The organism is Peptoniphilus sp. Marseille-Q6390 (assembly GCF_965119475.1).
The window spans coordinates 690,491-748,161 of the sequence record NZ_CBCPLS010000001.1; the positions used below are offsets into that span (position 1 = coordinate 690,491).

The 57,671-nt window shown below is 32.8% G+C and carries 56 protein-coding genes, 2 tRNA genes and 1 other annotated feature (2 of these 59 running past the window's edge); of the genes, 54 read left to right on the forward strand and 4 right to left on the reverse strand.

Annotation, left to right across the window (positions count from 1 at the left end):
• The 25 genes from ACWPVO_RS03375 to ACWPVO_RS03495 all read left to right on the forward strand — a co-directional run.
• Positions 1 to 793: the 3' portion of a type II secretion system F family protein gene (locus tag ACWPVO_RS03375; RefSeq protein WP_454206533.1), read on the forward strand. 377 nt of this gene lie to the left of the window's left edge; only the last 793 of its 1,170 coding nucleotides appear in the window; its start codon lies off the left edge, out of view; it ends in the stop codon at positions 791 to 793.
• A 9-nt stretch (positions 794 to 802) separates the two neighbouring features.
• Positions 803 to 1,183 (forward strand): prepilin-type N-terminal cleavage/methylation domain-containing protein, encoded by a 381-nt coding sequence (locus ACWPVO_RS03380; protein ID WP_454206535.1) that lies wholly within the window; start codon positions 803 to 805, stop codon positions 1,181 to 1,183.
• On the forward strand, positions 1,173 to 1,904 hold the full coding sequence (locus tag ACWPVO_RS03385) for a prepilin peptidase (RefSeq protein WP_454206537.1): 732 nt from the start codon (positions 1,173 to 1,175) through the stop codon (positions 1,902 to 1,904). The genes ACWPVO_RS03380 and ACWPVO_RS03385 overlap by 11 nt, the downstream gene beginning before the upstream one ends.
• Before the next feature lie 3 nt (positions 1,905 to 1,907).
• Positions 1,908 to 3,194: a hypothetical protein gene (locus ACWPVO_RS03390; protein ID WP_454206539.1), complete on the forward strand. Its 1,287-nt coding sequence runs from the start codon at positions 1,908 to 1,910 to the stop codon at positions 3,192 to 3,194.
• A gap of 28 nt (positions 3,195 to 3,222) precedes the next feature.
• Positions 3,223 to 4,206: an AIR synthase family protein gene (locus ACWPVO_RS03395; RefSeq protein ID WP_454206541.1), complete on the forward strand. Its 984-nt coding sequence runs from the start codon at positions 3,223 to 3,225 to the stop codon at positions 4,204 to 4,206.
• Between the two features lie 71 nt (positions 4,207 to 4,277).
• A complete protein-coding gene (locus ACWPVO_RS03400; protein ID WP_285073296.1) occupies positions 4,278 to 5,624 on the forward strand; it encodes an N-acetylmuramoyl-L-alanine amidase in 1,347 nt (448 codons plus the stop codon).
• Positions 5,625 to 5,634: 10 nt separating this feature from the next.
• Entirely contained in the window at positions 5,635 to 6,351 is a 717-nt protein-coding gene (gene rph, locus ACWPVO_RS03405) for a ribonuclease PH (RefSeq protein WP_454206544.1), read from the forward strand.
• Positions 6,348 to 6,932 (forward strand): RdgB/HAM1 family non-canonical purine NTP pyrophosphatase, encoded by a 585-nt coding sequence (gene rdgB, locus ACWPVO_RS03410; RefSeq protein WP_060800025.1) that lies wholly within the window; start codon positions 6,348 to 6,350, stop codon positions 6,930 to 6,932. Before rph ends, rdgB begins: the two co-directional genes overlap by 4 nt.
• 52 nt (positions 6,933 to 6,984) lie before the next feature.
• Positions 6,985 to 7,061: transfer RNA gene (locus ACWPVO_RS03415), tRNA-His, on the forward strand.
• A 38-nt stretch (positions 7,062 to 7,099) separates the two neighbouring features.
• Positions 7,100 to 7,186 (forward strand) — tRNA-Leu (locus tag ACWPVO_RS03420).
• 247 nt (positions 7,187 to 7,433) lie between these two features.
• Positions 7,434 to 7,829: a NusG domain II-containing protein gene (locus tag ACWPVO_RS03425; RefSeq protein ID WP_285044254.1), complete on the forward strand. Its 396-nt coding sequence runs from the start codon at positions 7,434 to 7,436 to the stop codon at positions 7,827 to 7,829.
• Positions 7,826 to 8,326 carry a Gx transporter family protein gene (locus ACWPVO_RS03430; protein WP_148465451.1) on the forward strand — a complete coding sequence of 167 codons (501 nt, stop codon included), beginning with the start codon at positions 7,826 to 7,828 and terminating at the stop codon, positions 8,324 to 8,326. The genes ACWPVO_RS03425 and ACWPVO_RS03430 overlap by 4 nt, the downstream gene beginning before the upstream one ends.
• Positions 8,327 to 8,334: 8 nt before the next feature.
• Complete coding sequence (locus ACWPVO_RS03435; protein ID WP_454206547.1) at positions 8,335 to 8,913, forward strand: Maf family protein; 579 nt, start codon at positions 8,335 to 8,337, stop codon at positions 8,911 to 8,913.
• A gap of 19 nt (positions 8,914 to 8,932) precedes the next feature.
• A complete protein-coding gene (radC, locus tag ACWPVO_RS03440; RefSeq protein ID WP_005955827.1) occupies positions 8,933 to 9,652 on the forward strand; it encodes a RadC family protein in 720 nt (239 codons plus the stop codon).
• Positions 9,653 to 9,660: 8 nt separating this feature from the next.
• Positions 9,661 to 10,209, forward strand: a complete 549-nt coding sequence (locus ACWPVO_RS03445; protein WP_005955981.1) for an SGNH/GDSL hydrolase family protein — start codon at positions 9,661 to 9,663, stop codon at positions 10,207 to 10,209.
• Positions 10,196 to 11,338, forward strand: coding sequence for a hypothetical protein (locus ACWPVO_RS03450; RefSeq protein WP_454206550.1), 1,143 nt, complete (start codon positions 10,196 to 10,198; stop codon positions 11,336 to 11,338). The genes ACWPVO_RS03445 and ACWPVO_RS03450 overlap by 14 nt, the downstream gene beginning before the upstream one ends.
• On the forward strand, positions 11,307 to 11,747 hold the full coding sequence (locus ACWPVO_RS03455) for a prepilin-type N-terminal cleavage/methylation domain-containing protein (protein WP_454206552.1): 441 nt from the start codon (positions 11,307 to 11,309) through the stop codon (positions 11,745 to 11,747). The genes ACWPVO_RS03450 and ACWPVO_RS03455 overlap by 32 nt, the downstream gene beginning before the upstream one ends.
• Positions 11,731 to 12,111 carry a type II secretion system protein gene (locus ACWPVO_RS03460; protein WP_100069181.1) on the forward strand — a complete coding sequence of 127 codons (381 nt, stop codon included), beginning with the start codon at positions 11,731 to 11,733 and terminating at the stop codon, positions 12,109 to 12,111. Before ACWPVO_RS03455 ends, ACWPVO_RS03460 begins: the two co-directional genes overlap by 17 nt.
• Entirely contained in the window at positions 12,056 to 12,562 is a 507-nt protein-coding gene (locus ACWPVO_RS03465) for a PilW family protein (RefSeq protein ID WP_454206554.1), read from the forward strand. Before ACWPVO_RS03460 ends, ACWPVO_RS03465 begins: the two co-directional genes overlap by 56 nt.
• Positions 12,555 to 13,520, forward strand: a complete 966-nt coding sequence (locus tag ACWPVO_RS03470; RefSeq protein WP_454206556.1) for a hypothetical protein — start codon at positions 12,555 to 12,557, stop codon at positions 13,518 to 13,520. The genes ACWPVO_RS03465 and ACWPVO_RS03470 overlap by 8 nt, the downstream gene beginning before the upstream one ends.
• 14 nt (positions 13,521 to 13,534) lie before the next feature.
• Positions 13,535 to 14,092, forward strand: a complete 558-nt coding sequence (gene efp, locus ACWPVO_RS03475) for an elongation factor P (RefSeq protein ID WP_005955873.1) — start codon at positions 13,535 to 13,537, stop codon at positions 14,090 to 14,092.
• A gap of 12 nt (positions 14,093 to 14,104) precedes the next feature.
• On the forward strand, positions 14,105 to 14,413 hold the full coding sequence (locus ACWPVO_RS03480; protein ID WP_005955993.1) for a CD1247 N-terminal domain-containing protein: 309 nt from the start codon (positions 14,105 to 14,107) through the stop codon (positions 14,411 to 14,413).
• Positions 14,414 to 14,497: 84 nt separating this feature from the next.
• Positions 14,498 to 15,763 (forward strand): dihydroorotase, encoded by a 1,266-nt coding sequence (locus tag ACWPVO_RS03485; RefSeq protein ID WP_454206558.1) that lies wholly within the window; start codon positions 14,498 to 14,500, stop codon positions 15,761 to 15,763.
• Positions 15,764 to 15,853: 90 nt separating this feature from the next.
• The gene (locus ACWPVO_RS03490) at positions 15,854 to 17,611 is read left to right on the forward strand and encodes a DUF4153 domain-containing protein (RefSeq protein WP_454206560.1); all 1,758 of its coding nucleotides are present in this window, start codon (positions 15,854 to 15,856) and stop codon (positions 17,609 to 17,611) included.
• 10 nt (positions 17,612 to 17,621) lie between these two features.
• Complete coding sequence (locus ACWPVO_RS03495; protein WP_454206562.1) at positions 17,622 to 18,170, forward strand: hypothetical protein; 549 nt, start codon at positions 17,622 to 17,624, stop codon at positions 18,168 to 18,170.
• A gap of 62 nt (positions 18,171 to 18,232) precedes the next feature.
• Here ACWPVO_RS03495 and ACWPVO_RS03500 read toward each other — a convergent pair whose 3' ends face one another.
• Positions 18,233 to 19,867: a putative manganese-dependent inorganic diphosphatase gene (locus tag ACWPVO_RS03500; protein ID WP_060800035.1), complete on the reverse strand. Its 1,635-nt coding sequence runs from the start codon at positions 19,865 to 19,867 to the stop codon at positions 18,233 to 18,235.
• Between the two features lie 91 nt (positions 19,868 to 19,958).
• Here ACWPVO_RS03500 and ACWPVO_RS03505 point away from each other — a divergent pair, with 91 nt between their 5' ends.
• From ACWPVO_RS03505 to ACWPVO_RS03625, 25 genes are all read left to right on the forward strand, one after another.
• Positions 19,959 to 21,161, forward strand: a complete 1,203-nt coding sequence (locus ACWPVO_RS03505) for an aminoacetone oxidase family FAD-binding enzyme (protein WP_454206564.1) — start codon at positions 19,959 to 19,961, stop codon at positions 21,159 to 21,161.
• Positions 21,162 to 21,243: 82 nt separating this feature from the next.
• A complete protein-coding gene (locus ACWPVO_RS03510) occupies positions 21,244 to 22,521 on the forward strand; it encodes an NAD(P)H-dependent oxidoreductase (RefSeq protein WP_148465462.1) in 1,278 nt (425 codons plus the stop codon).
• Positions 22,522 to 22,556: 35 nt separating this feature from the next.
• Complete coding sequence (locus tag ACWPVO_RS03515) at positions 22,557 to 22,967, forward strand: RrF2 family transcriptional regulator (RefSeq protein WP_148465463.1); 411 nt, start codon at positions 22,557 to 22,559, stop codon at positions 22,965 to 22,967.
• Positions 22,962 to 23,151, forward strand: a binding site (T-box leader). (Overlaps the previous gene by 6 nt.)
• A gap of 54 nt (positions 23,152 to 23,205) precedes the next feature.
• Positions 23,206 to 26,307, forward strand: a complete 3,102-nt coding sequence (ileS, locus tag ACWPVO_RS03520) for an isoleucine--tRNA ligase (RefSeq protein WP_454206567.1) — start codon at positions 23,206 to 23,208, stop codon at positions 26,305 to 26,307.
• Positions 26,308 to 26,545: 238 nt separating this feature from the next.
• A complete protein-coding gene (locus tag ACWPVO_RS03525; RefSeq protein ID WP_005955849.1) occupies positions 26,546 to 26,908 on the forward strand; it encodes a YbaN family protein in 363 nt (120 codons plus the stop codon).
• A gap of 2 nt (positions 26,909 to 26,910) precedes the next feature.
• Positions 26,911 to 28,629, forward strand: coding sequence for an ABC transporter ATP-binding protein/permease (locus tag ACWPVO_RS03530; protein ID WP_454206569.1), 1,719 nt, complete (start codon positions 26,911 to 26,913; stop codon positions 28,627 to 28,629).
• Complete coding sequence (locus tag ACWPVO_RS03535; RefSeq protein ID WP_454206571.1) at positions 28,613 to 30,271, forward strand: ABC transporter ATP-binding protein; 1,659 nt, start codon at positions 28,613 to 28,615, stop codon at positions 30,269 to 30,271. The genes ACWPVO_RS03530 and ACWPVO_RS03535 overlap by 17 nt, the downstream gene beginning before the upstream one ends.
• Before the next feature lie 4 nt (positions 30,272 to 30,275).
• Complete coding sequence (locus ACWPVO_RS03540; RefSeq protein ID WP_454206573.1) at positions 30,276 to 31,109, forward strand: hypothetical protein; 834 nt, start codon at positions 30,276 to 30,278, stop codon at positions 31,107 to 31,109.
• Positions 31,110 to 31,329: 220 nt separating this feature from the next.
• Positions 31,330 to 32,811, forward strand: a complete 1,482-nt coding sequence (locus tag ACWPVO_RS03545) for an iron transporter (protein WP_454206575.1) — start codon at positions 31,330 to 31,332, stop codon at positions 32,809 to 32,811.
• A complete protein-coding gene (locus tag ACWPVO_RS03550; protein WP_060800045.1) occupies positions 32,792 to 33,760 on the forward strand; it encodes a heme-binding Shp domain-containing protein in 969 nt (322 codons plus the stop codon). The genes ACWPVO_RS03545 and ACWPVO_RS03550 overlap by 20 nt, the downstream gene beginning before the upstream one ends.
• Positions 33,753 to 34,673 (forward strand): heme ABC transporter substrate-binding protein IsdE, encoded by a 921-nt coding sequence (gene isdE, locus ACWPVO_RS03555; protein WP_454206577.1) that lies wholly within the window; start codon positions 33,753 to 33,755, stop codon positions 34,671 to 34,673. The genes ACWPVO_RS03550 and isdE overlap by 8 nt, the downstream gene beginning before the upstream one ends.
• Positions 34,660 to 35,649, forward strand: coding sequence for a FecCD family ABC transporter permease (locus tag ACWPVO_RS03560; RefSeq protein WP_005955867.1), 990 nt, complete (start codon positions 34,660 to 34,662; stop codon positions 35,647 to 35,649). Before isdE ends, ACWPVO_RS03560 begins: the two co-directional genes overlap by 14 nt.
• The gene (locus ACWPVO_RS03565; protein ID WP_060800047.1) at positions 35,639 to 36,400 is read left to right on the forward strand and encodes an ABC transporter ATP-binding protein; all 762 of its coding nucleotides are present in this window, start codon (positions 35,639 to 35,641) and stop codon (positions 36,398 to 36,400) included. Before ACWPVO_RS03560 ends, ACWPVO_RS03565 begins: the two co-directional genes overlap by 11 nt.
• Before the next feature lie 9 nt (positions 36,401 to 36,409).
• Complete coding sequence (locus ACWPVO_RS03570; protein WP_454206579.1) at positions 36,410 to 36,919, forward strand: flavodoxin family protein; 510 nt, start codon at positions 36,410 to 36,412, stop codon at positions 36,917 to 36,919.
• Between the two features lie 98 nt (positions 36,920 to 37,017).
• Complete coding sequence (locus tag ACWPVO_RS03575; RefSeq protein ID WP_454206581.1) at positions 37,018 to 37,626, forward strand: hypothetical protein; 609 nt, start codon at positions 37,018 to 37,020, stop codon at positions 37,624 to 37,626.
• A gap of 125 nt (positions 37,627 to 37,751) precedes the next feature.
• Positions 37,752 to 39,710, forward strand: coding sequence for a hypothetical protein (locus tag ACWPVO_RS03580; protein ID WP_454206583.1), 1,959 nt, complete (start codon positions 37,752 to 37,754; stop codon positions 39,708 to 39,710).
• A gap of 17 nt (positions 39,711 to 39,727) precedes the next feature.
• Entirely contained in the window at positions 39,728 to 41,722 is a 1,995-nt protein-coding gene (locus ACWPVO_RS03585; RefSeq protein ID WP_454206585.1) for an S-layer homology domain-containing protein, read from the forward strand.
• Positions 41,723 to 41,783: 61 nt separating this feature from the next.
• Positions 41,784 to 42,656 carry a copper amine oxidase N-terminal domain-containing protein gene (locus ACWPVO_RS03590; protein ID WP_454206587.1) on the forward strand — a complete coding sequence of 291 codons (873 nt, stop codon included), beginning with the start codon at positions 41,784 to 41,786 and terminating at the stop codon, positions 42,654 to 42,656.
• 303 nt (positions 42,657 to 42,959) lie between these two features.
• Entirely contained in the window at positions 42,960 to 43,241 is a 282-nt protein-coding gene (locus ACWPVO_RS03595; RefSeq protein ID WP_285072652.1) for an ArsR/SmtB family transcription factor, read from the forward strand.
• Positions 43,242 to 43,254: 13 nt separating this feature from the next.
• Entirely contained in the window at positions 43,255 to 46,182 is a 2,928-nt protein-coding gene (locus tag ACWPVO_RS03600; protein ID WP_454206590.1) for a UvrD-helicase domain-containing protein, read from the forward strand.
• A 21-nt stretch (positions 46,183 to 46,203) separates the two neighbouring features.
• A complete protein-coding gene (locus ACWPVO_RS03605; RefSeq protein WP_454206592.1) occupies positions 46,204 to 47,547 on the forward strand; it encodes a butyryl-CoA:acetate CoA-transferase in 1,344 nt (447 codons plus the stop codon).
• A gap of 180 nt (positions 47,548 to 47,727) precedes the next feature.
• Entirely contained in the window at positions 47,728 to 50,388 is a 2,661-nt protein-coding gene (locus ACWPVO_RS03610) for a stalk domain-containing protein (protein WP_454206594.1), read from the forward strand.
• 113 nt (positions 50,389 to 50,501) lie between these two features.
• Entirely contained in the window at positions 50,502 to 51,566 is a 1,065-nt protein-coding gene (locus ACWPVO_RS03615; RefSeq protein WP_454206596.1) for an alpha/beta hydrolase, read from the forward strand.
• A gap of 1 nt (position 51,567) precedes the next feature.
• A complete protein-coding gene (locus ACWPVO_RS03620; protein WP_454206598.1) occupies positions 51,568 to 51,861 on the forward strand; it encodes a YciI family protein in 294 nt (97 codons plus the stop codon).
• Positions 51,862 to 51,934: 73 nt separating this feature from the next.
• Positions 51,935 to 52,687, forward strand: coding sequence for a YfjL-like protein (locus ACWPVO_RS03625; RefSeq protein WP_454206600.1), 753 nt, complete (start codon positions 51,935 to 51,937; stop codon positions 52,685 to 52,687).
• Positions 52,688 to 52,915: 228 nt separating this feature from the next.
• Here ACWPVO_RS03625 and ACWPVO_RS03630 read toward each other — a convergent pair whose 3' ends face one another.
• Together ACWPVO_RS03630 and ACWPVO_RS03635 are read right to left on the reverse strand one after the other, a co-directional pair.
• Positions 52,916 to 53,572, reverse strand: a complete 657-nt coding sequence (locus tag ACWPVO_RS03630) for a hypothetical protein (protein ID WP_454206602.1) — start codon at positions 53,570 to 53,572, stop codon at positions 52,916 to 52,918.
• Between the two features lie 53 nt (positions 53,573 to 53,625).
• Positions 53,626 to 54,768: a nucleotidyltransferase gene (locus ACWPVO_RS03635; RefSeq protein ID WP_454206604.1), complete on the reverse strand. Its 1,143-nt coding sequence runs from the start codon at positions 54,766 to 54,768 to the stop codon at positions 53,626 to 53,628.
• Between the two features lie 101 nt (positions 54,769 to 54,869).
• On the opposite strand from ACWPVO_RS03635, the gene ACWPVO_RS03640 reads away from it, so the two are divergent.
• The 3 genes from ACWPVO_RS03640 (at position 54,870) to rpmF (ending at position 56,856) form a co-directional block, all read left to right on the forward strand.
• Positions 54,870 to 56,060 (forward strand): acetate kinase, encoded by a 1,191-nt coding sequence (locus ACWPVO_RS03640; protein ID WP_060800356.1) that lies wholly within the window; start codon positions 54,870 to 54,872, stop codon positions 56,058 to 56,060.
• A gap of 77 nt (positions 56,061 to 56,137) precedes the next feature.
• Positions 56,138 to 56,671, forward strand: coding sequence for a YceD family protein (locus ACWPVO_RS03645; protein ID WP_005957603.1), 534 nt, complete (start codon positions 56,138 to 56,140; stop codon positions 56,669 to 56,671).
• Between the two features lie 2 nt (positions 56,672 to 56,673).
• The gene (gene rpmF, locus ACWPVO_RS03650; RefSeq protein ID WP_005957570.1) at positions 56,674 to 56,856 is read left to right on the forward strand and encodes a 50S ribosomal protein L32; all 183 of its coding nucleotides are present in this window, start codon (positions 56,674 to 56,676) and stop codon (positions 56,854 to 56,856) included.
• Positions 56,857 to 56,963: 107 nt separating this feature from the next.
• On the opposite strand, the gene ACWPVO_RS03655 is transcribed toward rpmF, so the two are convergent.
• Positions 56,964 to 57,086, reverse strand: a complete 123-nt coding sequence (locus ACWPVO_RS03655; RefSeq protein WP_412621488.1) for a hypothetical protein — start codon at positions 57,084 to 57,086, stop codon at positions 56,964 to 56,966.
• 278 nt (positions 57,087 to 57,364) lie between these two features.
• On the opposite strand from ACWPVO_RS03655, the gene ACWPVO_RS03660 reads away from it, so the two are divergent.
• Positions 57,365 to 57,671 carry the 5' portion of a hypothetical protein gene (locus tag ACWPVO_RS03660; protein ID WP_412621487.1) on the forward strand. Its footprint extends 275 nt past the window's final position, so 307 of the gene's 582 nt are visible here — the first part of the coding sequence; the start codon lies at positions 57,365 to 57,367; the stop codon falls past the right edge of the window.

Genomic DNA, 57,671 nt, shown 5'->3' on the forward strand with positions numbered 1-57,671 from the left:
CATGGTTTATGTAGGTGAGAACACTTCGAGCCTGGGTAAAATTTTTGACAAGTTATCTGATTATTATATAAAAAAGAGAAAGACTCAGTCTAAGATAATTGAGGCCATGGCTTATCCATGTATCCTCTTGCTGACTTCAATCTTTATAATTAATTTTTTAATTATAAATGTCATTCCAAGTTTTGGAGAAATTTTTTCTGACAACAATAACTTGCTCCCACTTCCAACGAGAATTTTAATGGGATTTTCAAACTTTGTTTACAAAAATTATTTCTTTATTATTTTAGGGATATTACTTGTGATAGCGATTGCACTTATTCATCATAAAAAGAATCCAAGGGCTTTTCATTCCTTACTGCTAAAGTCATCCTACTACAAGATGACAAGAGCCATGAACCTATCCTTTAACATGGACCTCTTACTTGGGTCTGGCCTAACAGTGGACAGGAGCCTTGAAATAATTTCTAATATGGAAAGGAACTCTGTTTTAAAAGAAAAGTATCAAGAAATCTTATTTAAGCTAAAGTCAGGAGAGCATTTTTACAAAAGTGCTCAAGAAACAGGGGTCTTTTCAAAGGTATTAATTTCTATGATTAGGGTAGGAGAAGAGTCCTCCAGACTTAGAGAAATTTTTTCAATTATGTCTTCATACTATGAAGAAGAACTAAATGCTCTTAACCAAAAAATTCTTGGTCTAATGGGACCAATTTTAATAATAATTATGGCGTTGATAATTGGATTTATAGTGCTATCTATTGCACTTCCAATTTTTGATATGGTAAATCAATTTTAGGAGGGACTTATGAAGAACAAAAAGAAAAGTAAGGGCTTTACTCTAATCGAGTTGGTTATTGTAATAGCAATTATTGCGATTTTAATTTCCATTGCAGCAATGAAGTACAGCTCAACGAACTTAGCAGCAGAGGCAGCAGCACATAACGCCAATGTCAAAGTCTTAAAGAGTGCAGGTATCCTTTATTTAATAGATCATCCAGATTCAAAAGGGGAAATTGGTGTCGAAGCTTTAAAACCTTATCTTGAAGGAGGAAAGATACCAAAACCTGCTAAGCATTATGATGCAAAGGACTTTTCTATTACTTCAAAAGATGATGGAGACGTAGAAGTTAAACCAGGTCCACTTAAGGTTCAAGATAAGAAGTTAGTCGAAGAGAATGAAAAATAATTTATATTTTATTTTTATATCTTTATTGGTATTTTTATTTGGTGGGTCCCTTGGATCTTTTTACCAAGTTTTTATTGAGAGAAGAGAAAGAGGAGAAGACTTTATATTCTCAAGAAGTTCTTGCGACTCTTGCAATAAGACTTTGAAGTTTTATGAGATGATTCCAGTTTTTTCTTATATATTTTTAAGAGGAAGCTGTTCTTCTTGTGGAGAAAAAATTGGGAGAGAAAACTTTTATATAGAAGTCTTGACTTCTCTCTTAGCTCTCGTGGTTTTTATGAGATATGGGATTTCTCTTGAGACCTTAATAATTATCTTTATTATAATAGTAGTAAGCTTTATAGGCCTTCTTGATTACAAGACTGGTTATATTTATAATCTTGACCTCTTTATACTTTTATTCTTTGTGATAATTTATAAAATTTTTATTAGCGGAGGGATTCTTGCTTCTGTAAAGTTTTCTCTTGCTATGGGATTAATATTTTTTCTATTGTATTATTTCCCAGGAATGATGGGCTTAGGTGATGTCTACTATGCTTTTATTATGGGTCTTGTTGCCAATAATTTATTTGAGGCCTTTTTATTATTTCGTGACTCCTTTATAATTGCTGGGATTGTATCAATGATTTTGATTTTACTCAAAAAGAAAACTCTTAAGGACTCAATTTCCTTTGGACCCTTTATGACTATGGCTATAATTATTTTATTTATTTGCAGGTGAATTATGTTTGACAGAAAAATAAAAATTAAACTTAACGATGGATTTATAAATATTTTTGACGAGACTAAAAGTGAAAAAGAAAAGACTAGTATTCCCATGCCCTATAGGATTTATAGGGATGGGAATATTTTAGATTATCATCATTTTTTCTATAAGATGAGTAAAGTTCTTAAGAAGCTTGATTTAAATAAGAAGGACAGGGTTTTTATTATTTTTGATTCTACTTCCATCATCCATATCAACTACAAAGTTCCAGAAATTGATGAGAGTGAGATAAGGGACTTTTTAAAGCTTGAATTAGAAGATTATGGCGACTTTAATTTAAGTGATTATGAAATTTTTTACAAGAAAAATTCTACAGCAAAGGCATTGAATCTTTCCATTGACCTTGTTCCCAAGAAAATTCTAGAAGATTTAAAGGAAGTTTTGGAAAAGCTAGAAGTTACAAACTATGAAATTCTTCCAGAAGGTCAAAGCTTCTCAAAAGATGGTAAGTTTGTAGAGATACAAGCAAGTTACATAAAATTAATTTCTGTAGAAGACAAGTTGCTAAAAGTTTATGACAAAATTTATGATGAAAACATCGAAATGATGATAGAAGACAACGAACTTGAAGAGAAGAATGCTTCCAATATAATCAATCTTTCCTACGACATAGAGGAACAGAAAGTTGAAGAGGACTTTCTCTTCAAGTATAAGAATTTCTTCATCAGACACATAAGTAAAATAGTAAACTTTGCTGGAGGAGATAAAATTTATACCTTTGGAAGGATTGCCGATTCAGAAACTATAAAAAATATCCTAAAGTCTTATAGCAATTTAGACTTTGAGTATCTTGGAGAAAGTTTAGAAGTTAGTCTTCCTAATGCTAAAGAAAAGAAGAAAATTAGGGCAAATAAGAATAAAAATTATATTAACTTTATCCTGCCCTTGGCGATTTTGATTTTAATATCTTCCAACCTTCTTTACTACAATAAGCTCAAGAAAGAAAAGGAAGTCACAAACAAAATAATAAGTTCTCAAGAAATGGAAAATGAAAATATAGACTTATCATCTGATAGGTTTCAGGAAAGAAATAAAAAGTTTATAGAAAAAATTTCTGAAATACAAAAACTTGAAGATGACAACTTAGTTATAACTTCCTACAATTTTGACAAGGGGAGGATAACAGTTAAGGGACTTGTCAAAGATGAGGCTTATTTTAACAAAAAATTCAAAGACATAAATATTGTTAGCAAGAATTTTTACAAGGAAAATGGTTTTAATAAATTTGAAATGCAAATAAAATAAGTGTAAAATTCTTGAGAGGTGTAAAAAAATGGAGATTGGAAAATTAAAAACAGATTTGTTGGAAAAATATATTTTCGACAAGCTAGTTTCAAATAGAGAAGAAGTTATTATGGGCGGGGGTACAGGACTTGACAATGCAGTCATGGACTTTGGGGGAGACCTTATTGTTGCATCAACTGACCCCATAACAGGAGCGTCAAAAAATCTTGGGGCTTTTGCTATAAATATTTCTGTAAATGATGTGAGCTGCCAATGTGCAGATCCAGTAGGAGTTTTGATGACATTATTAATTCCACCATCAGCAGATCTTGATGACTTAAAAGAAATTGTAGATGATGCAACAAGAACTGCAAGAGAATTAAATGTTGATATTGTAGGTGGTCACACAGAAGTCACTGACTCTGTAAATAAAATTGTAATTTCAACAACAGTCATTGGAAGAGTTAACAAAAATAGAAGGCCCGACCTAAAGACTGTGAAGGCAGGAGATGTCCTCGCAGTTTCCAAATATCTCGGCATAGAGGGAACAAGCATAATAGCCCATGAGAAAAAGGAAGTAAAAGAAATTTTAAGAAAAGAAGAATATGAGTTTGCAAAATCACTTTCAAAGGAAATTTCTGTCCTTAAAGAATCAAAAATTGCAGGCAAGTATGGCGTTAAGCACATGCACGACATCACCGAAGGTGGACTTTTCGGTGCAGTGTGGGAAACTTCTAAAGCCCTTGGTCATGGAATTAGAATTTTTAATGATTTAATTCCACTACTTGATGTTACAAAAAAGATTTGTGATTTTTATAAAATCAATCCAATGAAATTAATTTCTAGTGGATCCATGTTAATGGTTTTCGATAGAGAAAATTTTGATGACTTTAAAGAAGAAGCAGAAGCTAGTGGAATAAAAGTTACAAAGATTGGCGAGATAAACAATGAAAAGCAAGCTGTAGTTAAGTACGAGGACAGGGAAATTAGCTTACAAGATCCAGATCCTGACGAGCTTTATAAGTTGGTTTAAAATTATTACAATTCGGTTACATTGTTGACATTAATTACTAAAGTTTATAAACTTTTATCTAGGTGAATTAAATGAAAAGAATTATTAAAATTTCAATATTGTCGTTGGCACTACTTGTAAGTCCAGTATTTGCCAATAATTTATTTAATGTAAGTATAGGTAAAACTCAGTTTCAAGTTAAGGAGGCAGGAGTTCTAGTTAACGGTAAACTCTTGAAGACAGAATTCTCTCCCTACATAAAACAAGGGAGGACCTTTGTGCCTATTCGTGAAATCACAGAAAATCTTGGGGCAGATGTTAAGTGGAACAACAAGGACAAGTCTATCAAGATAAGTCTTAATGGCGATGTTATAAACATGAAGATCAACAGTCCTAATGTAAGTGTAAATGGTAAAAAAGTTAGCCTAGATAATGCGCAAGCTCCTCAACTTGCTCTTTATTCAAGTCCGAGAAAAGAAACAAAGACAATGGTTCCTTTGAGGTTTATATCAGAAACTTTTGGCTATGACGTTGACTGGAACAATGATGAAGTTAGGGCAGAGATAAGCACTGACAAGTCTAAGTCGATTGTTGACGGTGACGATAAAGAAAATTCTAAAGACACTAAGAAGAATAAAAATTCTAAGAGCAATAAGAAGACTAAATCCAAGAATAAGTCAATTGATTCAAAATCTATTTTTGACAGTGATTATTTTCAATCAAATCAAGAAAAGAGAGAAACTAATAAGATAAAGAAGGAAATCAATGATGGCAATAAGGACAAAGTCTTTGACCAAGCAGATCTTGAAAAGTCAGATGAAAAAGCTAAAAGAGTAATAAAAAACAGAATTGAAGTAAATGGAAAATTAAAAATCGTTATTGACCCAGGACACGGTGGCAAAGATTCAGGTGCAATTGCCCTTGACGGAGAAACTTATGAAAAAACTGTCAATCTCTTAGTTGCAGAAAGACTTATGGATAAGTTGAATGCAAATAGTGAAATAAGTCCAACAATAACAAGAACTAGAGACGAATACATCCAGCTCTTAGATAGGGCAGGCGTTTCTAATAATGGAGATGCCCATCTATTCTTGTCAATTCACTTTAACAGTGCTGACAATTCTAGTGCTAAGGGTATAGAAGTCCTTTATGCATCAGAAAAAAATGTAAGAATAAAGGATACGGTTCAAAAGAATTTTGCAAATTGTCTTCAAAAAGCTCTTATAAAAGAAACTGGAGCAGTAAACCGTGGAATTATAAATAGACCTGCAATTATTGTTTTGAATAAGACAAAAAATGTTGCAGCTTTAGCAGAACTTGGATTTTTATCAAATCCAGATGAGCTTGAAAAGATTAAAGACCCTGACTACATTGATAAATTAGCTCAAGGACTCTATAATGGTATAGTAGATTATATGAATACCTATGTAGACAAGTAGAAGGGGAATTATGAGAGAAGATAGACAAAACGATGAAGCAAGACAGATTAGGATCACTCCAAATTATTTAGATCATCCCGATGGATCCGTTTTAATTGAATGTGGTAAGACAAGAGTTATTTGCAGTGCCATGATTGAAAACAAGGTTCCAGGATTTTTAAGAGGAAAGAACAAGGGATGGCTATCAAGTGAATACTCAATGCTACCAGGCTCAACCCCTACTAGAAAAGTTAGGGATATCTCCAAGGGTAAACTTGATGGAAGAAGCAGCGAGATTTCTAGATTGATTGGAAGAGCCTTAAGAACTTGTATAGATTTAGATAAAATAGGAGAAAAGACTATTTGGATTGACTGCGACGTCATCTCTGCAGATGGAGGAACAAGAACAGCAGCAATAACAGGGTCCTACATTGCCCTTAAGCTTGCAGTAAAAAAAGCTTTAGAGAACAAGAAGTTTGAAGAAGATCCAATTGTTTCAAAGGTTGCAGCTATTAGTGTTGGTAAAGTCAATGGAGTAAAGCTAGTTGACTTGGATTTTAAAGAAGATTCTAATGCAGATGTAGACTTAAATGTTGTGATGAATGACGACTTCCGACTTATAGAAATTCAAGGAACGGGAGAAAAAGATACTTTTTCTATTGAAGAGTTAAATGAATTTTTACTTGATGCAAAAAGATGCATTGGAGAAATTTTTGATTATTTTGAAATTTTGGAGCAAAATTTATGAAAAAAATAGTTTTATCTACTGACAACAAAAATAAATTAAGAGAAATTAGAGAAATTTTAGAAGACCTAGACATAGAAATTTTTGGCAAGTCTGATATTGAAGGACTTGATTTTGAAGTTATTGAAGATGGAGAAACTCTTTATGACAACGCATTAAAAAAGGCAGATGCCATGGCCAAGAGAGTAGACCTAGCAGTTCTAGCAGATGACACTGGACTTTTTGTCAATGCACTTAAGGGTGAGCCTGGAGTTCACTCAGCAAGATATGCATCGGAACATGATGACAAGAAAAACAGAGAGAAACTTTTAAATAATTTAAAGGACAAGGAAGATAGGTCAGCCTACTTTAAAACTCAAATAATTTTAATTGATTCTGAAAAAAATATAATTCCAATTGAGGGAGTTTGCCAAGGAAGGATTTCAGAAGTGGAAAGAGGAGACAATGGTTTTGGATACGACAGCATCTTCATACCAGATGGCTTTGACAAAACTTTTGCAGAAATGTCTCACGAAGAAAAAAATGAAATTTCTCACAGGGCAAGAGCCTTGAAGAATCTCAGAGAAAAGTTAGAGAACTTATAAATGTTTATTGACAATACATTTTTAATTTGCTATTATATATGTATTGTTCGTGGTGGATATGGCCTAGCTGGTTAAGGCGTCAGATTGTGGTCCTGAAGATCGTGGGTTCGATTCCCACTATCCACCCCACAATATTTAGAAGTGCCTGGCACTTCTTTTTTATTTATGCTAGAGTGGCGGAATTGGCAGACGCACCAGACTCAAAATCTGGCGGTCGAAAGATCGTATGGGTTCAAGTCCCATCTTTAGCACCACAAAATTTATTACTCCTACAGAGTTTTATTTTTCACAAGTTTGTGATTATTTAAGACTTTGTAGGAGTATTTTTTATTTAAATTAAATTAATGATATAAAAAAATGTGGATGTATTTTTGTTTTTAAAAAATTTTTACACCAACTTTACACCATTTTTTTAAGTCTAGTTAAAAGATTTTAAAATATAAACTTTAAAAAATTTTTTTATTAAGTCATTAGTAAATAGAAGTGTGTTATAATAAATTTATGAATAAGATAAAAAAAGCTGATATTTTTGTTATTTTTTTAATAATTATTTCTTCCGTTCTTATTTATTTTTTTACCAACAAACTCCCAAGGGGGAATGATTCTTCATCTAAAAAAGTTGTGATCACTGTTGATGGAAAAATTTTTAAGGAAGTTGAATTAAAAGAAAATACACATTTAGATATTGATGTTAATACACAATATGGAAATAACGAAGTCCATATTGAGAATGGAGAAGTCCATATGCATGAATCTGATTGCAAGGATAAGATTTGCATGAAGATGGGTAAGATTAGTCTCCCAGGAGATTCAATTATATGTCTACCTAATAGGCTTATGGTTAAGATTGTGGAAGATAAACCCAGTGATGATAGTTTGGATATGATTATAAAATGAAAAAAAACACAAAGTTAATTTACTTATCCCTCTTAAGTGCTCTTGGTATTGTGCTTGGTCTTTTTGAGTCCATGATTCCACTACCTGTAGCTATTCCAGGAGCAAGGCTTGGTTTATCCAATATTGTTGTCCTGGTTACTATAGTTGCCATTGGCTACAAGGAGGGATTTTTTGTAGCTATTTTTAAAACCATACTTTTGGGACTTGTTACTGGAGCAATTTCAAGTTTATTTTTCTCAATGGGTGGTGCAATCTTAAGTTCTATTTCAATGATTTTAGCCCACAAATTTTTGAGAAAATATTTATCTTTAATTGGAATCAGTGAAATAGGATCCTTTTTTCACAACTTAGGTCAGGTTCTTGTAGCTTCCTTTATTATGAAAACTACTGCGATTCTTGCCTACCTGCCAATTTTAGTAATTCTTGGAATTTTTACAGGATTTTTTGTTGGACTTACTTCAATGTTTATAGTTGATAATACAAATATTTCTAAATAGAGGGACAAATGGAAAAAATTATTTTAGCATCAAATTCTCCAAGAAGAAGAGAAATTCTAGGAGACTTTATAGATTTTGAAATTATTACAAGAGAAATAAATGAAGTTAAGGATGACGCCTTTTCTCCCTGGACCACAGTAATGGGCCTTGCCTTTGGTAAGGGTATAGAGGTTGCCAAAGAAAATGAAGATGCCGTAGTTTTATCGGCTGATACCTTGGTGGAACTTAATGGAAAATTAATGGGAAAACCTAAAGATAGAAATGAAGCAAGGGACATGATAAGGTCTCTTAGCGGAAAGACCCACAATGTTTTCACAGGCTATGCTATTTTTAAATTATCTAAGGGGATAAAATATGTAGATTTTGAAAAATCTTCTGTAAAATTTTATGACTTAAGTGATGAGGAAATTGAAAATTATTTGGATACTTTAGAGTATAAGGACAAGGCTGGTGCCTATGGAATCCAAGGAAAGGGCTCACTATTAGTTGAAGAAATCCAAGGAGATTTTTTCAATATTGTGGGACTGCCTATTGGAAAAATAAATAGAGACTTAATTAAATTGTTTAATTTTAATTTATGGCGATGAGTTTTTAATGGTGATTAAAATGAAAGAGAGAGATTTTGAAAAGTACACTATAAAGGAAATGCCAGCAGATGAGAGGCCCCAAGAGAAACTAATTAAGTTTGGGCCTGATTATCTTTCCAATGCAGAGCTCCTTGCCCTTATCATTAGGACAGGAAATAGTAAGGGAGACTCTGCCATTGATACTGCGACTAAAGTTCTCAGGTCTCTTAGGTCAGCTAATGATTCTAATGGTTTAAACTCTCTTAAAAATGCTAGCCTTTCGGACCTCATGGAAGTCGATGGAATTGGAGAAGCCAAGGCTGCAATGATTCTTGCTGCAGTTCAATTGGGAATAAGACTTGCTGTTTCAAGCAATGGAAGCAAAATAAGAGTTACCTCACCGTCCATAGCTGCAAACTATGTCTTAAGCGAAATGAGTGTACTGGAACAAGAACATTTTAGAATTATGACCTTAAACACAAAAAAGGAAATAAATTTTATTAGAGAAATTTCTAAAGGAACTATTAACATGACCATAGTTCATTCCAGAGAAGTATTCAGGGCTGCTATATCTGACAATGCTCACAGCATAATTTTACTACATAATCACCCAACGGGAGATCCGAGTCCATCCAAGGAAGATATCAAATTAACGAAGAATTTACTTGAAGCTTCTAAGATTATTGGAATAGATATTTTGGATCACATAATTATTGGGGACAACAAGTACTTTAGTTTCTTGGAAGAAGGACTTTTGTAGGAGGGCTTATGAAGTTTTGCGCCTTAGGCGATTCTATTTTTGAGGGATTTTTAGTTGGAGGAAAATCCTTAATTTATTACTTAGCGGGAAAAGGTTATGATATAGATAACTATGGGGTTAATGGCTTAACTACTGATGAACTTATTTTAAGTCTAGACAATTTAATTCCCTACGATGTTAATTTAATTTGTATTGGTTTAAATGATTTTTACAATGGCAAGTCTCTTGATCACGTTTTAAATAACATTTTCAAAATTGTAGAAAAGTTAAAGGAAAATAAGGGGAAAATTATAATTATAACTCCTTATCCTACTTCTTTTTTAAATCTTGACGAAGCTTATAAGAGTTTTATCAACTTCACATCAGTAAATAAAAAAATTGAAGATTTTGATAGGATTTTGAAGGAAAGCCAAGGGGATTATAAGCTTGTTTCTTTTTATGACTATGCAAAGTCTAACTATATAGAAGAAGATTTAATCGATGGGATCCACCCAAACACAAAGTTGCACAAGGAACTAGCAGATTATCTTGAGGAAAAATTAAATGGATATTTATGATGTTTTTTGCAAAAAAATCGGATACAGAAAGCTTTCTAAGAGAGAAAAAATTTTATTTAGTATTTTAATTTTACTTGTTATTGAATTTCTATTTTATAATTTTCTATTAAAGGATCAAGTCCAAAGCACTTCAGAAGCAAACTTGAAAGAAAATCTAAGCCCAATAGAAGAAGAATTTACATATAAGGGTTTTGATGACTTCTCACAAGATAAGCTTGAAAAAATTTCAAGTGAAAGCAATATAAGTAAAGATAGTTTTTCAAAGGATTCACAAAGTGATATTGAAAGTTTAATTATTAGTGGAAGAGTTAGGTCACTTGATTTAAATACCATTGAAGGGCTGACTAATTACTATGGCTATTCAAATATTGACATCTTAAGAAGTGACGAGGGGAACTTCACTTATAGGTTTAAGGCAGAAAAACCTTCGAAGGCAATTTATTATAACGACCTAAAGAAGGCTTACTTTGGAGAAAATAATCTTAAAGAAGAAGTTAAGCCTGAAGAAGAAAATAAAGTAGCAAGTGAAGAGACTAAAACCGAAAAGATTATTAATACAAAGAAAAATATCAAGATAGAAAATAAAAAGCAAACAAAGGCAAGTAGGAAAACAAGTAGTAAAGGAAAAGCTCAAATTAAGGGACAGGAAGAAAAAATAAATAATTTAAATAAAAATAATTTTGCAAAGACTCCTTCAAATTTATCTAATGAAAAGAAAAGCGAGAGCATATATGATTTTGCCTTTAATAAGGAAGATGATGGCTTAAAGTTTGTTGAAAGCGAGGGTATAAAGCTAGATTATTATCCAGAAGATAAAGTTACCTCTGTCTATGTAAGCAAGGATGATTTAAAGGACCTTGTAAAATTGGGAGTTGATAGGCACTGTAATGGGATATCCTTATCTATTTATCTTCCAAACAAATCCTTTAAAGAGATGGGGACTATAAATATTGCTGGAAACTACTTGCCTTATAGGGGAGAAATTCTAGAAAACAATTGGACTAGGATAGACTTGTATCAAGATGACATGAGTTATATTTACTTTACACCAGAAGACGATAAGGACTTACTTATCTTTATAAAAGAAGTTGATTACAATGAAGAAGAACGAAGCCTTTACCCTAATTGAGCTTGTAATTTGCATAGGAATAATTTTACTCCTCTTAAGCATTGTTGGACTTAACTTTAAGATAAGAGATAGGGTACAAGCAAGGGAACAAATAAAGGAATTGGCTCTTGATTTAAAATTCTTGAAAAATTATTCTCAAATAAATAACATTAGGACATCAATGGATTTAAGTGATGGAGGTTACTCAATAAATTTTGGGGAGAAAGTAAAAACTGTTAAATTTAATTCTCTTGTAAAGCTTGAGTCTACAAACTTGGATAAAATTACTTTCTCAAGTAAAGGCAAGCCTTCTTATTTAAAAGAGAAGTCATCAGCTGGAACAATTAATTTTTCTGTTGTAAACAAGAAGTATAAGATTACAATTCAGCCAGTTACAGGTAAGGTGAATTATATTGAAATCAAGGAATAAAAATAAGGGACACTTAATGCTTGAAGTTTTATTTTCCATTGCTCTCTTGGCATTAATTGCGTCTACAATTCTTCCCAATGTTATAAGTCTTTTAAAGAACCAATCATATATTGGAGAAAGAGAAGAACTTATAAATCTTATGTCATCGAGGATGGAAGAAATAATTGGAAGTGCATACAACAATGAGGACTTGAATTTTAATTTTGATTCGGGAGATAATCATGATGATAAATTTAAAATAGAAATTCAAAATGATTCCAGTGATAAGTTAAACCACATAACTTTAAGAGGAAAGAGACGAGGTTCTGATGAAGAAATTAAGATGGAAGTTTACCTCAAAAAAGGAGGCCTACTCACTAATTGAACTTGTGATGTCTATGGCCATGCTCCTAATTATTGGCATGGTGATCACATCAATTTTGGGCGTATCTCAAAAGGCTCTTACAAAAACTTATGAAAATGAAAATATTTCAACGGACCTGTCCTATGCCACTGAATACATAAAAGATGAAATTACTTCTAGTGATTACTACACTATAGTAGGCGGGGAGATATATTTTATTCAACCCAAGGGGAAGAAATATAATTACGTGTCCTTTGGTCTAAAGGACAATAAACTTTATAGGTATTCCATCTTAATAGATAGTTTGAAGAAAAGAAATGAAATTCAAAGCGACGGAGTTAATGCTCTAATAGATAACATATCTTCCTTCTCTATTGAAGACCAGGGAGATTGTTTTTCGGTAAAAATTGGATACAAGGATAAAGAAGAAATTACAAGAAAGATTGCAAAGAGGTCAAAACTTTATGAGTAAAAGAAAAAAGGGATATATTTATATTTTTACAATTTTACTCATTGGACTTCTTGCAATCTTTTTTTATTTTATCTACTCCTACATGTCAGGGTCTACTTACATAAGTAAAAACAGGTTGGAGTCAACCCAAGCAAATTATGCACTTGAGTCAACGCTAAATATAAAAGTTTCTCAAGATGACTTTCAAGAAGAATTGGAAAATTATATTTTAAATGATAGTGCAAAAAAATTAGGAATTGAAAAAATACCAGAGGACACTGAAGTCTTAAGTCTTAACTTCAAAAGAGAAGACTATCAAGATGATAATAAAAACCTTGTAGACATGGTGAGCTTAAAGAGTCAAATAAAATATAAAAACACCCTTCTTGGTGGAAGACTAAGGGGCTCTTATGTAAATAAAATTTACAAGGAAGAAGATGGAGTCCTAAACTCTTCTAAAGTTGACGTAGATTACCTCTTGAGCCTAAGAGAAAAATTCGCTAATGATAACTGGACAGATAAAAATAATAAAAAAGTTATTCTTGATGGAGATTTTATTTATGATTTAAAAAATGATAAATATATAATTTTTGAAGAAGTAGAAGTCTATGATGAAGAGAGTGGATCCTACATCAAGAAACTAAATCCACTTTATGATGTGACTGGAAAGCAAATAATAATTCAAAAGTCAGGGACTTTAAAAATTTTATCCCGAAGTCCTAATCAAATTTTCATAATAAATGATAAAGTAATGTTTAATGATAATACATTATCTGGTATAATTATTCTAAAGGAAAATGCACAAATTGCTAATACTTGTACTTTAAAGGGATATTTAATAGACCTATATGACAAAAACTCAGGTATAGGAGTTAAATATTCTTCACAAGTCTTCAGGATCTATGGTTATTTGTTGCCTGAATACATAAAATTTCAGCCAATTTCACTTAACTACTATGACATAGAAGATAATACTTAAATATGGAGGATAATATGATCAACGCAGGAGAATTAAGAAAAGGACTTACATTTGAATGGGATGGAGATGTTTGGGAAGTTATTGATTTCCAACACGTTAAGCCAGGAAAGGGTGCTGCCTTTGTAAGAAGTAAAATTAAATCAGTACTTACTGGTGGAATTAGAGATACTACATTTAACCCATCTGAAAAATTTGAAAAAGTTGTTATTGAAAACAAAGAAATGCAATACCTATATTCTGATGGTGAACTTTATTACTTCATGGATCAAGAATCTTACGAACAAATTCCACTAGAAAAAGATATGGTTGAAGATGCACTTAACTTTATTAAGGAAAACGACATGGCAACTATTAACTTCTATAAGGGTAAGGCGTTTAGGGTAACTCCTCCTAACTTTGTTGAGTTAGAAGTTACTCAAACTGAACCAGGAGTTAAGGGCGATACATCAAGTGGTGGATCTAAACCAGCTACAGTTGAAACAGGCTTTACTCTTAATGTGCCACTATTTATCAATACAGGCGATATGATAAGAATTGACACTAGAGATGGCGAATATATGTCTAGAGTTTAATTTGGAGGAAATATGGAATATTTATTAAAGAGAATATCTTATCTACAAGGTCTTTGTGATGGTTATGATTTAGACACTACTACAAATGAAGGAAAAATTATTTCTGAACTTGTAGATATCCTAAGTGACGTTATTGATGAAATGAGAGAATCTCGTGAAGAAATCGAAGACTATGTAGACATTATTGAAGAAGATCTTGCTGATCTTGAAGATTATGTTTATGAAAATGACGACATTGATTTCGAATTATATGATGATGATTTCGACTTTGATGATTTAGAAATTTATGACGAAGACGAAGAAGAGGCAGAAGAAGAATAAAAATATTTTAAAAGGCGAGGGTGGACCTCGTCTTTTTTTAGGATGTAGATTCTTTTTATGAACTTATAAAATAAAGGAGGCACTATGATAATTAAGGGTGGGAGAATAATTGATCCTCTATCTAAAAGAGATGAAGTTTTAGATATAAAAATTGAAGATGGAAAGATCGTAGAGATTGCAAAGGACATTGAAGCTTCAAGTGGCAATGAAGAAATTATTGATGCAAGAGGAAAAATTGTTGTACCTGGACTTATTGATGTCCACGTTCACTTTAGGGACCCTGGTCAAACTCATAAAGAAGATTTAGTTACAGGAAGCCAAGCTGCTATAGCTGGTGGCTTTACAAGTGTAGTCCAAATGGCAAACACAAGTCCCAAAATTGATTCAAAAGAAAAAATTATAGATCATTACAAAAGGGCGAGGGACCTTCCTTTAAAAGTATTTACTGTTTCGGCTCTTACACGAAACTTTGGAGATTTAGAACTTGTAGACATGGAAGAAAACTTTAAGAGGGGAGCTCTTGCCTTCACAGATGATGGAATCCCAAACAGGAATTCAAAACTTATACTGGAAGCAATGAATAGGGCAAAGGAACTTGGCGCAATAATATCCTTCCACGAAGAAGATCCAGAACTAATTGAGCAAAACGGAATAAACCACTCAGAAGTTTCTGATAAACTTGGAATTTATGGATCTCCAAAGATTGCAGAGACATCTTTTATAGCAAGGGATGTGGCAATGGCAATTTACACTGGAGCAAAAATTTCTATCCAACATATTTCTACAGGACTAGGAGTTGACCTTGTTAAGTTTGGCAAGGAAATGGGAGCAAATATTTATGCTGAAGTAACACCCCACCACATAGCCTTAAATGACTCGGCAGTTTTGGAATATGGAAGTCTTGCCAAGATGAATCCTCCTCTAAGAAGTGAAGAGGATAGGCTTAGAATTATTGAGGGCTTAAAAGAGGGGACAATAGAAATAATTGCAACTGACCATGCACCGCACACTGCCGAAGAAAAATCCAAGGAGATTACTAAGGCTCCATCAGGCATCATTGGTCTCGAAACTTCTTTTTCTATTTGCTTTGAAAATCTAGTTTTGACAAAAGAAATTACTTTAATGAAGTTAATAGAACTTATGTCTACCAATCCAGCAAGAATTTATGGACTTGAGGGAGGAGAAATTAGCCAAGGTAAGATTGCAGATCTTGCAATAATAGATTTAGAAAGTGAGTATAAGATAGATAAATATAAATCAAAATCTTCTAACACTCCATTTAAGGACAAGACTTTGAGAGGAGAAGTCCTATATACAATTTCTGAAGGAAAAATTGTATTCAAAAAATAAATATGTCAAAGTGGATACAATGACAAAAGTTTTATCTAAATTCTTTAAAAATCCTTGCCTTTAGTATATTATAAAAAAAGGGAGGTAGTTATGAAGAAACTAAATTTAAAAATTTTGAATTTTAAAAGTATAAAAGATACCTTTAAAAGGTTTCCCTTCACAATAACATCAGCAACACTTGCAAGCATATTTTTTATTATGGCTACCTATGATGAATATGCAGAAGACTTTAACAACAAGATGATTTCCTATGGCTTGGTCTTTGCCTTTGCAATTTTTTTATATGCTTTTATAAAACTTTTTAACGAGGGACTTAGAAATTTTTATGACCTAAAAAACTTAAAAAATAATAATTTATTAAAAGTAATTTCCTATGTCATAACTTTGCCTATACTCTATGGAATTTATGAGCTAGTTTATGATAAGGCGGGCCCCCTATCAAACTATAATGACAATTTTGTATTTTTTACCTTGATTGCCTTCTTAGTTGTGGGAACTTCTTTTGTTGCAAAATTTAATTATCACAAAGACTATGTTGCCTATGTAGCAAAAATTTTAAGGGCCTTTATAATTTCAAATATCTACAGCTTCATAGTTTTTATAGGAATATCAAGCATAGTTTTTGCCTTGGACTCACTTTTTAAATTTGATTTTGGATCCTTAGTTTACTTGAGGATTGGAATATTTTCCTTTATCTTATTTAATGTAATAACTTTTTTCCAAGACTTTCCAAAGGTAAGAGATTCCTTTACAGACTACAAGTATCCAAAGCCCTTTAGAATTCTTTTGGTATATATAATCACACCTCTTGTGATTATTTACACTTTGATTCTACTGGCTTACTTTATAAAGATTCTAGCTCTTTGGCAAATTCCAAATAATTTAATAGTAAATCTTGTAATTTGGTTTGCAGCTTTTTCAGTAGTCTACTTGTTCTTCTTATCAAGAGTGGATTCCATTGGATTTATAAATAAATTAAAGATAATTTTTCCAATAAGTTTATTCCCACTACTTGGCATGATGTTCTTTGCAATTTACTTAAGAATTAGTGAGTATGGACTAACTGAAAACAGGTACATCGTTATTGCAGGAGGACTTTGGGTGCTTTTATCTCTAATTTATTATATTTTTTATAGGGAAAATTCAAACATCACTGTACCGATTTTTCTTGCTGCAATAATTTTAATTACAGGCATTGGACCTGCATCAGCAACAAGCTTGAGTCTTAGGTCACAAAATGCAAGGTTTGAAAGATTGTTAAAGGAAAATAACATGATAGCAGGCGAGGATATAAGGTCTGATGTAAATATTGACAGCTCTGCAAAAAACCAAATAATTGATATAGTATCCTACATGGATAAGCGAGATAGGATAGAAGACTTAAACTATCTTCCAAAGGACTTTAAACTTAGTGAAGAAAACTTTACAAAAGTTTTTGGTTTCTCTAATAAGGTTGAAAACCAATCCTATCTTGGATACTCTTACACAGACAATATTGTAAAAAAGGGAGATCTTGGATTTAATATTGACATAGAAGGCTACAAAAATATGATTTTTGTCTATTCTCTTGATCACATTTCCACTTGTGGAGATTACAAGTTTGAGAGAAAGAAGAAGGAAATAAATATTTATAAGAAGTTTAAGGATGACTACGAGCTTCAAAAGACAATTGATCTTCTTGCTCTTAGGGATAAGTTAAAGACCCTAAAGAAGACTAAAGATGAAATAAAACTTGATGACCTAGCGATAGAGGACGATAACTTTAAAATTTATTTCACAAATATTTATTTTGGAAATGAAGACAATATTGAGAATGCCTATGTTGAATTCTATCTCTTGACTAAGTAGGAGGGATAAGATGTATTATATAAATTTTGAAAATGATGTTTTTATTGATGAGAACATAGACCTTTCACACCTTAAGGACCTTGTAAGGATTTATTTAAATAGGTGCGACTCCTATCAAATTACGATCTTAAAAGAAGACAAGAAGTCAAAGAAAATTCTCGATGACTTTGCAGTTTATTCTGATGAGAATGGATATGAATATATCCTTCAAGGTATTGTAGACGATGACTTTAAAGAAATGATTCTTAAAAATCTTATTGGCGATATGGCATTAAACTTTATGGGCCTAAGCCTTTATGATGATGGAATCCTAAAATTAGAAATCCTAAATTATGGAAGCGAAGTCTATATCTATGGCTTTGACGAAAAAACTGTTGTAGAATTTTCTGATGAGCTTGAAAAAGTTTATGGTATAAAGGAAGTCAATGTCTATATAGATGAGGACAGCCAAGAAGAAAGTCACCACCATGATCATCATGACCACGATCATTCTTGTGGTTGCCATTCAGATGAAGATGACGACAAGTCATGTGGCTGTGGTGGGTCTTGTAACAATTAAAAAGTTAAATAAAAAAAGAGTCTATCATGTGATGTGATAGGCTCTTATTTTTATAGATAATTTTATGAGAGTTCTTCTGATATAGCAGAAGAAATTTTTGGAAGTAGTTGCTTCTTTCTTGAGAGGAGACCTTCTGATAAAAATTTATCTCCCACAAGCTCTTTTTCAAATTTCCTTGCAATTGCTTCTTTAAAAGATCCTGCTAAGATGACTTCAGAAACTTCTTTGAAGATGTCAGTAATCATAAGGACAAAAGTTTCTGCATCAGAAGAAGCTACAAAGTTTTCCATGGCATCCTTGAGGTCCTTTTCTACCGAAGCTGTGGAGTCAAGGTCCATGGTAAAGATTTGGCAGACCCTAACATTAACACCTTCTATAGAAAAGTTTTTGACATCAGACTTTAAAAGTTCGTCAGGTTTTCTACCTTCAAGGCTTGTACCTGCACGGAACATCTTCATGGCGAAGTCTTCAACATCTATTGCTGCAATTTTTTTCATCTTGTTTAGGACATACTTGTCAGTTTCTGTTGAAGTAGGTGACCTAAATAACAAAGTGTCAGAGATAATTGCTGCACATAGAAGTCCGGCAACTTCACGAGAAGGTTTGATTCCATTTTCAAAAAACATCTTCGAAACAATCGTAGCAGTTGATCCCACAGGTTCGTTTCTAAAATAAATTGGGGAAGATGTAGACACATTTGCCACCCTGTGATGGTCCACAATTTGAATTATTTCTGCTGAGTCTATGTCGTCAATGGATTGGTTTCTTTCGTTGTGGTCCACTAGAATAATTTTTTTCTTTAAGTTTGAAATCAAGTGGTATCTTGAAATATTTCCTATAACCTTGCCTTTGTTGTCAAGAACTGGGTAAGACCTAAATCTTGATTGGGACATTTTTTCTCTAACGTCGTCAATTAAATCGTCCTTGTGAAAGACAACTAAGTCATCCCTTGTCATCACGTAGGCAACAGGGACAGCTTGGGGCAAAAGTCTTGCAACCATAAAAGTTGAAAGACCAGTTGAAATTACTGCAACATTATTTTCTTTAGCAAGCTCCATTAGTCTATCATCAAGCTTGCTAGAGATAGTTAGGATTAAAAGAGAAATCCCCTTTCTTATTACAGACTCTTGGTCCTTTACGTCGTCGCCAACAATAACGATGTCACCTTCACTTATGAGGTCTTGATTTTTTATAGCCTTGACAGCCATTTTGCCTGAGAGACTTCTTGGCTTTTCGGGAAGGTAGAGGACCTTTCCCCTAAGTACATCTAAAATATTTTCAAAGCTTGTGTTGGACCTACCGATGATGGAGTCGTCCCAAATTTCCATGTAAGTTGATGCTATGTTGGAAAGACTAACTATTCCAATTAAGTTGTCGTCGTCATCAACAACGGGTAGGGAGCTAATATTATTTTTTTGGATTAGATCCATAGCAGAAGCCATTGATAGGCTTGGATTGACACAGTAGGCTGCATCAATTTCTATGTCACGAACTTGTGGCTTGATAGAAGTCTTTAACCTTGGCTTTTGAACCTTAAAATAATCTAGGACAAATTCTGTTTCCTTGTTCAAGTTTCCCAACCTAATTGCTTCAGCGTCCTGACCCATCTTGTTTTTTAATTCTGCAAGGGCTATGGCAGAACATATACTATCTGTATCTGGATTTTTGTGACCAGTTATATAAATTTTATTCTTCATAAATCCTCCAAATTTCTAAGACATTATAACATAAAATGGCTTAAATCTTGTAATAATATGTGAATTTAGGATATAATTTAGGGGTGATAATATGGATATAATTATAATTGGAGCAGGGGCAAGTGGAATTGTCACTGCCATAAATGCAAAAAATGAAAATAACAGGGTAATACTCTTAGAGAAAAATGACAGAATTGGGAAGAAGCTATTGGCAACTGGCAATGGCAGGTGCAACTATACTAACATGAACTTGTCAGAAAAAAATTATTCTTCTCCCGACTTTGTCAAGAGAACTCTAGAGGACTTTAGCAATGAAGATTTAATAAATTATTTTAGGATTTTAGGACTTGAATCTACACTAGATGGTAACAGAGTCTATCCCATAAGCTTAAAGGCGAATTCTGTTTTAAATATTTTGATTTACTGGCTTGAAAAAAATGGTATTGAAGTGAAAACCAAGAGCCAGGTTAAGGAAATCAAGAAGACAAAAAAAGGCTACGAAGTCATAACAAATGAAGAGACTTTAAGAGCTGATATAGTTGTAGCTGCCTTTGGCGGCAAGGCTATGCCAGCAAGTGGGTCTGATGGTGTGAGTTTTGAAATCCTAAAGAAGATGGGGATAAAGGTGACGGACTTAAAACCAGCCCTAACTCAATTAAAACTTGATTCAAAATATTTAAAACATCTAAGTGGTACAAAGGTAATAGGTCGTGCAAGGCTCTTAAGGGATGAAAAAGTCATAGACGAGAGAGAGGGCGAAATTTTATTTACCAATTACGGTATTAGTGGACCTCCAATCTTGGATATGTCTGTTAATACTGAAGAAGGCGACATCATTGAAGTGCCGCTGATTAATAACTTAAAGAAAGACAGTATTGATATGGTCTACAACAGGTACTACATGTTCCCAGACTTTTCCCTTGAAGAATTTTTAATGGGACTTGTTGACAAAAAGTTCATCCACTATATTGTTGACTCACTAGACATGGATAAGAACACAGCAGTAAACATGATTTCCATGGGAGACTTTGAAAAAATTATTGGCCTTCTATTAAAATCTCGCTTTAAGGTTACAGGTAACACTGGATTTAAAAATGCCCAAGTAACAAGAGGTGGAGTTTCTTTAGATGAAGTTAGTCCAGAAAATTATGAAGCAAAAAAATACAAGGACCTCTATATAATTGGTGAGGCTCTTGATATTGATGGAGACTGTGGTGGATATAACTTGCATTTTGCCTTTGGATGTGGCTATAGACTTGGAAAAATATTGAGGGAAAAAAATTTACAAAAGTAATTTGCAATAGAAGTAAAATCAGATTAAAATAATTTTTGTGATTAATTTTGAAATTAGATCTTGCAATAAATTTGGAGGAAGAATGTTTTATTTACAGAAAAAATTAAAGGAATTTGGGAATATTTCTGTTGGAATTGTTGGCTCAGGTATTATGGGAAGCTCGCTCTTCACTATACTTAGCCAAAATGAAAATTTTTATCCCATAGTGTTTTCCTCAAGAAATAAAAAGACACTAGAGTCTGCTATTGAAGCAGCAAATATAGATAAAGATGACCTTGCCTTTACAGATGACATGGAAGAGGCAAAGAAACTTTTAAAGGAAAAGAAATACCTTGGAACTACAAATAACTTAATAGCAGCATCCCTTGTGGACTGTATAGTGGACTGCACTGGAGACACAGAAACTGGTACAAAGTTATCCCTTGTGGCTATAGAAAACAAGGTTGATATCGTCAGCCTCAATGTAGAAATGGATGCAACAGTGGGACCTTATTTAAAAGTCTTGGCAGATGAAAAAGGAGTAGTCTATTCTGGAACTAAGGGAGATGAGCCAGGAGCCATTGTAGAAATTTATGAATTTGCTAAAAACTGTGGCTTTGAAGTCCTAGTCCTAGGCAAGGGAAAGAACAATGAATTAAATAATTATGCAACTCCAGATAGCTTAAGAGAAGCTGCAGAGAAAAAGGGAATCAACCCAAGGATGCTAACTTCCTTTGTCGATGGAACAAATACCATGATCGAACTCAATGCAGTTTGCAATGCCCTTGGATTTGTACCAGATGTAAGAGGTTGTCACTTTGTTAATACTGAACCAAAAAATATTGCTGAGGACTTTAAGCTAAAGGAAGATGGGGGAATTTTAAATTCTTACGGAGTTGTTGACTTTGCAACGGGAATTGCCCCAGGAGTCTTTGCAGTAGTAAGACCTAAGTCAGATATAATAGATATGGAAATGCAATATTTATCCATGGGCGAGGGCCCAAACTATACAATTTATAGGCCCTACCATCTAACAAGCATTGAGACAATTATTTCTATTATAAAGGCAGTTGTCCTTAGGGATGAATCTATTGCTCCCCTTGGCAGACCTTTTGCAGAAACAGTCTCTGTTGCAAAGAGAGACATCAAAAAGGGAGAAAAGTTTGACTCCATAGGTGGCGAGATGATCTTTGGAAGTCTTGAGACAAAAGAAGATCAAGAAAGAGGCAATCATCTTCCAATAGGTATAGTGACAGAAGGAGCCTTTGCAAAGAGAGATATTAAAAAGGGAAGTCTTCTTACTTATGACGATATAGCCTTAAATAATGATTCAGAAATAGTAAAGTTGCGAAAAATTCAAGATGACTATTTTAAATTGTAAACTTTGATGGTATAATATCCTAAATAGGTGATAATATGAGAATAACACAAGAAACAGACTATGCATTTCGTATTGTAAGTTATCTAGCAGCAAATGAGGGAAAGGTTGTTGGAGCGCCACAAATAGCTGAAAGCGAAGGTGTTACAAAAAGATTTACCCTAAGAATACTTAGAAAATTAAATTTGGCTGGCATTACAGATGCGAAGAGAGGATCTAAAGGCGGATATTTTTTAAAGAAAGCTAAGGAAGAAATCACTTTGTATGATATACTTGTAGCTGTAGATGGTCCTATTGTAATCAATAGGTGCTTACAAAAAGAAGACTCATTTTGCAGTAAGCATCCTGATGAGGATAGAAGAAGTTGTAAATTCCACCTTGCCCTTGCAGGTATGCAATCAAATATTATTAAGATGTTTAAGAGTCAAACAATTGACAAATTTATATAAGCTGTGAAGAGGACGGTAATTTTTAGAAAGTAAGAGAACAGTTGGTTGGTGCAAAACTGCCTTTCGAAATTTTACAGATCACCTTGGAGCTCAAGAGTCAAAAGCTCTTGCGTAATTTTGCGTTAAGATATTAAGTGATAGTTTCCTATAATTAGGGTGGTACCGCGGTTAGTTCGTCCCTTCTCTTTTGAGAGGGGACTTTTTTTTATACAAAAATATGGAAGAAAAGGAGATTTAGATGAAAGTATTTAAAGAATTATCTAAAGACAGTGTAAGTGAAAGGGAAGAACAGGTCTCAAAATTTTGGGACGAAATAGATCTTCTACACAAATCTGTGGAATCGAGAAAAGATGGAGAAAATTATATATTCTATGAAGGACCTCCAACTGCTAATGGAAAGCCAGGCATTCACCATGTCATGGCGAGAACTCTTAAGGATTTAACTTGTAGATACCATACAATGCTTGGTTATCAAGTTAAGAGAAAAGCAGGCTGGGATACACATGGTCTACCTGTAGAAATTGAAGTAGAAAAGAGACTAGATCTTCACAACAAACAAGACATAGAGTCCTATGGAGTTGAAGCCTTTAACAAAAAATGTAAGGAATCTGTTTTTGAATATGAAAAAGAATGGAGAACTCTTACAAGAAGAATGGGTTACTTAATTGACTTAGACCACCCATATATCACTCTTCAAAATTCTTATATTGAATCAGTTTGGCACATCCTAGACAAGATGTTTAAGGACGGCCTAATTTATGAAGGCCACAAAATTGTTCCTTACTGCCCAAGATGTGGAACTGGACTTGCATCTCACGAAGTTGCTCAAGGTTATGAAGAAATAAAAACTACAACAGCAACTTGTAGATTTAAATTAAAAGACAAGGAAAATGAATACTTCTTAGCATGGACAACTACACCATGGACACTTCCATCTAACGTTGCCCTAGCTGTTAACCCAAAAGTTGAATACGTTAAGGTTAAGCATGCTGACGGACATATTTACTATGTAGCTAAATCTCTTGCTAAACAAGTCTTTAAGGATGACGAATATGAAGTCTTAGAAGAAATGCTTGGTAAGGATCTTGAATACACAGAATATGAACAACTCCTTAAATTCCTTGAACCAGATAAAAAAGCTTTTTATGTAATCTGTGCTGATTATGTAACAACTGAAGATGGTACTGGTATAGTTCATATTGCTCCTGCCTTTGGTGAAGATGACTATCAAACTGCAAGGGGATATGACCTTCCAATGTTAAAACCAGTTGATGATGATGGTAAGTTTACAGACACACCTTGGAAGGGTCAATTTGTAATTGATGCTGACCACGATGTTCTTCATTACCTAATGGACCACGATCTTTTATTCGCAAAACAAAAGATGCTTCACAACTATCCACATTGCTGGAGATGTCATACTCCACTTATTTACTACGCACACCCATCATGGTATATAGAAGTAACTAAGTTTAAGGATAAGTTAATAGAAAATAACAATGGAGTAAACTGGTTCCCAGACTTCGTTGGAGAAAAGAGATTTGGAAACTGGCTAGAAAACTTAAATGACTGGGCAATCTCTAGATCAAGATATTGGGGTACTCCACTTCCAATATGGAGATGTGAATGTGGCCACACAGAATCTGTTGGCTCAATAGAAGATTTGAGAAATAAGGCAGTAGAAGATGTAGCAGAAGATGTTGAACTTCACAGACCTTACGTTGATGATATCCACATCAAGTGTCCTAAGTGTGGCAAGCCAATGACTAGGGAAGCAGACGTAATTGACGTTTGGTTTGACTCAGGTGCTATGCCTTTTGCTCAATGGCACTATCCATTTGAAAACAAAGATAACTTTGACGAACTTTTCCCAGCAGACTTTATATGTGAAGGAATTGACCAAACAAGAGGTTGGTTCTACTCACTAATTGCAATATCAACTTATATGACAGGCAAGAGTCCTTACAAGAATGTACTTGTTAATGACCTTATCCTTGATAAGGAAGGAAAGAAGATGTCAAAATCTCGTGGCAATACAGTTGCACCATTTGAACTCTTTGACAAGTACGGGGCTGACGTTGTTAGGTGGTACCTACTTTATGTATCTCCACCATGGACTCCAACAAAATTCGATGAAGATGGACTACGTGAAATTGAATCAAAATTCTTTAGATCTCTAAGAAACACTTACAACTTCTTCAGTCTATATGCAAACACAGACAAGATTGACCCAAGAGAAGTTAAGGTTTCCTATGACGACTTAGAAGAAATAGATAAGTGGTTATTGTCTAAGTACCACAGACTTGTTAAAAATGTAAGAGAAGACATGGAAGCATTTGAACTTACAAAAGTTGTAAGAGAAATCCAAGACTTCGTTATCGAAGATGTTTCCAACTGGTACATCAGAAGAAACAGAAGAAGATTCTGGAAGACTGATAAGGACAACATTAAGATTGCCGTTTACAAGACAACTTATGAAGTTCTACTTGGTGTGACAAAATTAATTGCACCAATGGTTCCATTCCTATCAGAAGAATTATTTAAGTCACTTACTTATGAAGAATCAGTTCACTTAGCTGACTATCCAACTTATGATGAAAACATGATTAACGACAAGGTTGAAGAAAAGATGGACCTTGTAAGAGATCTTGTAACTCTAGGAAGAGCTTCAAGAGAAGAAGCAAAGATAAAGGTTAGACAACCACTTTCTAAAGTTATCATCGATGGAAAGTACAAGGAAATCATTGGCGACTTAACAGAACTTATCAAGGAAGAACTTAACGTTAAGGAAGTTCAATTTGAACATGACCTTTCAGAATATATGGAATTTGAACTTAAACCAAACTTTAAAGTTTGTGGTAGCATCTTAGGTTCAAAGGTTAAGGACTTTGGCAAGGCTCTTAGAGAAGCCAATGCAAAAGACCTACTAGCTAAGCTTGAAGAAGGTAAAGTTACTCTTGAACTTGCTGGCGAAGATACAGAAATTGAAAGAGACTTTGTTGAAGTTAAAATTTCTGCAAAAGAAGGCTTCGACGTAATAATGGAAAACAACCTCTTCGTAATCCTAGACACAGAACTTAACGAAGAACTTCTAAATGAAGGTTATGTAAGAGAATTTGTATCAAAGATTCAGCAACTAAGAAAGAAAAAAGACTTAGATATTCTTGACAACATTAAGATCACATACAAGTCTGATGATGAAGTTGAAAAAGCTATTGAAGCAGAGAAAGAATTTATCAAATCAGAAACTCTTGCACTTGATCTTGTAAAAGAAGACAACGAAGCAGAAGTTGAAAGTCTAAATGGTCACGACATTAAAATAAATATTGAAAAAATGTAAGCTTATAAGCTTAAAGGCTCTGGGGATCCAGGGCCTTATTTTTTTGCCTTAAATTATATAAAAAATTAACTGAGGTTAACAAGGACCTAGTCCCTATAATTCAACATATAAGATAAAAAAAGTGAATTTATTTAAGAAAAATAAAATGATATCCAATATCAATATTATTTACTTATAAAAATTTCTTTGTTAGTATTTATCATGAAAAATTTAGAAATTAAAGTTAAGGAGGATATAATTGAAGATTTTATTTCTAATACTTGGATTTATATTTTTGGGGATTGGAATAATCGGTATATATTTGCCCTTATTACCTGCGACTCCCTTCTTGTTACTTGCAACTTATTGCTTTGCAAGAGGATCAAAAAAGTTCAACGACTATTTTATTTCTACTAAATTATACAAGGAAAATATTGAGCCAATAAAAAACAAGACTGGAATGACAAGAGAGAGAAAGAGAAAGATACTAATGACAATCACTTTCTTTTTAGCTATATCATTTTATTTTGTAAACAACTTGCATGCGAGAATTACACTCTTATTAGTGCTTATTTTTCACTACATATATTTTATTTTTAAAATTAAGACAATCAAGGAGTAGAAATGTTTAACAAGAAATTATTCAATGAGTTAAAAAGTGAGAAAATACAAATCTTAAAACTTTTACTTATAAAAATTTTACAAATGACAACTAATGTTGCCATGATTTTTTTAATAGGCAAGTCTATAGAAGCTTTAATTAGTTCAAGCTTTAGTGGGAGCAAGTTTATTTTATTTATGCTCCTAATAATGGGACTAAATATTTTCTTAATAAAAATAGAAGCTAGTATATCTTACAAGGCTTCCTATAGGATTAAAAATAACTTGAGAGAAAGACTAATGAAGAAGGTTTTTTCTTTTAAGATGGAGTATGGTAGCAAAGTTTCCATTTCAGAAGTTATAAATTTAGGGGTAGAGGGGATAGAACAACTCAATTTATTTTACTCTGCGCTCTTGCCACAACTTCTCTTCTCCCTAATAGGTCCCCTAATTTTATTTTGCATACTTTCCTTTTTAAATTTCAAAATTGCAATAATAATGCTCTTGCTAATACCACTAATACCTATTGCCATAATGATGGTGCAAAAACTTGCAAAGAAAGTCGTGAAAACTTATTGGAAATCATATACAAATCTGTCAGAAGTTTTTATTGACTTCCTATATGGCTTAACAAGTTTAGAAGTTTTTAATGCAGATGAAGACTACAATGACCTACTAAATGAAAAGGCAGAAGACTTTAGGGTCAAAACCATGAAGCTCCTCATGATGCAACTTAATAACATTACAGTCCTAGACTTAATTTCTTATGCAGGATCAGCCTTGGGAATAATTTTATCCATATATTATTATTCTAAGGGGCAGCTTTCTATCTTCGCAGCCTTTTCTTTTATACTCTTAAGCCAAGAATTTTTCTTACCTTTAAGAAGATTGGGAGCACTTTTTCATGTTGCAATGAACGGAATCACAGCAGCTAATTCCCTCTTCGAAATTTTAGAAATAGAAAGTATAGAAGATTTTAAAAATCTAATACAAGATGAGAGAGTAGATGTAGAAGTAAAAAATTTAAATTTTTCTTACGGAGAAAAGGAAATTTTAAAAGGCTTAAATATGAAAATTAAGTCGAACAAAATTACAGCCATAGTAGGAGAAAGTGGTTGTGGGAAGTCTACTCTTGCGAAATTAATTGGTGGATTTGAAAGAAATTATGATGGGGAGATACTTTATAATGGCTTAAGTGAAATTTCAAATGATTCTTTAAATGAAAATATAATGTTAGTAGACAATAGCCCCTACTTCTTTAAGGAAAGTCTTAGGTATAATCTTAAAATGGCAAATAAAAATGCAGATGATGATAAGTTGATAGAAGTTTTAGAAGAGGTTGGTCTATATTCCTACTTTAAAAATATAGGAGGCTTAGATAGCATCCTAGAAAGTGCTGGTAACAACTTATCAGGTGGACAAAAACAAAGGCTTGCAATAGGAAGAGCCCTTTTGAAAGAACCAAAGATTTTAATTTTAGATGAGTCCATTTCAAATATAGATAAGGAATCAGAAGATTTGATTTTAAATCTTATACAAAAATTAAAAGAAGAAATGACCATTATTCTTATTACTCATAGACTCAACACAGTCCTCCAGGCAGACTATATTTACTATCTTGACAATAAGAAGGTAGCTGAAGAAGGAAGTTTTGAAGAAATAAGTAAGGGAGAATTATTTTCTGGTATTTATAGATACCAAAGGGAATTAGAAATGTGGGGTTTAAATGAAGAAATTAATTGAATATAAAAATTTAATAGGGAAACTCCTATCTCTTGTGGGTGATTTGAAGTTACAAATGTTTTTTGCCATATTTTTTGGTGCAAGTGGACACATATTTGCTACCTTATTGCCATCATTAGGCTTATTCTACCTAAGTAAGCTACTTTTAAAGCAAACTATAAATTTAAAATTAATAATTGGAATTTTATTCACTTTAGCTATACTGAGGGCAATATTTAAGTACCTTGAACAGCTTTTAAATCACTATATGGCCTTCAAAATTTTAGCAATATTAAGAGATAAAATTTTCAGAAAGCTAAGGTCTTTGGGACCAGCTAAGATGAATGGAAAAAATAAGGGGGAATTAATTTCTATTATCACATCAGATATAGAACTACTAGAGGTCTTTTATGCACACACAATTTCTCCTGTTTGTATAGCCCTAGTGCATACTTTATTTTTCTTTATAATCTTGTGGAAATTTAATCCAATTTATTCTTGGATACTTTTAGCTTTTCACTTGATATTAGCTATAATTATTCCGATTATTACAGAGAAATCTGCTGGAGAAATTGGGAGAAGGCAGAGGAAGAATTTATCAAGTTTAAATTCTCTGATCCTGGAAAGTTTTAAGGGAATAAAAGAAATTATTAATTTTTCTTATTTTGATGATAGGTATAAAGAGATTGAATTTGAGGCAAATAAGCTAAATAGGTCTACCAAGGTTCTTACAGAAAAGTCATCTAGTAATTTTGCCCTCACATCTTTTACAATAATACTCGGAGACTTAATTTTTACTTTGGCAGCCTTTAAGCTTTACAAGGTTTCAATCCTAGACCTTAGTGACTTATTATTTCCCTTGGGAGTTTTCATTTCTTCTTTTGGACCAACAAGTGCTCTTTCATCTCTTGCAAATAATTTAGTTTTGACCTTTGCTTGCGGCAAGAGAGTCATGGAACTTTTAGAAGAGGATCCTCTTACACCAATAAATTATGAGGGAGAAGAAATTGATTATGAAAATATATGTCTTGAAGAAGTAAATTTCTCCTATGATGATACAAAACTTATTAATGATTTTAATTTTAAAGCTTCATTAAATGAGATAATAGGCCTAAAAGGGAAAAGCGGTTGTGGCAAGTCTACATTAATAAAATTAATGATGAGATTTTATGATACAAAAAGTGGTAAAATTTGCCTAAATGATATAAACATAAAAGACTTAAAGACATTAAATTTAAGAGAGAACATTTCATACTTAAGTCAAGAAACCCACCTATTTAGAGGTAGCATTAGAGATAACTTGAAAATTGCAAAAAAAGATGCAAGTGAAGAGGAATTAATAGAAGCTTGCAAGAAGGCAAATATTTATGATTTCATAATGACCCTTGAAAAGGGATTTGACACAGAGATAGTAAAAGAAAATAATGAAATCTCCACTGGACAAGCTCAGAGGCTAGCTTTAGCAAGAATCTTTTTAAGAAAATCAAAGTTATATCTACTTGATGAACCAACAGCTAACATAGACGCCTTAAACGAAGGGATAATTTTAAAGTCCCTATATAAGGAGAGAAAAAATAAAAATATTATAATTTCATCTCACAGAGATAGTTCTCTTAGGATTTGTGACAGAATAGTAGAAGTAAAGAGAGAAATGGAGTCATAAGTCAATGATAAACTTGAATATAACTAAAATACAAATTGAATATTTATTATTTATAAAAAATTATGAAGGAAGGAAGACTATTACAGAAGCAAGTCTATTCTTTAATTGTTCTCGCGCTAACTCAAAAAAAATTCTAGATAAAATGATTCTTACAGGTATCCTATACAAAGAGGATAATGAGTACAAGTTGACGAAAATTGGATGTGACCTTTCAGAATTTTATAATGAGAAGCTTGAAAAGAATTTATTTGTAGTGCAAAAATTTTTGGATATTGACGATAGTCTTGCTAGGAGTATCAGCCTAGAAATATTGTCAAAGAGGCTTATCCCTTATCAAGAGGCAATGGAAAAAAGATACAAGAGTATGATTTTAGCTAAAGATATTCAGGGGAGAGAGAGGGTCCAAGATATTTCCGAATATTTAGAAGAGGGAAGACATAAAATTAATTTTTCAATTAAGAAGATTGATGAGGATAGAAAAAGATCCTTTGTAGATAATTCCATGGCACTTATGGGCTTTGATGATCACGCATATTTGATAATTGGAGAAGAATCCTATATAGAACTTTCAACTAAGACAATAAAAAAGGCTCATCACGGTTACTTTAAAAAAGCAATTGCTACAAAGCTATTTTATTTCGATGATGGAGAAGAAATAGAAATAAATTCTAAGGACAGGGTTTTTAAGATTCCCCTTGATTTAATTGATTACTGGTCAACATCAGATGGGATAATTTTAGAGGCATCCTTGATTTTAAAAATTAAATCTCAAATGGGAATAACAATCCATGCCAAAAAAGCAAATTTTTTATTCATAGTTAACCTTTGTTTAACTTAAAAACTTAAATTAATACACCATAAAATATATAAAAACCTTCTAAACTCTAGTCACTGACTAGGGTTTATTTTTATTATAAAAATTTAAATAATATATTTATAAAAACTTTCCTTCGAGTAAACCAGAGTTAACAAAATTTTCATAATTCTTTTATAGCTTATTTAAATGATAAGTAATATCATTAACCTGAGATTATCATTTTATAAAAAGGGGTTTTATAATGAAAAATAAAAAAATTCACATATCTCTAGTATTTTTATTATCTTTATTATTCTTAACAAATTTTGTATTTGCAGATAATGAAAGCACACCAGAGAAAAAAGAAATAAATTTAGAAGATGGTTGCTATGAAATTCCAATTAAGTTGTGGCATGCCATCGAAGAAAAACCGAGCATGGGTAACAAGGCCCTTATACAAAGAGCGGAGATAGAAGTAAAGAATAATGAAGCAAATTTATACATAGGGTCAGACAAGATGGAATATATGTCCATAACAGCGTCCTTGGTAAATATATATTTCCAAAAGGAAGATGGAATTTATCATAGGGCAGAAGCAGGATGCTATGACCTAGAAGTACCTAAGGAAAAGGACAAAAGACCAAGAGTATTTAGGACAAACTTAATTAATATGGATGAAATGACGAAGGTCTATGTAGATCCAAAGGTTGAGCCCATGGGGGACGAACCAATAAGGGCGAGAATAAAATTGGACTTTAACAAAATAAACAAAATAAATGAAAGCGAAGCAACTCTAATAAAGAAGTTTAAAGACGGACCAAAGAAGCCAGAGTTTAATTCAAAGGAAGCAGGAGAAGTTCAAAATAAAAACTTAATAGTCAACTACGGGCCAGAAACTTTTAAGGAGGAATTTACATTTTACGGAAACAAATTATCTGGGAAAGAAGCAGAAGAATTCACAAAGTCCTTTGATAAATTAGATCAAGTGAATGTTTTTAAGATTGAGTTTTTAGGACCCCTAGATGAAATAACAGGCAAGGAAGAAAACGTTCAGGCAAATAGAAAAAAGATTTACGCAAACAAAGAATTTGATTTAAAATTACCTCTTTTAAAATTCAAAGGACAAGACAAGCTAAGCCTTTATGAAATAATTAATGGAGAAAAAAAGAAGATAGATTTCAAAGTCAAGGGAGATTACATTGAATTTAAAACAAAGGATTCAGCAATCTTTATAGTGGCGAAAGCTGCTGGCTCAGGTATGCAAGCAAATCAAACCATAGATAATAATAAATTGCCTACACTAAGCAATATAAGCACAGGCACTAGTAGTTCAAAAGAAGATAGAGCAAAGGCCTTTATGACGACAGTTAAAAAACCACAGACACAAAAAATATCAAGCTCTTCAGATTCCTCATCCCCTATGCCAGTAGAAGGTCCACAAGTTAGTTCAACAACACTAAACACAAGTCCACTCCCTATAGGATCACTACAAAGTAAAATTTCAGGTCAAGAAAACAAGGGACCATCCTCCAATCAAAATAAAGATAAAGAGATTGGAGCAGAGGGACAAGAAATTGAAGAAAAAGAATCCAAGGGCATTATTATTTTAATACTCCTAATATTTATAGGATTAAATGCAATAGCCTTTGTTGTAATTAGAAAAAATTTACAAGAAGTAAAAGATATGAAAGATGAAATGATGTTTTTAGGAGGGCTAAAAGATAATGAAAAAAATAATAAATAGCCTTTGCCTTATGGCTCTCATTTTTACAAGTCTAATAAATGTTACCTATGCCTATTCACAAGAAATAGCAAAGACAACGCCTTATTATTCTCATCCAGTTACAGGAGTCATAGAAGACCCAGGCAACAATCCAGGAATAGGACAGGGTATGACAGAAAATGTAGTATCTCCACAAGCCTTGGTAGAGACAACCGATGATGGAAGAATATTTTTGTCAGTTCGTTATAACCTAGCCAACTATATCAAAAATGAAACCTTCGCAGTCCAAAATTATGGCGACAACAGTTTCTATTCTGTACCAGCAGAAGTTACGGGAAAGACAGCAGAAACACGAGATTACAGATTTGAGATACCAAGCAAAAATGTAATCGTAAGGGCAACATTTTTTGTAGGTCCAATGGGAAGGGATGTAATATTTTACTACACAATATCAGATTTAGTTAAAGGTAACACGGACTTTGCAACTCTTCAAAATGCTTCTTCAAGACGTACAAATAAACAAGAAGCAGTAACGGAAGCCCCACAAGCACAGGCACAGGCAAATATTCCTAAAACTAATACAAATAACAATATACCTAACCTAAGCAACTTAAAACCACTAGACAATGATGAACAAGTTGGAGAAGTTTTACAAGCTCCTAACCAAGGAGAAGTAATAGAGCAAAAACCTGTCAACTCAAAATTTTCTGCTGGAGACTTAGGTTATGACCATGGACTTTTAACAAAGGATTCTCCAATAATTAAAAAATTATATTATTCAGATGACCAAGATGAAAAAGAAACACAAAAGACAAAATTAGGCAAAATAACTTTGGCTTTTATTTATGGCTTAATAGGACTCTTTGTAATATTAACAGGAGGATTTATCATACTAGCCCTCCTATCATATAACTACAAGAAAAAAGTAGAAGATGAATTAGAAGAAAAAAGGAGAAATATCTATGAATAGGATAAAAAAGATTCTAGCCATACTTCTAGCAAGTCTATTATTAACATCTTGCGTAAGTCAAAAATCTGGTAAGAAAGCAAATAATGGCGAGCTGAGAATAGCAGCAACATCAATGGCAACAGTTTACATTATGGAAAAATTAAACATAGACCTAGTTGCAGTACCAAACTCGGAAATCGATCCAATGCCAGAAAGATACAAGGATGTCCCTAAAGTAGGTATGGCAATGACACCAGACATAGAAAAATTAAAGCAAATAAATCCAGACTATGTATTCTCACCAGTGTCTTTAATTTCAGACCTACTTCCAAAATACAAGGCAGCAGATCTTGACTATGGATTTTTGAACCTAAACAACACAGATGGAATGTATAAGTCAATAGAGGATCTTGGAAAATTACTTAACAGAAAAAAAGAAGCCAAAGACTTAATTGATGATTACAAAAAATTCATAGACGACTATAAAGAAAAACACAAGGACAAAAAAGCACCTAGAGTATTAATCTTAATGGGTTTGCCAGGGTCTTACGTAGTAGCAACAGAAAACTCCTATGCAGGAAGTCTTGTAAAACTTGCTGGGGCAGAAAATGTATATGAAGGAACAGACCAACAATTCATAACAATAAACACAGAAGATATGTTAAAGAAAGACCCGGACATGATACTTAGAACAGCCCATGCCCTACCAGATCAAGTAATGGCAATGTTTAAAAAAGATTTTGCAGAAAATGACATTTGGAAACACTTTAGGGCAGTTAAGGAAGGCAGGGTCTACGACCTTGACTACAAAAAATTTGGCATGAGTGCGAAATTCAACTACAAGGAAGCCTTAAATGACTTAGACAAACTCTTCTATGGAAAAGGCTCAAATGAATTAGGAAATACAGGTGAAAAGACAAATGAAGAAAAATAAAATCATCCTAGTTTACACAATTTCAATCCTGGTCCTAATAGGACTCATCCTCTATTCGGCAAAAACAGGATCCATAGAAATGACCTTTGGCAAATTGCTAAGAGGCTTGTTCATAGAATATGATCCCGACGTAGCGACAATATATGACCTTAGGTTTCCAAGAATAATAATATCAATACTAGCTGGGGCGGCTCTTGCAACATCAGGAGTTCTCCTACAAGCAGTAATGCAAAACCCCCTAACAGATCCAGGCATAATAGGTATATCATCAGCAGCCAGTCTATCAGCAAGCCTTGTAATGATATTATTCCCTGGCCTATATGCCTTTAGCCCACTTTTTTCAGTTGTGGGAGGACTCCTAGCCTACCTCTTAATATATTCACTAGCCTGGAACGGAGGATCCAACCCAATAAAATTAATCCTCGTAGGTGTAGCACTCAACATGACCCTCATGGGAGTAAATGAAGGAATAAAATCCATGATGGGGGGCAACCTCACAAACGTTCAGTCAATAATAGAAGGCAATGTAGCACAAAAAACTTGGGCAGATGTAAAAATTATGGCAATTTACGGAATCCTATTTCTAATAATAGCACTCTTCACAATAAGGACAGCGAACCTACTTCAACTTGAAGATCAAACAGCACAAGCCTTGGGAGTAAATGTAAATCGAGATAGGTTTATCCTAGCCCTAATAGGAATAATACTAGCATCAGTATCCACAGCAATAGTTGGTGTAATAGGATTCTTAGGACTAGTGGTGCCGCACATAGGAAGGATAATTCTTGGCTCAAACCACAAGAACCTAATACCCTATTCCATGATACTGGGAGCAATAACCCTCCTCCTATCAGACACCTTGGGAAGAGTGATAGCCTACCCTTACGAAATAAAACCATCAGTAGTAATGACAGTAGTGGGCGGAATATTCTTTATAGGCCTATTAAAAGTAGGAGGGAAAAATTATGGAAATTAATCACTTATTTTTCGCCTATGACAAAAACATGGTTATAAAAGACTTAAATCTAAAAATAGAAAAAAATAAGATCACAACCCTCCTAGGTGCCAATGGCTGTGGCAAGTCAACCCTATTGAAATTAATAACAAGAGTAGAAAAACCAAAAATGGGATTCATAAGTCTTGATGGCAAAAACATAAAAAATATAGAGAGAAAAGAATTTGCAAAAAAAGTTGCCATAGTTAGACAAAAAAATCAAATAGCAGGCGACATTAAAGTTGAAGAACTTGTTGCCTATGGAAGAAATCCTTATGTTGGCTTTATGCAGAAGCCAAGCATAGAAGACAAAAACAAAATCAATGAGGCAATAGAAGTTTGTGGCTTAGAAGAGATAAGAAAAGAGAGAGTCAACTCCCTATCAGGTGGACAAGTCCAAAGGGCGTGGATAGCTATGGCGATTGCACAAGATAGCGAGATACTTCTCTTAGACGAACCCACAACCTACTTAGATATCAAATACCAAATAGAAATTTTAAAACTAATAAGAAATTTGAATAAAAATCTAGGTAAGACAATAATCATGGTCCTTCATGACATCAACCAGTCCCTAGAATATTCGGACACCATAGTAGGAATGATGAAGGGGAAAATCGAATTTCAAGGAAAGGCAAGCCAAGTCTTGACAGGAGAAAGGATAAGCAAGATCTACGACACAAAACTAAAAATAATAGATATAGAAAATAAAAAATATGTATTTGCAGAAGACTAAGGAGGAAAAGTGAAAGGACTAATAATTTATTCATCAAAGACGGGAAATACCAAGAGGATGGCAGAAAAAATTTATGAAGTCTTAAAAGATGAACACCAGATGACGATAAAAGACATAAGAGATGCACCTGAGGTAGAACAATTCGACTTCATACTCTTGGGTGCCTGGATCGATAGAGGGACCTTAGAAACAAAGGCCCTAAAATTCTTAAAGACTATAGAAAATAAAAAGCTTGGCTTATTTGCAACACTTGGAGCAATGCCAGACTCAGAACATGGAAGGAAGGTGATAAAAAACTTAGAGAATCTATTAATAGACAGGGACTCCTTGGGACAATACATATGCCCAGGACTAGTTGACCCCAAGATGATAGAAAAATTAAGAGGAATTACAGGATTAGTAGTTCCAAAAAAGATAAAAGAAAAAATGATAGAAACAAGCCTTGCATCAAGAGAAGCAAGCGAAGAAGAACTAGAAGAAGCTGCAAGATACTTCTTTAAAAAATTAAATAATTTATAAAAATTAGTGGGTGTATGGGTGGGATTAGGAAAGTACGTTTATAACCTTATAAGGATTAGTTATGTAAAGACAAATAATATAAAGAAAGGATAAATAATATGAAATATTTAAAGAAAATTAGTTTATTACTATTAGTATTAATGATGTTAGTTCCAACTTTTACATTTGCTCAAGAAATGAATCTAGAAGCCATAAAGGAGCAAATTAAAGAAACTATAGACTACTCTGATTCAGAACTTTATGGATTTAAATATTCTGATAGATCCGTAAGGACAGTTGCTGATTTTGCAATTTATCACAGAAAAGAAGCAAAACTTTCTATGGCTGATGATGCATTCAATAAAGATTTATCTAAAGTTGTAGATAAAGGCGACAGATACGAAATAACTTTATATACAAAACCAGTTAGTAAAGAAATACTTGGTAAGGTATATGAAGCAGATTGTACTGGCATTACACCTGTAATAGATGGAGAAGAAATTGCAGTAGAAGCCTTTGGTTCAAAAAAAGCTGTTCATAATAAAAATAAAAATGTTCCTGAAGGTTTTAAATTCACTATATTAAAGGATGACCTAGAAGAAGAAAAAGTCGGAGAATACAATAAATATTTTAAAATCAAATTTACAACTAATTTAGCTGACTCCGGATTTTTAGGTAAAATCGGTGCAGCTATGATGAATCCAAATGCAAGATTTTTTGTAAAATAAATTATTATAAATAACTAATCCTTGAAAATTTACAATTCAAAAGATGTTTATTGTGAATAGTAATAGATGTATAGCGAATAGACCTATACATCTATTAACTATATAAAAAAAGAAAGGAAAATAAATTGAAAAAAAGTATAAATTTTATTTTATTTTTGCTGGTATTTTTATTCGCAAATGGGTCTAATGTATTAGCAGCAGAACATTCTAATATAATTCCAATTACTGGAGATGAGAGAGCTCACTTTGAAATCCATCCAGAAGTATATAAAAGATGGGCTCAAGGAAAAGAGTCATCTACCGATGTAACGGCAACTCATCCCCTATTTGATGAAAATAGATTAAATATGTCAGGCAAAAAAATATCTGATAAAGATCAAAACTTTAAAGAATTTAGAGAAAAACATAACAAAGAAGCAGCTGTTAATAAAGCGGATGATCCTCAGTGGAATGCCTATGAATTAGACTTAAAGCAAGATGTCGGGTGCTCCTATTATGGTAATTTTGTTATAAATAGTTCTGGAATAGATGACGGAAGTATGTATAACATTTGGCCTGAACAAGTTGAAATGTATTTATCATCCTTCGATGAATCCACTAATTCATGGAGTGAACCTAAGAAATTAAATAAAAAAAGAAGTTATGACGAACAAGGGAAAGGATTTTACGTAATACAGGATTATAAATCAAGCCATGATGGAAGGAAATATTTAATAGATCTTAGCCTCCAACCGGTAGATTATCAGAGTAGGACATATGACAAGTTTAGAATATATATCTTTCAGGGTTGGCCTAAGCCAATACCTAAAGACTTGCTTCCGGGGACTTATAATATTCCCCTATCTATAAGATATTCAAATTCACCAGGAAAATATTCAATGGCAGATGGTGCAGTAGAAGATAACGGACAACTAATTGTTGGGCAAGATGGTTCTATTAAATTAAGAATAAAATTTAAGCCAATGACATTGAGCGATTCTGCTTATACAGGTGGACAGGCAATAACAGGACATCTTATGAAACTGTGGACTTATAATTCAGTAGATGATTTTGACCAATATATGAAAGCTCCTACAGTTTTTACAGCAAAGGAAATAGACTTAGATAATCCACAATACTTAAAGAAATATTTTTCAGAGAATGTAGGTGGTATTGAATTATCTTTTCCAGAAATTTATGAAATACCATTAAAATATGAAGATGGTTCGACAAATTATGAATCTCAAAAACTTTTTAAAGTAAAGGTTGATGCGATGGGTAATTCTTTGCAACATTTCAATCTTCTAATGAGATGGGAAGATATGAAATTGGAAAAGTTAGATTTGCAAAGTGGAAAATATAAAGCTTTAAAAATAATAAGTTTGCCGGTAAACCAAGCTATGCTTGATGCTTTATGGGATAAGGAAAATAATAAGATAAAATACACGAGAGAGCAATACAATGATGAATTAATCAAGGGAAATTATAATAAGCTTGAATTTGATCCCGGAGAAGGCATTATACCAATATATGACTTGGAAATAAGAAATAATAAAGCTAATATTACCGTGTATTGGGCTGAGCAATACAAAAAAGGAACTAAACTTATAGAGACTGGATTAGTAAAAATTGATGATTCTAAACCAATCCAATACAAGTCATCTGATGGAAGTATAAAAGATGCAGAAATATTAGATAGCAAGGATTTTACCGTTACAAATGAAAAAAACACTTATAAAAATAGAATAACAAAGATAAATCTGAAAGATGTGCCTCTATCAATTAATGGTGAAGACAAAACAATAGGATTAATTAATGCTAGGTTTATAAGGGTAGAAGAAGGTAAAAAAAGAATAAAATTAAGTCCCGGTAAAAATGATGATCCTATTGAAGATATGTTTAGTATTCCAAATTATGATATAGGGAAAAAAGTATTAGAAGAAAAAATAGAAGAAATCAATAAAGATAACTTAAATCAAGCAATAGAGGATGCTAAAAGCATAAAAAAGGGAGACATTCAGAGGAGGATTTTAAGAAACTTAGTAAAGCTATTGAAGTCGCAGAAAATGTTGCAAAAAATGAAAAACAAGATCAAAGCAAGATAAATGAAGCACTAAAGAATTTGAACAAGGCTGTAGAAGAATTCACTAATTCAAAAATTGAAAATCAAAATAAAGAAGAATTAGAAGTGCCTGTTATGCTATGGCATGGTTACCAAAACAATGCATCTATGGGTAATGGCGCCCTAGTCCAAAAGGCAAAAATCACAGAAGAAAATGGCAAGACTTATATGACAATAAAATTAAAGGGTCTTGATTTTATGGGTATGCGTGGACATTTATTACAATTCTGGACATACAAAGAAAATAATTTTAAGTCTGAAAAAATAGAATCTACAATAATTGAGAATAAAAGGGATAAGGGATTAGGAAATGAAGAGAAAGAATTTCCATCTTTATTTAAATTTGAAATAGATCCTAAGTTTAAAACTCAAGATGGAGAAATTTATTGCCGTGTAAGTGTAGATGCTATGGCTAAACTAGGTGGAGCTGAACAAAATGCAAAATTGAAAATAACAGGGTCTAAAGCAAAAGAATGGACTGGATGGGGAGATGACAATCAATCTAACCCAAGCAATCCAAGTAACCCAAGTAATCCAAGCACACCAGGATATTCCTTCCAAAACTTAGCTATAGAAAGATCTGCACTAGGCTCTGCTATGGCAAGTGCAAGTGCATCTATGAGTAAGGGAGCTGACTCCAACTTAGTAGCAGCTATGGCAAGGGCAGGTGCAATTGCTAATAACCCATACGCATCAAGAGAAGAAATATTAAGTGCTACACAAGCCCTAAATAATGCAGTTATTAACAATAAGGGTAGTATGAATAAGCAAAACAATAATAGTTCTTGGGGAAATAACAACCAAGCTTGGGGCAACAACAACCAAGGCTGGGGCAACAGCTCCGGATGGGGAAACAACAATTCTTCATGGGGAAGTTATGGTAACAACAACCGTGGTTGGAATAACAACTCATCATGGGGAGTTTATAACAACAACCAAAACAATCAAAACAACCAAAGCAATAAAAACAATGGACCAGTAACAATACAATATGAGGTACCTGTAGAAGTTCTTCACGCTTATCAAGATGGATACTCTATGGCAAATGGAGCAATAAACCACATAGCAAGAGTAGAGGAAAGAAATGGTCAATTCAGGTATAGCGTTCAATTCAACCCTCTTGAAAGAGAATTTAATGGACAAAAACTTGTTGGAAATTTAACTCATCTATTTATTCATGATGGTAATAAATATTTAGCAGAACAATCATCTGGAAATGTATGGTCATGGGTTATGAATGGCAAATATAACAAGGTAAATGTCAGCGTTAAAGTTGATGTAATGGATCAAATTGCCGTAAATGAACAAAGGGCAATCCTATCCTTTAATTGGAACAATGCAAGAGAAGTAGGTAGAGTTGGTGGAAACAACAATAACCAAAACCAACAAAATCAAAATCAACAAAATCAACAAAAGCAAGCACCACAAGTAGTACAAAATAACAATGCATCAAATAACTTTACAGACATAAGCGGCCATTGGGCTAAGACTGCTATTGATTATGTTGTAAGCAAGGGATACTTTGCAGGCCTAAGCAATACAGAATTTGGTCCTAACAAATCTATAACAAGGGGACAATTTGTAAGTGTTCTAGGAAGAATGTTAAATGTCAATGTAAATGACTACAAGGATCAAAACTTCAAAGATGTTAAGTCAGGAATGTATTACAGTCCATACATCACATGGGCAAACAAAGTTGGAATAGTATCAGGAGTAGGTCAAGGAAACTTTGCACCTGATAAAGAACTAACAAGAGAAGAAATGGCTGTGATGATGACTAAGTTCTTGAAGGTATCAGGCAAGAATCTCAATGCTAAAGGCAATACTAATAGCTTCAAAGATGAAGAAAAGATTCAAGGCTGGGCTAAGGATTCTGTAAAGGAAATGGCAAGACTTGGAGTAGTAAGTGGTATGGGCGATGGAAGCTTCGCACCAAAATCTCAATTTACTAGGGCACAAGTTGCACAAGTTCTTTACAACATTGATCACAATTAAGTTTAAAAGTTTAAAGGGACTTTTAAATTAAGAGTCCCTTTATATAAAAATGAGGTGTAATATGAAAAAAATTATTTTATCACTATTGTTAGTATTAGTTTTATTACCTAATTCTATTTTTGCTGCAAGTTCTTATGAAGTACCAGTAAAGTTAGTTAAGTATGGCGAACCAGATAAGGAGTCTATGGGCAACCCTTCTTTAAAGCAAGTTGCTCAAGTTGAAGAAAAAGATGGTAAATTTATTTACAATATTTTTCTAAAGAAGATGGAATTTATGAATATGGAAGGTGAACTTACAAATTTATTTATCTATGATGGCGATAAGGACTCTAAGAGAGTTGAAACTAAGCAAAGCCCTATTAGTGGTGAATATATAAAGAAGCACGAGTTTGTAAGAACAAGTCCAAAGGAAGACCAAATTCTTGTTGCTGTATGGGTTGATGCCATGGATGCTATTGCTGGCGGTGGAAAGGGTTCAGGAGAACAAAAGGCTTATCTAAAGTTTGACTGGGCTAATGCAAAGGCCATGGAAGCTAAGGATTCTAAATCTGCAAGCAAAAAGGATGTAAAGGATGAAAAATCTTTAGCTAAGTCCGAGATTAAAATTTTTGTATCAGACAAGGAAATCAAACCTGAGACTCCAGCATACATTGAAAATGGAAGGACAATGGTTCCCTTAAGGTTTATCTCTGAGGCTCTTGGCGAAAAAGTTGATTGGAAGGCTGATACAAAAACTGTTCTCATTGGAGATAAGAAGGCAAGCCTTGTAATTGGAGCAAAAGAAATCGAAGCTAATGGAAAGAAAATTGCAATCGACTCACCAGCAGTGATTAAGGATGCAAGAACCTTTGTACCCCTAAGAGCAATTTCGGAAATCTTAGGAGCTAAAGTAGATTGGGATGCTTCAACAAGAAGTGTAAAGATAAGTAAATAATTTTTAAAAATCTCTCATAATAATTTTTATGGGAGATTTTTTTATAAAATATTTTACAAGTTTAAGAAGGTTATAAATAAAAACATTATTTACTTGGGATATCTATTGAAAGAAATTAAAAAATTAAAGGACACAAAAAATAAATTTTATTTTATAAAATACAAGAAGATCTTGCTATTTTATCCTAATGGAAATATTTTCATAATTCTTAATTATACAAAAACTATTGACAAATTCTATAATATTACATAATCTTACTATAGTAAATAAATTATTAAGGAAGACATACTTGGAGGTAAAAAATTGAAGAAGAAAATTGACAAGCTTGAAAACACAGCTGAGCTTTTAAAGGTCATGGCCCACCCAATTAGACTTAGAATTATAAAGAATTTAATTGACAATGGTCCAGCTAATGTTGGATCTATGCAAGCGAAGTTTCACATTCCACAACCAACTGTTTCATCTCACCTAGGCAAGCTTAGGCGAGCTGGTATTTTAATAGCCAATAGAAATGGAACAGAAATCTACTACAAGGTTGAAAATGAATTTATTTTAAGACTTGCCAAGACTCTCTTCAAGAATTAAGGAAAGGTAGCTTATGGAACTAAGTGAAGTTCAAAAAAAAGCAGTCTACACTCTCGATAAAGATTTATCTTTAATGGCAGGGGCTGGCACTGGCAAGACTAGGGTCCTCACTAGTAGGTTTATAAATATTGTAAAAAATAATATAAGTCCAAAGCATATTTTGGCTATAACTTTTACAAAAAAAGCTGCTCAAGAAATGCTTGGAAGGATATCAAAAGAACTTGTTCTCAACAATATTGACTTTGAGGAGAGAGATCTTAATGTAATGACCATTCACTCTTTTGCTCATGAAATTGTTGAGAATTATTCTTTTATTCTAGGGATAAATCCACGATTCAAAATTTTAGAAGAGGGTGAAGGGGACTATCTGTTAGAGGAAGCTGTAAAAGAGAGTTTCAATAATTTCGAAGATGAAAGATTTAAAAATTATCTTTTGGACTTTAAGTCATCTCCCTTTGAAGAAAAAAATATTTTTATAAGTCTGTATAGGGATTTTAAAAATAATAACTTGGATTTTGATGATATTTTAAATAAGTCCTTAAACTTTATTGGGGCGGAAAAAAGTTTTGATGATTTAATTATACTTTTAGATGAATTTAGGAGCCTAAGTGGAAATAAATTCAAGACTTTTTACGACAATAATATTGATGAAATAAAATCTTTAAAGACCTTTGACAACGAAATTTTAAATGATATAGAAGAAAATCTTGGTACATCAACAAAACACAATGACAAGATCATAGAAATCAAGGACCTTATCCAAGAGCTGAAGAAAGACTTGGAAGAAAAGAATAAGGGCTATTATGAGGTCATAATAGAAATTTTAAAGGAAATCGACAAAAATTATAAGAAATCTAAGGAAGATATAAGTGGACTTGATTACGAAGATATAATTTCTTACGCAGAGCTTCTTTTAAAAAACCCACTTGTCAAAGGGGAATTGGTAGCTAGGTATTCTTATATACTCGTTGACGAATACCAAGATACAAACGAAATCCAAAATGAAATAATTAGAGCCTTTTCTTCATCAAATATTTTTATAGTTGGTGACCCTAAGCAATCTATTTATGCCTTTAGGGGAACTGATTTATCTTCTTATTTTTCTTTTTCTAAAGACATAGAAGCCAGAGGGACCTCTCTTATAATGAACAAAAATTATAGGTCTGACGGTGAAATAATTAATTTTATAAATGAAAAGTTTAAGGACCTAATAGATTCCTATGACGAAATGGAATTTTCTCATAAAGAGGGTGGAGGAGTCTACCTCTATAATTCTTCTGAAATTTCTAATATTGCAGATTTAGCAGAAGACTTTTTAAAAAAATACAAGGCCAAGGATATTGCAATCCTATCAAGGTCCAACTCGCAAATTGATGAAATAGGGGAAGTTTTATCTGCAAGGGGAATAAAATATAATAAGGGTGAGAGGAGGCTTGAAGAAATTGAGATCCTAAAACTTATAAAAAATATTCTTTCTGCAATTTACAGCCCAAAAGAATTTTTGGAATTTTTATCACTCTTTAACTCAAAGCTTTTGAATTTTGAATTCAAAGATTTAGTGTCAATATTAAATGAAAGAATTAATAATTCTGAAGACCTATTAAACTATAATTCAACTCAAGATAATATAAAGAATTTTTTGAGATTTTTAAAGGAAACAAGAGAGAAAGCATCTTACCTCATGATAGATGAAGTCCTTGATGAGATAATGGATTATTTTTATAAGCTTGGAACTTTAAGGGAAAGTGACTGGGAATATATTTATAGGTTTAAGGAGGAAGCTAGGGACTTTGTGGAAAATTATTCCAATGACTTCAGAGCCTTTGAAAGACAAATTTCTTCTATGACTTTTGAGGACCTTGAAGATGGAATTAATCTTCTTACAATTCATAAGTCTAAGGGGCTGGAGTTTGATGGCCTAATAATTTCTCACATGGATAAGGGAAAAAAACTTGGAAGCAATAATAGGATAATTGTTGAGAAAGACCTAGGGCTTGGAATAAACTCTGAGTATTCTAATTATTCTTACAGGGCAATTGCAAATAAACTAAGAATAATTGATGAGGAAGAAGAGATTAGGGTTCTTTATGTGGCCATGACTAGGGCAAAAAAAGAATTAGTCTTATTTGGAGACCTTGAAAAGGCAAGGGCAGGTTCTTATTTTTCTCTCTTGGGAGATGTTTTTGCTTTACAAGAATATAAGCTTTCCAATTTAGAAGAAAGACAAGTAGAAGAAAAGTTTATTCCCCTTGATATAGACATAAAATTTGAAAATAGGATAAGAGAATATTACACAGTTACAGATTTTATTAATTTCAAGAGGAGCAAGAAGGACTTCTTCTACAAATATTTTTTAGGAATAGACAAGTACACAAGGGGTCAAGGGAATAATCAAGTCATGGACCCCAAAACTCTTGGGAATATTGTTCATATGTTTGCCTACAAGTATGGAAAAAACGATTTAAAAAACAAGAACATAGAGGATGTATTAAAAGATATATTTTTATATTATGAAGAAGAGATAAACTCCGAAAAGTTAGATCTTTCAAAAGAATTAGTTTTAAACTACTTAGAAATGGAAGAAGAGTGTATAATAGATAAAGAGCTTTTATTTTACTACGACCTAGAAGGTTTTCTCGTAAAGGGTTACATTGATCAAGTTATAAAAATTAATGGCGATTATTATATTCTTGATTTAAAGACTAGCTATGGAAGTGTAGAAGACTTAAAAAAGACCTATGAAAACCAGCTAATACTTTATTCAGCAATCTATGAAAAATTATATAGAGTTAAGATAAAAGCTGCATATATATTTGATTTAAGGGGTAAAAATAAAATAGTTGTAGAGACAAGCGAAGAAAAATATAAAGAAGTAATGGAAGAATTTTTAAATTACATTAAGTTTATTAGGTCTCACAAGCTATTAAGGGATTATTTATAATTTTTTATTTAAGGAGGAAATATGGATTATTCTAAGGACTATAAGGACAAGTTAATTACGGCAAAAGAAGCTGCTGGTCTAGTAAAGGACAATATGTGGATTGACTACGCATGGGGTGCAAGTACACCTGTTGCCTTTGACAAGGCTCTTGCTGAAAGACTTGATGAGTTGAATGAAATTTATTTAAGAGGTGGGGTACTTCTTTGGGAACCAGAGGTATTTAAAAAGGATCCAGCAGGAGAAAAAGTTGTTTGGAACTCTTGGCACGCAGGTGGACCAGACAGAAAGAGAATTAACACAACTCCAGGTGGATTTTATATTCCACTAAGATACTCTGAACTCCCAAAAATGTACAGGGAAAATTGCAAGGTAAATATAGCAGTTATTGTAACTCCTCCAATGGATAAACATGGTAACTTTAATTTTGGACTTAATGCTTCACACTTGAGAGCAGTTACAGAAGTTGCTGACAAGGTAATTGTTGAAATAAATAAAAATATGCCAACTTGCCTTGGAGGATTCGAACATGAAATTAATATTAAGGATGTAGACTACATTATCGAGGGAGAAAATCCAGAAATAGCTGCACTTCCTAAGGGAAGCTTCGGCGAAGTTGATAAAAAGGTTGCAGAATTAATTGTAGAAGAAATTCCTAATGGTGCAACACTTCAACTAGGAATTGGCGGAATGCCAAATGCTGTTGGATCTCTAATTGCTGAATCTGACCTAAAGGACCTTGGAGTTCATACAGAAATGTATGTTGATGGTTTCGTAGATATGGCGAAGAAGGGTAAGTTAAGTGGTTCAAAGAAGTCAATTGATAGATTTAGACAAGTTTATGCTTTTGCAGCAGGTTCACAGGAAATGTATGATTATTTAGATTTTAATTCTGATGCTATGTCAGCTCCTGTTTCTTATACAAATGATGCAAGAGTAATTGCACAACTTGACAACTTTATTTCCATTAACAACGCTGTCAACGTAGACTTATTTGGACAAGTATCATCTGAATCTTCAGGAGCAAGACACATTTCTGGAGCAGGTGGACAACTTGACTTCGTTCTAGGAGCTTATTTATCTAAGGGTGGAAAGTCCTTCATCTGTTTATCTTCTAAATTTATGAACAAAAAGACTGGCAAGGAAGAATCAAGAATTGTTCCAAACTTTGAAACATTCTCAGCTATTACAGCTGCAAGACCTAACACTCACTGGCTAGTAACTGAATACGGTAAGTTCAACTGCAAGGGCCAATCAACATGGCAAAGAGCAGAAGGTATCATTAACATCGCTGCACCAGAATTTAGGGATGACCTAATTAAGGAAGCAGAAAGAATGAATATCTGGAGAAGAACTAACAAGAGATAATTTATAAATTTTATCCCCTGATTTTTTCAGGGGATTTTTTTATTGTGTTTATGGAAGGAGGGGTTAAAATTTGTTATAATCAATGTATGGAGAAAACGAATTCAATTAATTTGTAAATTCATAAAGAAATAAAAAAGTAGTAAGCAAAACAATTCATATAATTTTAAGAGGAGGTTCATCATGAATAGAAAAATGTTTTCATTAGTAACTAGCTTTGCAATATTATCTTCAAGCTTTAGTCCAGCATGGGCAGCTGGTAAAAATTTTACATATAATAATTTGGAGAAGAGTTTAGCTATTCATGCAGAAGCTAAGGAGGTAAAAAGTTCTGAGGCAAAAGAAAAACTTCCTCTTGTTACAGAAACCATGCCAGATGATAGTGTGAAGGACAAGTACTTTATGGTAATTTTTACACCACAAACTAAAATGGTTAATGGATCTCAAAAATATGGAAAACTTAAAGATAAAAATGGAATTGACATTCCATTAAAAAATATATCCTATGAACTTTATTCAGACAAATATTTTTACAAGGGAAAAAACTTTTATGCATTAAAAAGTGCAAGCTGGGGTGAAATCTTGAAACATGTTGATGGTGGAGATTTTGTTAAAAATCAGCTTGTTGCTGACAATGATGAAAATGATACAGAAAAGAAAAAGGATCATGAATTTGTGGGATGGTATTTAAAAAATGAACCTGTAAATCCCTTTGATCCATTACTAAAAATAGATTTATTGAACTATGAAGTAAACAAGCCCTTAATTTTTAAATCTAGATTTAAATCTTTAGAATATTTTTATAGCAATTTATCTTCGCAAGAATTCGATATAGATGGATATCCAATAAAGAATTACAAGATTATACGTTTTTCTTCAAAATCTGAAGTAAAGTCTTGGAGGACCAATCTTTCACTAAATGATTATCAAAAAAAGTTTTCAGATCCAAGTGCATTTAAATCAAAAGATATTTACTTCTATGTGAAAAATAATTCGGGAATATATAATTTAAAGGATTTTATTCCAGAAGCTCCTGTACTAAATGATAAAGCTTTCTGGTTTTGGTCACAAGGATATAGTTATAAAAAAGCCAATGATAAAATTGACACTTCAAAAGATTTGGATAGAATTTTAGCTTTATACATTGGTGAATATTTTAATATAGGTGAATCTGCGAATTTGGAAGAAACGCCACTACCAAAAGGGTTTTATGAAGTTAGAATAAAAACTGAGGGAGATTATAGGATTAGCATCAATACTTTTAATTATAATATAATTGCTGTTAAAGAGGGTAATACATTGAACATTGTTCCTGATTTTCCTACAGAACCAAAGCTAAAAGATAAAAACAATGTTGAATATAAAGGAAAAGTTGCTTGGTATGATGGCTATACAAAAATCGATGATATTAGTACGGTAAAAATTGATTCTGATAAAGTCTTTACTGCAAGGAGAGTTAGAGATTTTGAATCAGAAAAATTTAATCCAGTAGTAAAAGATGTAGAAGTCAATTTAAATGAAGATGTAAGTCCAAAAAAATTAAAAGATGGAATAACCAATCTACCAGAGAATGTTGAAGTTGAAATTAAAACTAGGGCAGATACGTCCAAAGTTGTAAAAACTAAAGCTGTATTAAAATTAATTTTCTCTGACTCATCAAGCAAGGAAGTTGAAGTTCCTGTTAAGGTAGTTGATAAAATTTCAGGAAAAATAATTACACCAATTCCAACAATAAAATCTGAAGATATAATCAAAGAGGAGGTACTTTATAAGGGGAAGGTAGATCTTTCAGACAATATTAAAAATCTTCCAGATGGAGCAAAAGTAAAAGATGTAAGCGACCCAATCAACACAAAAACTCCAGGATCTTACGTTGGAAAAGTTAAAGTTACTTTCAAGGGTGGCTCATCAAGAATTGTTGAAATTCCTGTAGAAGTTTTAGCACCTCTTGCAGAAAAATTTCCTGCACAAATGCCTGAGAAAACTCCAGTTGAAAAACTTGAGTCTTTAAGTGCTTCAGAAAAATCTGAGATTATTGAAAAAGTTAAAAAAGCAAATCCTCAAGCAAGTTCAGTTGAAGTAAGTGACAGGGGAGAGGTTACTTTAGTTTATACTGATGGGTCAAAAAATATTATAAGTCCAAAAGATACTATAGTCTTAAAGGAAAAAGAAAGTTACAAGAAAGATCCTGAAGATAAACCGGGCAAGGCAGAAGACGGTAAAGATCCTGAAGACAAACCAGGAAAAGAGGACAAGAGAGACCCTGAAGAAAATATTGAAGAGGCTAAAGATAAAAAAGAAAATAATTTAGATTCATGGAATGAATTTCCAAGATACTATGTAAGAGATCACAAGACACCGACTTATAAGGTTGAAGTAAAGACTAATTCACAAGTAAGCCAGACAAAAACACAAGTCAATCCTAAAAAATTTGTAATTGATATCAATAGTGGAACCTACACTTTAACAGAAGATGGAAAAACTTTAGAAAAGTCCATGGAAGTAAAACCAATAATTGAAAACAATAGGACTATGTTACCTCTTAGAGCCTTGGCAGAAATTCTAGGCGCCAAAGTTATTTGGAATGATGCAACAAGGACTGCGTCCTTCACAAGAGATGGACTCACTGCTCTTATACAAATAGATGGCAGCAAAATAGTTTTATCTAATGGAAAGACAATTGACCTTGAAGCAAAACCACTTAACGTCAATGGAAGAATTTATTTACCGCTAGTTTATGTTGGTCAAGTCTTCGGACTTACTAGTGGTAATGCAGACGATGATAAAGAAAATGACATTGAGTGGAAGGAAGAGAGCAAGACAGTGACAATTAATATTAAATAAAAATTTAAAAAGGGAAGGGAGACCTTCCTTTTTAAATGCAAACATATTGAAATAAAAATATTAAAGGAGACAAAGTATCTTAATATTTTGTTATAATGACTGAGAGGTGACTTATGGTATATTTTATTATTTTACTCGTTCTTGTTATTTTATTAATCCCACAAATTTATTACAGAAAATCCAACAAACTTCTGCAAAATGATGGAGTGGATTTAACTTGCGACTTAGAATTTATTAATGAAGTTGTAAAGAACGACAACTTTTTAGACTTTGGCAACGAAAGAGATTTTTATGAGCTTACAAACTTGGAGAGAGTTAAGATAAAATCTTACGATGGATTTATTCTTGATGGCGCTTATTTTCCAGTTGAAGAACCAAAAGCCCTAGTGCAAATTATTCACGGAGCTCTTGAGCATAAGGAAAGATATTATTATTTAATTAAATATTTAAACGAGAGAGGCTACTCCTGCTTCATATCTGACAACAGGGGTCACGGAAGGTCCCTTGGAGACAAGTACACAGTTGGTTACATTGATGGAGTGGAAAAAGTTGTTGATGACAATCTTGCAATTACAAAAGAACTGAAAAAGAAATTCCCAGAAACTGATATTTATTTAATTGGTCATTCACTGGGAACTGTCTTTGGAAGAATTTACCTTGAAGAGGGCGATGACTTAATTAAGAAAATAGTTTTATCAGGTCCACCAAATTATATCCCTGAAGTTCCTCTAGCAATTTTCCTTGGAAACTTTATTAACTTTTACTTTGGAGAACAGAGGACAATTTATATACTCAAGAAGCTTTATACTGGGGACAAGAAACATTTTGATTGGTTGTCTTATTCTAAAGAAAATATTAGGGATGCAGAGAAGGACCCTCACATGCCTCCAGTTTTTAAAAACAGGGGCTACCTAGCTGTCTTTGAAGGAGTAGGGGAATTAAAAAATATAAAAAATTATAAATTTAGGAATCCTGACCTTGATATATTTTTTATAGCCGGAGAAGATGACGTAGTAATTGGTGGGGAGAAGGGATTCGAGTCATCGATTAACCTCTTAAGAGAAGTAGGCTACAAAAAAATAAAATCAAAACTTTACAAGAAGATGAAGCACGAAATTTTTAGAGAAGAAGAGAGGGAAGAAGTTTTTAAGGACATTGTAGACTTCTTAGAAAATTAAAATGAATTCTTATTTAATAATTGGAAACTTAAAAAAGAATAAAGAGCTTGATGAAGATTTTGAAAAAATTCTTGAAGAGCATTTAAACTACCATGAAAATGAAGTTGACTTGGGAAATTTAATTATCTCTGGGCCTAAAGATGATGGTGGAGGCATAGGAATTTATTTGGGAGATGATGTAAAAGACTTTTGCGACAATGATCCCCTAGTCCTAGGAGGCTATCTTGAGTACCAAATTACAAAATTTTATCCCAACCTTGTAAACAAAAACTTAATAAAATTATTTATCCAATAAAAAAAGCTGAGGAAAAAATTTCTCAGCTTTTTTGTGCTATAATGTAGTAAATCAAAGGTTGGAGGTGGTGACCATGGAAAAGAAATTTAATTTTAAAAAATTTTTTATTGGGCTAACTATAGTTTGTGCTTTAATCTTATTATTTTTCTATATTGCTTTTTTTGGGAATCCCATTTCTAGGATCCTGGCGGAAAAGTCTGCCACTGAATATATTGAAGCCAACTACAAGGACTTGGACCTAATTCGTGACGAGACCTTTTATAATTTTAAGGACGGCTACTATACTGTAAGGCTTAGCAGCAAAAAAAGTAAGGATACCAAATTTATGTTGGGTTTTGATTCTTTTGGTAAGTTAAAACAAGATACTTACGATGATATTTTGTTTAACACAGAGATTAGATTATTAGATGAGTTAAGGGAATATGGAACTACTATCCAAAAGAAGTATAATTTTCCCTATGATATTTCTTTAAACACAGTTGAGGATGTGCCTAGAGAAGACCTAGTCTTAGATCAAGAATTTGATTTCGAGAATTTTAATGAAGAAGTAAGTGCAGAAGTTGTTGGTTTTTCTAAAAATCCAAAGTTTGAAGAGTGCTTAGATGCTCTTTGTGATTTGCAAAAAATTATGGACAAGACTTCTTTGAAGGTCACTAAGTATTCTGTTATTTTAATTCCAGAGGAAAATAGAAAGCCTGATGGGGAAGCTGAGTCATGGCAAAATTCTCTTGGAGTCTACGATATTCCAGCAGAGGTTGTGAGAAATAAAGACCTAAAGGAATTTAAAAATATTTATGAAGAGGCAATAAGCAAAACTAAGGATTAATAAAAAAGCTCTCATTCTAGGATTTCCATTTAGGATCTCTTAGGATGAGAGTTTCTTTTTGCATTTAATTAAAAAATTTGATTTTTATAAGTTTATAACTTTTTATACACTTCTCTAGTGAAGTCTGTTTTTATTTTTATGTCGTAAAGATTACTTACATTAATTTCTTGTGAAAGTTCGAACACATACAAATTTTTATTTAGTGAGACTTGTAATTTGTTAAGTTACTTAAGAGAGGTACCATTTTCCATTAGGATAGAGGGATAAACTTCCTGTTCTTTCAGAGATTAGATTTCCATCCAAATCCATGACAAGTAATTTTTCATAGTATTTATAGTCATTGGTTATTGCATCTCCTTCTAGGCCTTCTTCGATCCATTGGTTTATATAAAGCCTATCTTTGTCGACATATAAAACTGATTGGTCTGGTTCCATTTCTATGCTAAATTTACGTGGGTAGTAGGAAATAAATCTATCGGAAGAGCTACATATATGAAATTCATATCCATCTTCTAAAGATAAATTATATAATTCCACTTCCTCTATTGGTATTTTGTGTATACTTTCTAAGCTTTGTTCTGGAAAATATTTTATTAATTCTACAAGATTTTTGTTGATATCTACTTTTAAAAAATAGAAAAAATTATTTTTAAATTTTGCATAGGAATAGCTTACATTTTTTTCTTTTTCAAAAGGGGTATAGACTTTCTTATTTAATAAATCATAAAATCTAATGACTGCCCCTTGGTAGTAACCTGTGTCATTAATCCATTCAGGTATTTCATAAAAACATTCTGAATCTGAAAGGGAATTATAATAGCTATCTTGTCCTAAGATAGGTACAAGATTTTCTCCAAGAATTTCATTAAAAACTTCTATTTCCATTTTAATTGTCTCCATTATTTATTTAGTGTATTCTCATTAATAATTAATCAAAACTATAATTTTTTATAAACTTCTCTTGTGAAGTCTGTTTTTATTTTTCCGGATTTTATGTTGTACAAGTCACTTGCCAAAATCTCCTTATCAAGCATCTCTTTTGCTATGCCACTTGATGTGTCGTAAAAAGATTTAAAGGAATATATTTTATTTTTATTTTTTGATTTTTTAAAAATTTCTAGACCTCTTTCGTCGCAAGCAAGGACTCTTGTGTAAGGGTCCTTAAAAGAATTTTTTATTAGGTCTTTTCTTATGTCTAAGAGGATTTCTATGATTAATCTCTTTATCCTAGACCTGCTGTGCCTTTTTGAATGGACTTTCTCTATGAGGTCGTGAAAATTTTCTGCGTCAAGATTTTCTATGATCCTATTCTCGAGTCCCTCTTCATAGTCAAAGTAGTCTTTAAAATTTATTTTTTCACTTATCATCTTGTACTTAAAGATGTCAAAATAATTTTCTAACTTGTTTTCAACTATTAAGTCATAGGCTGGCAAAAATCTTGAAACATCTTCTCCCTCATAAGCTAATCTTCTTATATGCGATGCCGATGCAAAGCCATCAAGTGAAAAATCATCATCATGATTTACATTTTTCCTTTTTATTGAGTAAGGAGCTATAGATGAATTTAATTTTGTAAGACTTCTAAGGTATTCGAGGCCCAAGATGTTATTGGGTCTTTTTAAAATTTCTTTTTCTTCTTCGGTTAAGAAGTCCATGGCAAGCTCACGAGACCTTATAAAGGACATGCCTTCTGATAAATATTTTTTTAATTTATCTTCATCAAAGTTTTTGTCAAATTTTTCTTGGAGACTCCTTAAGACTTCTACATCATCTTCGCTGCCAAAGTAAAGTCTATGGACTATGCCCATGGAGTTTAAAATATTTATAGCCCCGAGAGCAAATATTTCTGCATTAGAAGTTGCGTAGGGAAGGGGGAGTTCCAAGACAAGACTTGCTCCATTATTTACCGCCTGCCTTGCTCTTTCGTATTTATTAATAATTGCAGGTTCGCCCCTTTGGACAAAGTTGCCAGACATTATGACTACAATGAAGTCTGTGTAGTCCTCTTTTATTTTATTAATTTGATAGGCGTGTCCCTTGTGGAAGGGATTGTACTCGGCTATTATAGAAGCAATTTTCATATTTTTAAATCTCCAATTATTGACTAATGGCTACAACTGTTATAAACTAATTATTAGTTATTATACTATATTTAATAAATTTAAAAAACTGAGGAGGAAATATGAAGATATTAGTTATTAATTGCGGATCATCTTCCCTTAAATATCAACTTATTAACATGGAAACTGAAGATGTGATGGCAAAGGGTTTAGTTGAAAGAATCGGAATTGAAGGTTCAAGAATTAAACACGAAACAATTGGTAAGGAAAAGAAAACTATTGAAACTCCAATGCAAGACCACAAGAGAGCTCTTGAACTTGTAATGGAATCCCTAACAAATGAAGAATACGGTGCAATCAAATCACTTGATGAAATTGATGCTGTAGGTCACAGAGTTGTACACGGTGGCGAAGACTTCGCTCAATCTGTTGTAATTGACGAAAAAGTCCTAAAGGGAATTGAAGATAATGTTGAAATAGCTCCTCTTCACAACCCACCAAACATTATGGGAATCAAGGCTTGTCAAAGACTTCTTCCTAATGTTAAACAAGTTGCAGTATTTGATACAGCTTTCCACCAAACTATGCCAGAAGAAAGCTACATCTATGCACTTCCATATGAATACTACGAAAAATATAAAATTAGAAGATTTGGCTTCCACGGAACTTCTCATAGATACATCACTAACAGGGCAGCAGAAATGCTTGGCAAGGATGTAAATGAAGTTAACTTAATCACTTGTCACCTTGGTAATGGTTCAAGTATCTGTGCAGTTAAAAATGGTAAATCAATTGATACATCAATGGGCTTCACACCACTTGAAGGACTTGCTATGGGTACAAGATGTGGTGACCTAGATCCAGCTATTCTTCCATTCATCATGGACAAGGAAAATCTTTCTACTGAAGAAATCAACACTCTAATTAATAAAAAATCAGGTGTACTAGGAATTTCTGGAGTATCAAGTGACTTTAGAGATATTGAAGAAGCTAGAGACCAAGGAAACAAGAGAGCAAAACTTGCCCTTGATATCTTTGAAAAGAGAGTTCGTGGCTACGTTGGTTCTTACATGACTGAACTTGATCATGTTGACGCTATTGTATTTACAGCTGGCGTTGGTGAAAACTCTATTGAAATGAGAGAATCAATTTGTGCTGGATTAAAATCTATAGGCATCAAACTTGACCCTGAAAGAAATAATGTAAGAGGAGAAGATAAACTTATTTCTTCTGACGATTCTTCAATCAAAGTTTTTGTTATCCCAACTAACGAAGAGCTTATGATTGCAAGAGATACAAAGGAACTTGTTTAAGTTTAATTTTCAATATAGTATTGACAGACTAAATTTTAAAAGCTATAATGATTTGTATGTATTTTTGAGGTGAGTAAATGAAATTAGATCTTAGTACTTTTTTGTCGTCTGATGAAGTCAGATTAGACTTTGAGGGTATTCTAGAGGAAAATGACACGGATTTGAATTTAGAGGATCTCAATCTCATCTATCCCGTAGAGTACAATGGATATATTCATGATTTGACAGGGGAGTTAGAACTTTGTCTCAATATTTCCTACAAATTTAAGGCTAACTGTGACCGATGTCTCAAGGAATTTGTAAATGAAAAAGAGACAAGTTACATTGCTTACAATTTTAAAGACCCAAGTCTATATGATGAAGATTCTGTAGACGAGTACTTTAAAATTAAGAATGATTCCATAGATCTTTCGGAAATTATTTTTTCACAAATACTTACTTCCATTAATGGGAAGAATTTGTGTAGCCAAGATTGCAAGGGATTATGCCCACATTGTGGCAAGAACTTGAATGATGGCCCTTGTGATTGTGTGGAAGAAGAAATTGAAGAAGAAGTTGTGGACCCAAGATTTGGGAAGTTATTAGATTTATTTAAAGATGAGGAGGTGTAGAAATGGCCGTACCTAAGAGAAAAACTTCAAAACAAAGAAAGAACAAGAGAAGAGCATCTTCTTACAGATTAAATAAAGCAACAGTAGTTGAATGTCCTAACTGCCATGAAATGAAATTACCTCATAGAGTTTGTCCTTCTTGTGGACACTATGCAGGCAAAGAAATTGTTACAGAAGCAGAATAATAAAGTGAGACTTAGGTCTCGCTTTTTTTATTTGCCTTAATTGACTTTGAAATTTTAAAATTTTATAAGCAAAAAATTAGAGAGGTTTCGCAACCTCTCTTTTTGTTTTAATTATCAAATTTTTTTAATAGACCTAGGATCCTAGCAAGTAGGTAAATTTTTATAAATTCTAGTCCTAGGTTTAGGATCAAATGAATTCCAACTCTTATAACTTCTGTATGTTTTTCCATAAGCTCACCTCTTATTACTGATTTCTTTTAGCTTATTCAATATCAAAATAAGAAAAATTATTTCTACAATGCTTGTTATGTAGTTGGGTTGTAAAAATGTTAAAAATTTAATTGTTTGTGGACTCATAAGCTCCTCCTTTAGATTCCTAAAGTTATTCTTATTTACAGTTTACTACTTTATCAAAAAAAAAATCAAATTTAAATTATAGTATATGTGATAAAAGTCACGTTATTTTTTTGAAAATAATGGTAAAATCAAAATAGAAAAGAGGGATACAATGAGTTTATTTTTAGGATACATTCACCACTTAATGTATGAAAAGATTTTATTTCAAGAAGAATTACTAACAAGTTTGCTTGACTTAGCTGATGAAGATGAAAAAAATAGTTTAAGCAAGGACCTTGATAAGGAATTTCCAATAGAGAAGGGTGACTTAAAGGATATTATTGACGAAGCTAATATTCACGGCTGGCTTGATGAAAGAGTGAGAAGAAGTGAAAACCGACTTGCAAAGACAGTGGGAGTTTTGTTAAAGGACTTTGACATAGAAGATTTAAAAAACAAATTCTACGACTTTGGAAAAT

What these genes read in the sequence shown, in the direction of transcription:
- ACWPVO_RS03380 (WP_454206535.1), top strand. Translation starts at nt 803, where the DNA reads ATGAAGAACAAAAAGAAAAGTAAGGGCTTTACTCTAATCGAGTTGGTT.
- ACWPVO_RS03385 (WP_454206537.1), top strand. Translation starts at nt 1,173, where the DNA reads ATGAAAAATAATTTATATTTTATTTTTATATCTTTATTGGTATTTTTA.
- ACWPVO_RS03390 (WP_454206539.1), top strand. Translation starts at nt 1,908, where the DNA reads ATGTTTGACAGAAAAATAAAAATTAAACTTAACGATGGATTTATAAAT.
- ACWPVO_RS03395 (WP_454206541.1), top strand. Translation starts at nt 3,223, where the DNA reads ATGGAGATTGGAAAATTAAAAACAGATTTGTTGGAAAAATATATTTTC.
- ACWPVO_RS03400 (WP_285073296.1), top strand. Translation starts at nt 4,278, where the DNA reads ATGAAAAGAATTATTAAAATTTCAATATTGTCGTTGGCACTACTTGTA.
- rph (WP_454206544.1), top strand. Translation starts at nt 5,635, where the DNA reads ATGAGAGAAGATAGACAAAACGATGAAGCAAGACAGATTAGGATCACT.
- rdgB (WP_060800025.1), top strand. Translation starts at nt 6,348, where the DNA reads ATGAAAAAAATAGTTTTATCTACTGACAACAAAAATAAATTAAGAGAA.
- ACWPVO_RS03425 (WP_285044254.1), top strand. Translation starts at nt 7,434, where the DNA reads ATGAATAAGATAAAAAAAGCTGATATTTTTGTTATTTTTTTAATAATT.
- ACWPVO_RS03430 (WP_148465451.1), top strand. Translation starts at nt 7,826, where the DNA reads ATGAAAAAAAACACAAAGTTAATTTACTTATCCCTCTTAAGTGCTCTT.
- ACWPVO_RS03435 (WP_454206547.1), top strand. Translation starts at nt 8,335, where the DNA reads ATGGAAAAAATTATTTTAGCATCAAATTCTCCAAGAAGAAGAGAAATT.
- radC (WP_005955827.1), top strand. Translation starts at nt 8,933, where the DNA reads ATGAAAGAGAGAGATTTTGAAAAGTACACTATAAAGGAAATGCCAGCA.
- ACWPVO_RS03445 (WP_005955981.1), top strand. Translation starts at nt 9,661, where the DNA reads ATGAAGTTTTGCGCCTTAGGCGATTCTATTTTTGAGGGATTTTTAGTT.
- ACWPVO_RS03450 (WP_454206550.1), top strand. Translation starts at nt 10,196, where the DNA reads ATGGATATTTATGATGTTTTTTGCAAAAAAATCGGATACAGAAAGCTT.
- ACWPVO_RS03455 (WP_454206552.1), top strand. Translation starts at nt 11,307, where the DNA reads ATGAAGAAGAACGAAGCCTTTACCCTAATTGAGCTTGTAATTTGCATA.
- ACWPVO_RS03465 (WP_454206554.1), top strand. Translation starts at nt 12,056, where the DNA reads ATGAAGAAATTAAGATGGAAGTTTACCTCAAAAAAGGAGGCCTACTCA.
- ACWPVO_RS03470 (WP_454206556.1), top strand. Translation starts at nt 12,555, where the DNA reads ATGAGTAAAAGAAAAAAGGGATATATTTATATTTTTACAATTTTACTC.
- efp (WP_005955873.1), top strand. Translation starts at nt 13,535, where the DNA reads ATGATCAACGCAGGAGAATTAAGAAAAGGACTTACATTTGAATGGGAT.
- ACWPVO_RS03480 (WP_005955993.1), top strand. Translation starts at nt 14,105, where the DNA reads ATGGAATATTTATTAAAGAGAATATCTTATCTACAAGGTCTTTGTGAT.
- ACWPVO_RS03485 (WP_454206558.1), top strand. Translation starts at nt 14,498, where the DNA reads ATGATAATTAAGGGTGGGAGAATAATTGATCCTCTATCTAAAAGAGAT.
- ACWPVO_RS03490 (WP_454206560.1), top strand. Translation starts at nt 15,854, where the DNA reads ATGAAGAAACTAAATTTAAAAATTTTGAATTTTAAAAGTATAAAAGAT.
- ACWPVO_RS03495 (WP_454206562.1), top strand. Translation starts at nt 17,622, where the DNA reads ATGTATTATATAAATTTTGAAAATGATGTTTTTATTGATGAGAACATA.
- ACWPVO_RS03500 (WP_060800035.1), bottom strand. Translation starts at nt 19,867, where the DNA reads ATGAAGAATAAAATTTATATAACTGGTCACAAAAATCCAGATACAGAT.
- ACWPVO_RS03505 (WP_454206564.1), top strand. Translation starts at nt 19,959, where the DNA reads ATGGATATAATTATAATTGGAGCAGGGGCAAGTGGAATTGTCACTGCC.
- ACWPVO_RS03510 (WP_148465462.1), top strand. Translation starts at nt 21,244, where the DNA reads ATGTTTTATTTACAGAAAAAATTAAAGGAATTTGGGAATATTTCTGTT.
- ACWPVO_RS03515 (WP_148465463.1), top strand. Translation starts at nt 22,557, where the DNA reads ATGAGAATAACACAAGAAACAGACTATGCATTTCGTATTGTAAGTTAT.
- ileS (WP_454206567.1), top strand. Translation starts at nt 23,206, where the DNA reads ATGAAAGTATTTAAAGAATTATCTAAAGACAGTGTAAGTGAAAGGGAA.
- ACWPVO_RS03530 (WP_454206569.1), top strand. Translation starts at nt 26,911, where the DNA reads ATGTTTAACAAGAAATTATTCAATGAGTTAAAAAGTGAGAAAATACAA.
- ACWPVO_RS03535 (WP_454206571.1), top strand. Translation starts at nt 28,613, where the DNA reads ATGAAGAAATTAATTGAATATAAAAATTTAATAGGGAAACTCCTATCT.
- ACWPVO_RS03540 (WP_454206573.1), top strand. Translation starts at nt 30,276, where the DNA reads ATGATAAACTTGAATATAACTAAAATACAAATTGAATATTTATTATTT.
- ACWPVO_RS03545 (WP_454206575.1), top strand. Translation starts at nt 31,330, where the DNA reads ATGAAAAATAAAAAAATTCACATATCTCTAGTATTTTTATTATCTTTA.
- ACWPVO_RS03550 (WP_060800045.1), top strand. Translation starts at nt 32,792, where the DNA reads ATGAAAAAAATAATAAATAGCCTTTGCCTTATGGCTCTCATTTTTACA.
- isdE (WP_454206577.1), top strand. Translation starts at nt 33,753, where the DNA reads ATGAATAGGATAAAAAAGATTCTAGCCATACTTCTAGCAAGTCTATTA.
- ACWPVO_RS03560 (WP_005955867.1), top strand. Translation starts at nt 34,660, where the DNA reads ATGAAGAAAAATAAAATCATCCTAGTTTACACAATTTCAATCCTGGTC.
- ACWPVO_RS03565 (WP_060800047.1), top strand. Translation starts at nt 35,639, where the DNA reads ATGGAAATTAATCACTTATTTTTCGCCTATGACAAAAACATGGTTATA.
- ACWPVO_RS03575 (WP_454206581.1), top strand. Translation starts at nt 37,018, where the DNA reads ATGAAATATTTAAAGAAAATTAGTTTATTACTATTAGTATTAATGATG.
- ACWPVO_RS03590 (WP_454206587.1), top strand. Translation starts at nt 41,784, where the DNA reads ATGAAAAAAATTATTTTATCACTATTGTTAGTATTAGTTTTATTACCT.
- ACWPVO_RS03600 (WP_454206590.1), top strand. Translation starts at nt 43,255, where the DNA reads ATGGAACTAAGTGAAGTTCAAAAAAAAGCAGTCTACACTCTCGATAAA.
- ACWPVO_RS03605 (WP_454206592.1), top strand. Translation starts at nt 46,204, where the DNA reads ATGGATTATTCTAAGGACTATAAGGACAAGTTAATTACGGCAAAAGAA.
- ACWPVO_RS03610 (WP_454206594.1), top strand. Translation starts at nt 47,728, where the DNA reads ATGAATAGAAAAATGTTTTCATTAGTAACTAGCTTTGCAATATTATCT.
- ACWPVO_RS03615 (WP_454206596.1), top strand. Translation starts at nt 50,502, where the DNA reads ATGGTATATTTTATTATTTTACTCGTTCTTGTTATTTTATTAATCCCA.
- ACWPVO_RS03620 (WP_454206598.1), top strand. Translation starts at nt 51,568, where the DNA reads ATGAATTCTTATTTAATAATTGGAAACTTAAAAAAGAATAAAGAGCTT.
- ACWPVO_RS03625 (WP_454206600.1), top strand. Translation starts at nt 51,935, where the DNA reads ATGGAAAAGAAATTTAATTTTAAAAAATTTTTTATTGGGCTAACTATA.
- ACWPVO_RS03630 (WP_454206602.1), bottom strand. Translation starts at nt 53,572, where the DNA reads ATGGAAATAGAAGTTTTTAATGAAATTCTTGGAGAAAATCTTGTACCT.
- ACWPVO_RS03635 (WP_454206604.1), bottom strand. Translation starts at nt 54,768, where the DNA reads ATGAAAATTGCTTCTATAATAGCCGAGTACAATCCCTTCCACAAGGGA.
- ACWPVO_RS03640 (WP_060800356.1), top strand. Translation starts at nt 54,870, where the DNA reads ATGAAGATATTAGTTATTAATTGCGGATCATCTTCCCTTAAATATCAA.
- ACWPVO_RS03645 (WP_005957603.1), top strand. Translation starts at nt 56,138, where the DNA reads ATGAAATTAGATCTTAGTACTTTTTTGTCGTCTGATGAAGTCAGATTA.
- rpmF (WP_005957570.1), top strand. Translation starts at nt 56,674, where the DNA reads ATGGCCGTACCTAAGAGAAAAACTTCAAAACAAAGAAAGAACAAGAGA.
- ACWPVO_RS03655 (WP_412621488.1), bottom strand. Translation starts at nt 57,086, where the DNA reads ATGGAAAAACATACAGAAGTTATAAGAGTTGGAATTCATTTGATCCTA.